Source organism: Roseobacter sp. EG26 (assembly GCF_049830555.1).
Classification (GTDB): domain Bacteria; phylum Pseudomonadota; class Alphaproteobacteria; order Rhodobacterales; family Rhodobacteraceae; genus Roseobacter.
Genome location: NZ_JBNBLH010000005.1, coordinates 115344 through 173014, shown reverse-complemented (window position 1 = coordinate 173014; position 57671 = coordinate 115344). Strand labels below are relative to the sequence as shown.

The following is a 57671-nucleotide window of genomic DNA, read 5'->3' as shown; positions in this document are numbered from 1 at the left end:
GAGGATATTGCGGCACATATGGCCGACCCAGCAGTTGTCCCCCATATGCCTCTGCTCAACGGCACTTGGGACAAGCAGCGCTCGGCCGATTTCGTGGCGATGAAGGAAGCCAGGTGGGCACAAGACGGGCTGGGTCACTGGGCAATCCTGGAGGACGACGCTTATGTGGGCTGGGGTGGCTTCCAGCGCGAGGGTCACGACTGGGACTTCGGACTCGTTCTGAAGCCGTCGGCCTTTGGGTTGGGGATGAAGATCACCGCGCAGGCACTGGAGTTCGCGCGGTGCGATATGCGCATACCATCCGTGACGTTCCTGCTTCCTCCCACCCGCACAAAGTTGGGTGCTCTGACGCGCATGGGCGCAGAGTTCGAGGGTGAGGTAACACTCGATGGGGCGCTGTTCCGAAAGTACCGTCTTCCAACCAGTACGCCCTAAGTCAGAGCGGCCCAAAGCCGCCGCTCGAATGGTGGCATCAAAATGGAGCTTCCGCAGCATTGCGAACACTGAGCCTTCCCTCTGAACCCAGAACACCTAGTAACAATCGACCTCGGAAAGAAGACCGTGCTAGGAACTGAATAGCTTATTTTGGAGAGCGCCCTTCAGCGATGTAAGTGCACTCTCGCTGGTCAAAGGCCCTACCAACCCCGGCTAGTTCTGAAATAGTTCATACAAAATCCAAGCGGTACGGTACCATGTGGTTTGAGTGAGACGCTACAGGAGATTTCCCTCATAGGTCACCCCGCCGCATTGCTGAACTGGTTAGAAATTGACCGCGAAAAATCCGCACCACTGTATGATCAGATCAGCGGACAAATTCGGGTTGCGATTTCTCTCGGCCGTTTGTCTCCGGGAACTGTATTGCCAGCCTCTCGGGTTTTGTCTCGAGAACTTGGTGTCTCGCGTATCACAACGTTGAAAGCCTACGAGCAATTGACCGCTGAAGGATTTCTGGAAGCACGTCGAGGTGTCGGCACCCGTGTTACCGAAGACCTGAGTGGGACATCCATCGCAAGGCTGGCAGGCGCGTATCAAACGCAGATGAAAACATATGACAATAAGGCTAAACACCTCCTGAAACTCTTCGATACAGCGTCGACTAGCCTTGCGTTTCAACCCGGAATTCCGGCATTTGATGCTTTCCCGCATGGGGTATGGTCGCGAGTGCTTTCACGTCAGGCTCTCCAAACTGACGCAGACATGTTGGATTACGCTCATACTGGAGGCTATGTGCGACTTCGCGAACAACTGGCATTCTATCTTCGAAGCTCTCGCGGAGTAGAGTGCGATCCCGAGCAGGTCATCGTCGTCACCTCGGTTCGGTCCGCAATCGCAACGGCTTCCGCCGTACTGTGGAAGCGGGGTGCGGTCGTAGCCGTCGAGGATCCGGGATACACTGTCGCCCGCGAATGTCTGACGCAATCCGGGTGTAAGGTCCTGCCAATCCCCGCGGATGCCAAAGGATTGCAGGTTGGAAAGCTTCTGGAGAACCGGCAGGATTGTGCGGGCGTATATCTTACGGCGGCACATCATTGGCCGACAGGGGTGACTTTAGCCGCCGACCGCAGAGTAAAACTCCTTGATTGGGCGATACAGAAAGAAGCGTGGATAATCGAAGATGACTATGACAGCGAATTTCGCTTCGACAGCCCGCCGCTGGGCACGCTCTACGCGTTGGGTTCTGGACGTTCGATCTACGTCGGGACCTTTTCCAAAACACTCGCGCCATCTATCCGGACCGCCTATCTTGTTGTCCCGCACGAGATGATACCTTGTTTTGAGCGAGATGTGTTCTTTCGGGCAGTCGAGCCCGCCCTGCATGTCCAGGCAGCCCTATCGGAATTTATGGCGGACGGTCGATTTACCCGGCACATCGGACGTATGAGAAAGCTTTATGCCCGAAGACGCCAAACGTTGGCCGATGCATTGCGTTCAAGGTTTGGCAGCAGGTTGGACGTGGTTGTGCCCGCAGGAGGGTTACAATTGATCGCGCACCTCCCCGTCACCATCTCTGCGCAACAAGCAGTTCTCCGCGCCGCTGAGATCGGAATATTTCTTAGAGACATAAGCGGTTGCTACATCAGAGAGCAGCCAAATCTCAATGCGCTGCATATCGGCTTTGCTGCGGTCCCAGAAGATCAGATTGGGCCAAAAGTAGACCGCCTTGCTCATGCGCTTGGCGACAACTTCTGAATTGGTACTAGCAATTACTTTCGAATTGGCTATGCGGCCAAATTGCGCTTCCTGATATTCTTGCCTCAGTTGACACCCCCTCTGCATTGGCTGCCAAGCCAACTGCAACAGGGTGATATTTCAGAAAGGATTTTATCGTGGCTGCGACAATGGCAGACTATCATGTCCTATCAGACCCAGGTTACAGGCTAAGCCCGCAAGACGAACTTCAACTTGATTTCAATCCCCCCAATGACATCGTGCTGTCTGGCAACCCCGTCCATAGACCGGTTCTTTCATTCAGAGTTTATGTTCCCGTGGCCGAAAATCCGTCGCTGACATCACGCGTAACGGTCAAAATCGGAACTACAAAGTTATTTGACGCGACAAAATTTCAGGCCGGTTACACAACGATCTATGAAGTCTTGAACTTCTCAAATCTGACCACGGGAAATCAGACTTTCAAATTCACAACCGACAGCTTCGGTTCAATCAGTGATGTGATCATCTGGTACAAACGAAACTAAGGACTTTGATCGCAATCATCTCGCGTTCCGGCAGCACGCCGCTCATTGCGCGGCAGTGCGGTTCGGATCAACCATCCGGAGGTCCGATGAAACTCTCATACAAACACCCATCCACCGCGCTGAAACAGCTTAGTGCTTCCTTGTTTTTCGTTATCGTGTCCTTTGGCGCCAATACGGTCGTTGCCGAGCCACTTCTGGCGTCAGTGGAGCCCATAACCATGTGCGATCTGGCCACTGATCTCAGCTTTGATCAGAACCCTGATACCGACGAGCGAAGCGGCGACATCGTCCTCCCCGACGCCGAAAATATGCTTGCTGACAACGGTGTTGCAGCCATATTGTGGGCGCGCGCGCAGGGCGTCTCGGGCGGGCGACGCACCTCAAGGACAAGAGTGGGCTTTCGCTTCACGCCGAATGCAAGTTTTTCGGCTGATTTCGATCTTGCGATGACCTTTAGCGGCTTTCTGCACGACAGCGGTGGTGCGCCTGCGCTGTTGCGCATCAGCGCGAACCTTTTCGAAGAGGGTACCGATGATCCCATCGCCTCCTTCCAACCGGTTTCTCAGGAAAAAGACGGCCCCGCAAATGATCCGACGGCAAGTTTCACCGGCGGTGATGCCTCTGTTACCTTTGATGCCTCGCTCAAAGGCGAAGTCGAATACGAGCTTATCATCGAGCTTCGCGCAAGTTCCCATGGCGTGAGTTCCGAGGCCAATTTTCAAACCAGTGACCGTGGGCTGACGGTTGACTGCCTGGTGATCGAACCCGACCTTATTGACAGCGACGGAGACGCGATATTCGACAACTGGGAAACAGCCGGGATCGATGCGAACGGCGCTGATAGCAACGACATTGATCTGGACACCACAGATCTGGGGACAGATTTCCGCGGGGTCCCCATCGAACTTGATCCGATGCGCAAAGATGTTCTTGTTGAAATCGACTATTTCGATTGCGCCACCGGTGGTGATTGCATGACCGGGGATGCGCACACGCACCGCCCGATGGACAGTGCCTTGCAAAGGGTGGTGGACGCCTTTGCCCAAGCCCCGGTGACCAATCCCGACGGAACCACGGGTATCAACCTATGGATCTTCATCAGTGATCCGCTGCCCCATCAACAGGTTTGCGCGATAGATGACGGCTGCATCGCTGCCATTAAGCAAAATAGTATTGGGGCTGCCGAGGGTCTGTCATCAGCACAAGGCCGCGCGCGCGAACTGATCTTTCACTACAACCTGTTCGCGCATGCGCTGGATAGTCCTGGCGGTCGGACATCCGGCCGATCAGATGGTGGTGATTGCAACAATTTCCCAGAGCCACGCTGGGGCGACGACTTCATCGTGGCGCTTGGTAACTGGGGCACGCCCAACGGAACTGAAATACAACAGGCCGGGACCTTCATGCATGAACTGGGTCACAACTTTGGCCTCTGTCACGGCGGCTTTCAGGAGGTAAATTGCAAACCCAATTATCTTTCGGTCATGAACTATTCGTTCCAGACCCGTGGCATTCCGACAAGCTCGGGCAACCCCGTTGTCGACTATTCCCGGATCAACCTCAGCGCGTTGGATGAAACACAACTGGATGAAAATGCTGGCATTAACGGTGGCATCAGACAGACCTACTATGGTCCACTGGCTGACATAGACGGCGATGGAACCCTCGATCTTCTCCTTGGGAATGGTAATGGTCCAATCAATTGGGACCAAAGCGTCGACGGCAGTGGCATGCCAACATTTACCTCTTTCCCGCCCGGCGCATCAGCGGATATCAACGATCTTTCGGCCATTATTTCCCAGTGTGCGCCGACGCCCGGCGAAGTCCTTCAAAGTCAAAATGACTGGGACGCCCTCATCTATGATCTTCGGTCATCTGAACTGTCGGGTGCGGGCCTGGGTGCGGCCGAAGGTCAGGATATCGAGCTGACGGCCGACGAGGCAGAAGCATTGGACGCAGCCACTTTCTGGCTCCGCAAGAACCCTGAATTCGACTATTCGGCAAAACTCATTTGCGGGTCTCAAACGGATGGCGACGTCCTGAGGCTTGTCCGCGGCACCTATGCAACGACGATCAACATCCTCAACCCCAACAACAAAATGGCAGAGTTCGAGAAAACACTTGTGCTTGGTTATCCGCCCATTGAGCAGAGAGCCGGGAGTGTTCAGCGCATTGCGCTTGATACGTTGCCCGCCCGCCACGCCTTAAAGGTCGATTGCGACGACGTCAGAGCCGCTCTCTTCAAAGAGGGCTTTCCCGAGACCGATGACCCAGGTGCCTATATCGAGGGTTTCGTGACCCTGGAAAGCGACAGCAGGCTTGACGTTGTCGGGGTTTACACCGCTGCTCCACTCGATGCGGATGGTCAGATTGCGGCCGGGATCAGCATGGATCTGGAGCGCGCCATTGGTCGCCGTCATCCACCTTCACCTGACTTAGAGGTCGCAAAGACTGTCGAGGTGTTGGGCGTCGATGGGAATACGTGCATTTCGTCACAGTGTTTGCTGCGCTACTCGATCACCGTGCGAAACATAGGTAAGGGCGACGCAACGGATGTTCTCCTGCGGGATCGCTTGTCAGTTACAGGTGGTGCCTTCGCTGGCATCAATCCGCAGGCGGGTTGGCAGATCACAGATCAGGGTCGCGCGTCTGCCCACCTCGAAAGAACGATCGATCAATTGCCAAGCGGACAGGACGTCACCTTTGATATCCAGGTTACGGCCATCTTCTTCCCTGAAACGTCGACTGATCCGACCCCTGCAGTTCTCAATACTGCGCAGGTCGATGGTGACGGAGATCGAAACCTGGCAAACAACACCGTTTCGATCATCACCCAGTAATTTCCACCAACTTGAAGGGTGTTATCCCATGTAGAGACACCCGCTTTATCCGGAGAATTGATATGAAGTTATTAATCACCGCCGCCCTTGTGTCACTGGTGGCCACACCGGCAGCAGCAGCGAGTTTAGTCTATGATTTTGAGGCAGAATACCTAAATGGTTCTGCTGATGATGACAGTGTGGACACCGTCGCTGACCTTGCCGGAGCGTTGCTGATCGGGACAACACTCACCGGAACATTGAGCATCGATGACACGTTTTTGTCCGGGGATGCCTCGGCAAGAGAATATGCGCCCGCTTCAATCTTTTTCGATCAAATAGATGGGTCAGCCTATGAGCCCTTCACCAGAACGCGGGTCCTAAATGGCGGAACGGATCTGGTGGACATATTCACTGAGCTTGATAGCTATCCGGTCGGTGCGTTAATCAGCAGAGTTCAGATTTTTCTTCGTGATTTTGACGGTGAATTCGCCGGCGATACGGGCTTTCCGACGACCATTGATCTCGACGATCTAGAACTCAAGCAAATCGCCTTTCTCGGAAACGTCGTCGGCGAAGTGTTTGCGCGAGAACGGGTAAACTACAGGCTCACGTCGATTTCTGCGCCGACTGTAGTTCCCTCCGTACCGCTACCGGCTGGCTTGCCTCTTTTGGGCGGTGGTATGGTATTGATGCTTGGGCTTTTTCTCCGCCGCAACTGAGCTCTGAGCCAGAATCTGGCGCTTCTGACGCTTACTTGAAAACTTACCTGTATCACCCTCAAACCGGGCGGGTGACATGACTGATTTCGTTGGCAGTATTCTCGCCTCGGTGCAAAATAAAGGGAGCTTGGCGCCCTGAGTAACGGAATTCTTGATACTACACGCAAACACTGCGGGGCTGTGGGTGTATCTGCTTACGAACCCTTTGATGAAACAGTGGAGACAATAAAGACGCTGACCGCGTTCGGAATTCGGGTCAACGAGCACTTCATTTTGGGTGCTGAAAGCATCGACCTGGCGATTGCATGGCTTACCGAGCCACCTGCCTTCTTGCCGGAAATTTGGCCAAATCAGAGAGCATGTCGTCTTTTCGTAGTCACTTTGCTTCGGACCGCTGTGGCGGTTGTTCCCATCGTTCAACTTGCATGAACGGGTGCCCGCTATTCGATGACCTTATGGTGTGTAAAAACCGGTGAATCTGAAAACCGAGAGCGAGGGCGAGTCCTTTAACCGTTAGTGAAAGCCCGCATTTACCAGTTGCTAGAGTTGCCTTAGCACTTTCAGCGAATTCCGGTTTGCCTGCCGGTTCTGTGGAAAACAACGTGTTGCGAGCGCAGGAAGTGCGGTTCCAAACTGGGTTTGAGCGTCTTTCTGATCAGGCTTTTCGCCGGTGCTGCGGTGCAGGAAAGATCTTGGCCAATTTGCGGAGGTTTTGAGCGGTGGCGGCGAGGAGGAGTTCGTCACTTGCGCTGTATGGGTCCTGTAATCCTAGCCGTCCCAGACCGAGGATGCGTTTGAGGTGGGCAAAGAGCACTCGACCTTCTTCCTTAGCTTTATAGGGATGTCGTATTGGCGGGTCTTGGCGATGTCGCGTGCAACTTGTCGCGTCCCAGTCTTCCTTCGGCGTCGAATTCTGATTGTTGGCATCCGCCTCGATCGGGCTGGCATGGATTGCCATGCGCTGACCACTGACCAGGCCTTCTTCGATGCAGCGTGCTACTGTTGTCTCGAACAGATGGCGCAGCAGTTCATTCTCGCGGAACCGACCGTGCCGGTTCTTCGAGAAGGTCGAATAATCAGGGGCGCGACCGCTCAGATTCAGACGGCAGAACCAGCGATAGGCGAGATTCAGATGCACCTCTTCACAGAGCCGCCCTTCGGATCGGATGCCAAAGCAATAGCCCACCAGCAGCATGCGGATGAGAAGTTCAGGATCGACAAAAGGACGCCCAGTGTGGCTGTAGAAATCGGCGAGATAGGTGCGGATGCTGCTCAGATGGACAAAATGATCAATCGACCGCAACAGAGTTTCTTGCGAGACGTGATCCTAAAGCGAGAACTCGTAGCACAGCGCCGTTTGCGCTTACTGTCGCGGTCCCGACATCACCGATACTCCCATGCGTCGAGAGAATTCAATCAGCAGTTCTCTCGCCGATCAAGGATACTCTTTTCAACCAAATTCGCCCTCCTTTATCAGTCGGCAATTGAAATTACTTGTTTTGAGCAGTTGCGGCGACTTGGGGCTTTGCCTGTCCCATCCGTCGTTGCCCTGCTTCGGGACCTTGTTGTCAATTATGTCGATCTCGCGGATCTCATCATCACTCGTCTGGTTTTCATGGTGCAACACCTTTTCAATCGAGTACGATTTTGCCCACTTGGCTGAAATACCTACCCTGGAATGCTGAGCCGCCCGCAAAGGTAGCGTTCAGCCCTGCTTGTGAATTTTGAATTGGTCGAACGGCGGCCTTCTCCAACTCTTCAAACTGTTTGAACCATCCCCTAGTTATCTGGGCGCGTTCTGAGCTTAGGCGAGCAACGCGGTGGCTTGGGCGGGATCGAGCGGCTCAGGACGGGTGCAGGTTGTCGTCATTTCCAACCAGCGCCGGTCTTCCGCCGAGCGCAGGATGGCTGTCATGACCTCTACAACATGCGTGGCCAGTTCCAGACCACAGCGATGCTCTCTACCTTCGCTGATCGCTGCGGCCATGTCTGCGAGCCCGGCACAGCGGTAATTGGCCTGGTCGGCGCCCCGACCGTCCTGGCTGTTGTGAACGGAGAACGGGTGGTTGCGCGGCGTGATTTCAATCGGCTCGCCCTCAAGTCCTGCCAACAAAACGTCGCCCGCAAAGAAATTCGGATCAGGCACGTAGAGCGACGCCTTGGTTCCGTAAAGCTCCATGCTCTCGTGGCGATGTGCCCAGACATCCCAGCTGGCCCCGAATGTGATAAGGGCGCCGTTCTGGAACTCAAGAACCGCGTGAACGTTGGTGGGCGTTTCCACCGGCACCATTTCACCTTCGCGTGGACCGTTGCCAATTGTGCGCGTGTCAAAGCTGGCGGAAGCCATTGCCGTGACCGCCTTTACCGGTCCGATCAGCTGTACCAGATTGGTAATGTAGTAGGGCCCAAGATCCAGCACCGGGCCGCCGCCTTTTTGAAAGAAGAAATCTGGGTTTGGATGCCAGGCCTCCATTCCATGCGACATCACGTGACAGGTGCCGCCGATGATCTCGCCCACCTGACCGTCGTCAATCGCGGCGCGGGCCAGTTGGTGTGCACCGCCCAGGAATGTGTCGGGTGCCGATCCAACGCGAAGCCCCTTTTCGCTGGCAAGGCGCTGCAGAACTTCGCCTTCTTCCACGGTCAGCACAAATGGTTTTTCGGAATAGGCGTGTTTGCCTGCGGTAAGAATCTGCATCGTCACCTCGAAATGCGCTGCTGGTACCGTCAGGTTTATCACAATGTCGATGTCGTCCGCGTTCAGCAGGTCCTGAATGGTGTCTGCCCGCACCGAGTATTCTGCAGCGCGCATTATTGCCGCATCCATGTTCAAATCAGCGACGGCCCGAATGTCGAGCGATTTGAAAAGCGGTGCGAGTTTGAAATATGTGGCCGATATGTTGCCGCAGCCGATAATGCCGATACCGAAACTTTGCATGGTGCTCCCTAGTACTTTCCGAATGCTGCGATAGACCGGTTTGCGAAACGGTCCCAGTCTGACGGGTTGTCGTGCTCCGCCACAAAATAGTCAGTGCCTGCCTGGCGCAGGGCGGCGATTAGTGTTTCCCAATCCATCACGCCATCACCTAAGTCAGCCCAGCCATCTTCGTCCTCTTTTTCTCCCTCCGGCGCGATGTCTTTGACATGTGCCGCAGTGACCCGGTCGGCGTGAGTTTCGATCCACTCCAGAGGGTCCGCACCGCCGCGCAGGGCCCATGCCACATCCATTTCCCATTCCATATCCGGGGCATGCTCCAACAGCAGGTTCATCGGCAATGTGCCGTCCTGCAGCGCCATGAATTCCCAGTGGTGGTTGTGCCAGCCGAAGCGGAATCCGGCATCGGTGACACGTTTGCACGCCTCGTTCAGTCGTTTCGCAAGCGCGACCCAATTGGCCGCGGTCGTACCTTGGCGCCAGAGTTCCTCGGGCGCGGGGCAAATCACGCGTTGCATACCGAGGATTCTGGCTGTTGAAAGCGACGCATCAAGTTCGCCTTCCAGAGCGCCCAATGGAAAGAAATGGCCAGATGGCATGGTCATGCCGTGGCTATCCAGTAGATCGCGGAACGCGGGCGCGTCGGTGTAGAGGCCGGCAAATCCCTCAACCTGCCTGTAGCCCAGTTCGGCAAGGCGCGGGATTACGTTGCACCAAGGCAAGAAGTTGCGGGCGGAGTAGAGTTGAAAAGAAAGGGTCATATTAAGCTCACGTAGATGAGTTGGATGGTGTCAGGCGGGTCATGGAATGGGGCCTACAGGCGCTCCTCGGTGGCGGCATCAAAGAGCGAGGCGCGCCCGGGATCGAAGCCAATTCTCAGCTTTTGGCCCGCAGCGACATCTGCCTGCCCATCCATCCGCACACGGAAGTGACGGCCTGCAACCTGACAGTCGATCAGCTTGTCTGATCCTGTTGGCTCGATCAGTTCGACGCCCACATCGACCTTGACCGGCGCGTTATCAACCAGTTCGCCTGTCACCACGTGTTCGGGGCGAATGCCCAGAGTGGCGGGGCCGTCGACCGCACCGCCAGATGCAAAATCATATCCCGTCAAAGGAATGGTCAGATCACCTGTCGTGAAGGCACCGCCCTTGATTGCGCCATCGAAGAAGTTCATGGATGGGGAGCCGATGAACCCGGCCACGTATTTGTTCACCGGGCGGCCATAGATATCGTCTGGCGATCCCAGTTGCATGATCTGGCCGCGGCGCATGATGGCTATACGGTCGGCGAGCGTCATCGCCTCGATCTGATCGTGGGTCACATAGATCATGGTGTTTTCAAGCCTCTGGTGCAGACGCTTGATTTCGACCCTCAGGTCTGCGCGCAACTTGGCATCAAGATTGCTGAGTGGTTCATCAAAAAGAAAAACATCCACATCGCGCACCAGCGCCCGCCCAATGGCGACCCGCTGGCGTTGCCCACCGGACAGTGCAGCCGGTTTGCGTTTCAACAGCGGTTCGATCTGTAGAATTTCTGACGCGTGTTTAACCCGTTTCGCGATCTCGGCTTTGGGCAGTTTTGCGTTTTTGAGGCCGAAGGACAGATTTCCCTCGACGGTCATTTGCGGGTAAAGCGCATAGGACTGGAAAACCATTCCAATGCCCCGCTCCGAAGGCTCGGTCCAGGTGACGTTAGTGTCGTTGATATGAATTTGGCCAGCGGTCACATCCAGAAGGCCCGCGATACAGTTCAGCAGCGTGGATTTCCCACAACCCGAAGACCCCAGCAGTACAAGGAACTCACCCTTGCCGATGTCAAGGTTGAGATCCTGCAAAACCTTGACGGCGCCGAACTGCAGATCGAGGTTCTTTATTTCAACCGAGTTATTCATGGTGTTCATCCTTTGACCGCACCTGCGGCGATGCCGCGCACAAACAGTCTTCCTGAGACGAAGTAGATCAACAGGGGCACCAGTCCGGTGAGGAGGGTTGCGGCCATGTTGACGTTGTATTCCTTCACGCCTTGCGTGGAGTTCACGATGTTATTGAGAGAAACGGTCATCGGGTATGTTTCCGGGCCCGTGTAGACAACGCCAAAAAGGAAATCATTCCAGATGCCGGTCACTTGCAGGATCATTGCGACGGTGAAAATCGGCAAGGACATGGGCACCATGATCCGAAAATAGATGCCCCAGAAGCCGGCCCCGTCCACCCGCGCCGCTTTGAACAGCTCTTCGGGTAGTGACGTGAAGTAGTTGCGGAACAGCAGAGTCAGGATCGGCATGCCGAAGATGGTGTGCACGAGCACGAGGCCGCCCAGTGAGCCGTATAAACCGATTTCGCGCAGGATAATCACAATTGGATAGAGCATCACCTGATAGGGAATGAAGGCGCCAAAGATCAGGATGGTGAAGAAGATATCAGCGCCTTTGAACTTCCAGTTGGCCAGCGCGTAGCCATTCACAGAGGCGATCATGATCGAGAGGATCACCGACGGAATGGTGATCTGCACCGAGTTCCAGAAACCGGTGCTCAGCCCGTTGCAGGTCAGGCCGGTGCAAGCTTCTGACCAGGCTTTGACCCATGGCTGAAACGTCACTTCCACAGGCGGAGAGAACACGTTACCCAACCGGATTTCCGGCATGCCTTTGAGAGAGGTGACGATCATCACATAGAGCGGCAGTGCATAGTAAACCGTGATGACAAACAGCGTGCCATAAAGAAAGATGTTACGGCGCGACAGCATTTTGCGCGGTTTCGGTCCCTGCGGGCCCGAAAGTGCATTGGTAGATGCATCAGCCACGGTTCTTCGAGCCTCCGAATTCAAGAATTGCCCAAGGGATCACAATCAATGCAACAGTCACCAACATCATGGTTGAGGCAGCAAAGCCCTGGCCCAGATTGTTGGCCTGGAACATCATGTCGTAGACGTATTTTGCAGGTACTTCGGTTGATATCCCCGGCCCGCCGCCGGTCTGGGCAACGATCAGGTCATAGAGTTTCACAATGCCGGTCACGACCAGCACCAGGGTGGTTATGAACACAGGCCGCATCATCGGAATGACGATGAAAAGGTATGTTTTCCAAGTCGGAATGCCGTCTACTCGGGCAGCCTTCCACACCTCTTGGTCTATGCCGCGCAGACCGGCGAGCATCAGGACCATAACCAGCCCGCTGCCTTGCCACAGGCCAGCAATCAGGACGCCGTAGATTGCAATGTCGGCATTATAGAGTGGATCGAAGGAGAAACTTTCCCACCCCCATGCCCGGACGATGCTTTCCACGCCGAATTCAGGGTTCAGAATCCACTGCCACACAAGGCCGGTGACCACAAAGCTGAGTGCATAGGGATATAGGATGATCGTTCGTATGGTGTTTTCAAAGCGGATCTTCTGGTCGATCAACGCAGCGAGGATAAACCCAATGACGAAGACAAGCACCAGCATGCAGATGCCGTAAATCACCAGGTTTTCGATTGCGACAAGCCACTTTCTGGTCGCCCATAGGCGCTCATATTGATCCAGTCCGACCCAATTCAGGCGCGGCAACAGGCCCGATTTGGTAAAGCTGTAAACAACTGTCCAGATTGTCCCGCCGACGAAAACGAACAACGCAGTTACAATCATGGGGATCGCTGCAATCTTTGAAGATTTGTTGCGAAACAGCTGGTTTGGGCGCTCAGTAGCCACAAGCCTACCTCCTCTTGACGGGGATGCCGGTGAGTGCTGGCCCGCAAATCGCTGGCCAGCAGGAGGACACGGGTCAGTCGGCGGATCCGATAATCTTCACAAACTCTTCCTGCGCGGCTTCTGGCGTCATGGTGGGGTCCGCGAAGAACTCGGTGAAGAGTGTTTTCAACTGTTCATTGGTGTCAGGCGTGATGAGCTGGTTGACATCCGGCAGCAGAGCACCTGCCTTCAGGAGCGCCAAACCTTTCGACATACAATCGTTTGCAGTCGCGAGATCGACGTCACCACGCACCGGCAGTGAACCCTTTTTCAGGTTGAAGTTCACTTGCGTTTCAGGTGCCAGCATCAGCTTGGCAAGCTCGGTCTGCGCGGCAGTCTGTGCCTCGTCATCCAGCACGGGGAAATAGAATGCATCGCCACCAGTGGACAGTCTCGGGTTCGTTCCAAGACCTGGCAAACAGCTATAGTCTTCACCGGCTGAAACTTCAGCCACGGCCATTTCGCCTTGCGCCCAGTCACCCATGATCTGACCACCGGCCTCACCCTTGATCACCAATGCTGTTGCGTCGTTCCAGTTCTGGACTGTTGATTTTGTCGCCATTTTTCGCGCGTCCGCGGCAGCCTGGAACACGGTCGCCATTTCGGCTCCACCAGCTACATCCGTGTCTTTGTCACCGTAGACACTGTTGTACACTTCGCTGGGCAGAAGGCTTGCGATCAAAACGCTGAATGCGCCCGCTTGCTGCCAACCCTGTTGACCCATTGCCATCGGAATTTTGCCCGCGTCTTCTAGTGCCGATGCAGCACTCACAAATTCCGCCCAATTGGTTGGAACCGCAACGCCTGCGTCTTCATAGGCCTTGTGCGATAGCCAGAGCCATTGCCAAGAGTGGATGTTGACCGGCGCGCAATAAATCCGCCCGTCCACTGTGCACGAGTCCAGTAGCGAAGAGGGATTTACGATATCCTTCCAACCCTCGGCTTCTGCGATGTCAGTGATGTCGCGCAGCAAGCCTGCTTCGATCAACTCTTCGGCCTGACGGCCGTGGTTGAACTGAAATGCGCCCATTGGGTCGCCCCCGGTCAGGCGGCTGACCATCACGGCGCGTGCGCCATCACCACCAGCGATTGCCGCATCGACCCAGGTGTTGCCTGTGGCGTTGAAGGCTTCGGCGAATTCATTGACGGCCGCAGCCTCGCCACCGGATGTCCACCAGTGCATCACCTCAAGTTCAGTTGCAGAAGCGCTGGAAGCGGCCACGAAGGCCGTCGCAGCTAGCAGTTTCGCAGTCAGAGACACGATTAATCCTCCCAAATCTAAATCGTTATAGTAAGAACTACATCGTTTTAGTTTCTCATTGCAAGATATTTCTTGCGGTGCTTATATTCCTAGAATAATCGACATGCTGGGCACGCGCATGGGTATTACGCCACGCCTGAGCGATTTTGGAATTTACGACTGCAAGAATGGACCATCACCGATGAAACGTGGCGCATCTGTGGCATCAAAGCTGAGCGACGAAGAGTTGCGCAAACTGGTGGAGCCCGGCGAAAGACCGACGCTCAAAACCATCGCGCGGATAAGTGGTCTGGCGGTCCCCACAGTGTCGCGTGCTCTGGGAGATGCAAATGACATTGGCCTCGACACCAAGGAACTTGTGCACCGTATCGCAGATGAAATCGGTTACGTTCCAAACCGCGCCGGAGTGCGCCTTCGCACGGGGCGCACCAATGTGATTTCACTGGTCATCCCGGCAGAGGGTGACGTTTTGAATAATGCATCAAAACTGACCAGTTCCATTGCTGAGGAATTGCGCGGTACACCGTTTCATCTGAATGTGTTGCCTTGGTTTCCCGACGAGGACCCGCTGCGTCCGATAAAATACATTGTCGAAACGAGATCTGCCGATGCTGTCATTTTCAACATGACAGAGCCAGAGGACAAACGCGTCGCTTATCTGCTGAAGCAAGATTTCCCCTTTGCCACCCATGGGCGCACCAAATGGAGCGCCCAACATGCGTTTTATGACTATGATAACTCGGCCTTCATGCGCCTTGCACTGCGGCGGCTGGCGGCTCGAGGGCGGAAGAACATCCTAACGGTCCTGCCGCCACTCAACCAGAACTATGCACAAGACATGATGCTCGGATTGGAGGACGAGAGCCAACTTCTGAAGCTCAACTACCGTATTTCTCACAACGTCAATGGCGACAGGTCCGCAGATGAAATTCGCCATTGGATTGCCCACCGATTGGAGCAATCGCCGGAGATTGATGCCGTCATCTGCACTTCATCCAAGGCGGCTATTGCTGCCATTGTGGCCATCGAAAAACATGGACTCGAATTGGGCACAGATATCGACGTCTACGGTAAAGAAGTGGTCCCAATTTTGAAGATGTTCCGGAAGGACATAATCGTTGAACTGGAAGACATCGTCGCTGCAGGGCGACATCTGGCAACTGCCGTAGTGCAAAGGCTGCGAGAGCCTGGACTGACGCCACTTCAGCATCTGGAAATCCCGACAGATTAGTCCAACTAACCTTCACAGTTTAATGCCGGAAAAATGGTATTGCCAAATTTTTGATACGTGCCGAAGGAAACTCGAAGGCCACTTTCAGGCGGTTATTTCAATTGCATATTTGTTCCAACGATCGAGGGCGATTGACCCAAACGTGGTTTGCTTCGTGACACACGATTTCACAGCGTTCGGCTTGCAGATCCTCAACATCCGCTGCGCCCAGGCCGTACCAATTATAGGCCTAGCCGGCGCACCGGTAGGAGTTGTCATCCGGATCGCCTAAACGAATGGGGCAGTAAGAACAACTTGGCTATGCCCTGCGAAAACCAATTCTCGCAGAGGCCGCGACCCCGTAGGCCTTTCCCGGTTAGGTGCTCTAAAAGGTTACTGTAGAGAAGACTGCGCGATCTCTTCGACAAAAATGCCCACACAGCGATTTAGCGGTTCTGAGATCCCATCTCCCGTTGACACGGGCAGCATGTCATAAGTCTCACCAAAGCCAACAATTTCGATCATTTGCCTGGACAAACCAGACTGCACGAAAATTTCGGCCACAGCTTCCGCGCGCGCGTTAGAGAGGGCCCGATTGCGACCGACGTTTCCCGTTGTATCGGTATGCCCGGATATCCTGATTTTCGAGAACTTCATAGTCTGCAAGCGGTCAGCCGCCTCGCGCGCGCGCATCAGAGCCCCGGGCGTCAACTTTGCGCTGTTAAGTTCAAAGTGGACTTCCGCGATGGGACCTTTGTTTGGTATCGCAGGACCGCTTTCGGTCGCGTTGGCTTCAGAAAATTGTTCGGGCTGACTGCCTTCTTCGAAGTTCTTGTCCACATTCGTTGGTTCTTGAAGCGCGATAGCACTCAACCCAACGTCGGAAAGCGCTGGGTTGCTCCCTGTTCTGGACACCGATTGGTCAACATGAAGATCAAGCTTGGCCTCCGTGGTTTCAGCCAAGTCCTGTGCGCTAACTGCGGCGCTCTGCGCGGCCAGTTTCTGCTGGAGTGCAACCAACTGGCTTTCGCGTTCCAAAACTGACCGTAGCTGCGCTGAATTCATCTCTCCTTGTTTGTCCAATTCTGCTTGCCGTTCTTCGAGGGCTTCACTGTCGACACGCAAATTTTCGTACATTCGCGCCAAATCTTCCTCGAGCACTTTCAGCGAAGCCAGCTTTTCCTCGAGTTGCTCAGACTGTGCGTCTAGCTCAGACTCTCGTTGCGCAGCCTGTTCTTGGCGGCGGCTCAGTTCCTCAAGCTGCGAACCAAGTGTTTCCTGATCCGATAGTGCATCAGCTGAGAGGTTTTCTAGCGCGGGTTCACGCGTCGATATAGAATTCGAAATGAGTTTCTGGTCTTCTATCAAGGCGGCACTTTCAACCGATGCAAGCCGGTCCCCTTCACCGGAATCAGGCACCACTTGAGTTCCAGTTGCGAAACCAACCGCTGTTCCACCAGCGAAAATTACCGCTGCCAAAGCCGCATTTGAAATATTCACCGTGCCTCTCCCGTATCAATCTGGACTACAACCCAGCGTAGCATCGGTTTGGCCAAAATAACGGATATCAAGCACTTGTGATGGGACCATACGGCGTTCAGCGCAATAAATGTTGCTGAATCCACACTTTTTCAGGTTTTGAGCTGACTATTTCCCTTTGATCCTTCGAATCTGATTTCAAACTTGCCGAATCGATATGCCGCAAAGAATGCCTTTGATCTTATCTTTCCCAAGTGTGTCTCTCCGATGGACCAAGGGCCGCTCAGCGGCACGTAAAGCAGACATCGGCACCCATCCGGACAGCCTAGACCTCGCCATTGATCGGAAGGCGCCTTATCTAGTTTTTATCAAATCGCTTGGCCATCGATTTGCCCGTATTACTCTACCCAGTTCTAGTCTCTTCAGTGAAGACAACGAAGACACCGCCATCAGGTTCAGAAAAGCAACGCACCTCAAATACTCTTTCAGGAAAATCTAGCTTCAATTTCATATCCCAGGACTTTACGATGCGCTTTCCAAAAGACTCGGCCATATCCAGTGGTGCATTCACCGAGATCACTGATGCTGACCAAGTTAATCCAGCACTGGCGTTCCGAATTGGTCGTTCCCTCATCTTTCATAGCCTCGATTTTCTGAAGGCCGAATTGTTCGGCCAAAAACACCTGGCCTTCCCAACTTTGAAACCTCGGTGCAATCGATTCACTAAAGGCTATCACAACGTCTGCAGAGTATTGATTTGTTGAAAATAGTCCATGCAGGTAGTCAAACAGGCTGAAATGGGACGGAGAGTTCGGAAGCGCCCATCGCTTATAGTCGGGCAGTACTGGATCGTTTTGACTCATCACTATGCCCCACTTGGAGCTTTATCAGGCGGCGCTTTCTATTAACTCTGACTTTCAGGACGTGATTGTCCATTTGGAACTTGAAGTGGATTTCGTCCGATTTTCCGAGCTGTCGATTGAGCACTTGAGTGACGTGAGTAGGACTTGGCAGGAAGTCAATATTGCGGCCATTTTACAACGCCAATTTGACCTCTCAGCGGACATCCGACGCATTCGGTAGGTCTTGCGACCTATCTCGATTTGGTCAAAGGCGACTCTGCGGACAAAGTCTGCATTCCATGCGAATTGGCAAAGTACAATTCGCTCGCGACGTCCTTGTCAGGATCGAGGGCCGTTGTCGCATCCAAAACTTCTTCGTAATACTGAACCCAATGGCCGACCTCATGTCGTAATGTGCGATATAATATGGTGCTGCGAATGGTTCGAGCAGATAGAAGTGCGTCAATCCGAGAAGCATTTCCACAGATCTTTATGGCTCTTGCTGCCCTTCCTGAATGCTAGAGACCGGTTTCCCGGCGAAAGTGACATTAGATAATGAGATGACGGCATGTTGGGACATAACCCGCCTCACTGACACATCGGTTTTTGAGAAAATGAACATGGCAATTTTCGAGGTGAGAGAAGAACCTAACAAAAAACCTTAGTAAGAATGTGCAGAAAAATATGCTGCGTAGTAGGTTTGAATCATCCTCCATGATTTAGGTTTGAATCATCCTCCATGATTTAGGTTTGTATACGCGTTACATTTCTTTAATTCGTAAACTGTCTGTGCGGAAAGTACTGCAAATCGAAACGCAGCTAGTGACAAAGGCTTTCTAACCTCTTCGACCGATTGGCAAAAAAGAAAGTTCAGGTGGCGTGTTGTTGATGTGCAATTGCCTTCACTTAACCAAAGCTTATGGCTTTGCCTGCAATTCTCGTTGGGTACGCTCCATTGCAACAGCGTCGACACGATGCCCGACGGGATCGCAAGTGACCGACTCTTTTCCGAGCGCTTGGTCGCGGACGCAATTGCACTGAAAACGCGTCTTGAATGTTCACACGCGCAAGCCGCACCGAGCAGACGGAATCGCGGCAGCACCCTCGGCTTATTGAGCCCAGAAGTATGCATCACTCCCAAACAAGGTAACTACTACGGCAACAATACCGGGCTCAATTCAATCCAAGCGCAGGGTTGTGCCGAAGGGAACAAGAGGCGCGACCGCGTCCAGGAACGCCTGTGTTCCGCAGGCGAAACGCAACTTGTCACTCAGGTCGGTCTGCGCCCAGTCAACAGTACATCTAATTCCGATCGTTTCCAAAATCGGCAGGGCTGCCATCAGATCCCAGGTGCTTTCGCCGGTGCCCAAGTATCCGTCGACCTGACCTTGGGCGATCTCGATCAGCGACAGGGTCGCCGAACCGCAACAGCGAAACGACATTTTGACGTCTTCCAGAACAAATCGAAGCGTATCGAGCCGCAGATCAATCGGGATCACAGGGTGAAACCCGACGCCACAGGCCGCCTGCCTGGACTTCATACCTGATCGCAACGCCAGCTCGGTGCCGTTCAACGTGCTGGCCAAGCCGTTGCCGCCGACCAATGTTTGACCCCGTACCGGCACGTGAAGAACACCAAAAACCGGCCGCCCACCTTCGTAGAGGCCGATCGATATCGCCCATTGATCGCCGCCACGTACAAAATTGAACGTGCCGTCGATGGGATCAATCACCCAAATGCGACCAGAGCTTCCCTGACGGGCAGCACCTTCCTCCCCGAAGACGCCATCGTCGGGAAAGGCCTCGATGAGCGCGCGCGTGACGAAGGCCTCAACCTCCTGATCTGCTGCCGTGACAAGATCAAGATGGCCCTTGGATTCAACCGGCACGGAACTCAATTCATGGAAATGAGACAGGGCCAAATCGCCGGCCTTCCGAGCAATGGCCTCGACGGTGTTGGCGCAGTCCTGGGTCACGGCTTGGGTCACAGCGAGACATACCTTTTATGAATGGTCACGGTTGCCTGCGCGTCGATGCGCAGAATGAAATAGGCATAGGGTTCAGCAATGCTGCCCGGCTCCGGCGCTTGGGGTCGCAGGTCCAGCGCGTGCTGAAACGAAGGGCCGCCGCCGATCTGGCAAAACGCGCCTTTCCAAACGGCCTGAATGGGGCGGTGGATGTGACCTGCAAAAATATAGAGCGGTGCATTACCGGCGGCGACAAGCTCGCCGAACCTGTCGCACCCATCTGTCAGCGCCATGGCGTCGAGTTTGGGGATCCCGGATGGAAAAGGCGGGTGGTGCATCGCGATCACGGTCGGTGCGGTCGGCTCGGCGGTGAGTTTCTCTGCCAGCCAGTCTAGCTGGGAGGGGTCCAGCGCGCCATGAACCTTGCCTTCGACCAGCGTGTCGAGCGCAAGGATGCGCAAATCGCCAAGGCGCGCCTCGTAGTTGAGGTAGGGGCCTTCTCCAAAAGGCAGAATGCCATCGAAGGCGGCGCGCAATCCGGCGCGGTTATCGTGGTTCCCGGGCACTACCAAGACCGGCATATCGAGCGGCGCAAGGATATCCGCCAGAAGCGCGTAGTCGGCGGCAGTCCCGCAATCCACCAAATCGCCTGTGAACAATATGGCATCGAACCTTGGCTGATGCGATGCGATGTCGTCTATGACCTTGCGCGCCGCCTCAGCGGCATCCGGGCGCACCAGCGGCGTCTCCGGGGCGTCGGCGAAGACATGGAAGTCTGAGATATGGGCAATCAACATGACAGGGTCCAATCGATCTACTTGATGCCGGCGCGCATGAAGTTCGCAACGAACTGACGTTGGAAAATGATGAAGGCAATGATCAGCGGAGCGGTGGTCATCAATGTTGCCGCATTGACCAGCGACCATTCCACACCACTTTCAACCGTTGCAAAGACACTCAGGCCTACCGTGACCGGGCGCACCTCGGGAGAGTTGGTGACAATCAGCGGCCAGAGGAAATTGTTCCAGTGAAAACTGATCGAAACCAGCGCATAGGCCAGATAGACAGGCTTGGCGAGCGGCACGTAGATGTTCCACAGCACGCGCCACGCACCGGCACCTTCGATCTGGGCGGCTTCGTCCAGCGAAACGGGCACCGTCAGGAAGGTCTGCCGCAACAGGAAAATCCCGAAGGCGGAGGTCAGGTAGGGCAGGGCGATGCCGAGGATCGTGTCGATCATCCCGATCTTCGAGAGCGTCAGATAATTCTCGACGATCAGAATCTCGGGTGACACCAAAAGCTGCACCATGATCAGCGCAAAAAGAAATCCCGCCCAGCGGAAGCGGTAGCGCACAAACGCATAAGCCACCAGCGTGCACAGGATGAGGTTCGCCACCAGAACGATAGTTATGAGAATGACCGTGTTGAGAAAATAGAGTGCAAAGGGTGCTGCCTGCCAGGCCTCGAAAAAGTTCTCAAGGGTCAGCGGGGCATTCCAGACGAAATTGGCCGAATAGATCTCATCGTGGAACGCCGTCCAGACAGAGTAGAGAAACGGCAGCCCCCAGAGCGCGGCCAAGAGCAGACCGATGGTTGACCACATTATCCTGTTGAGGCCTTGTGTCATTGGTAGTGTGCCTTTCTGTTCAGCACCCAATACTGAACGGCGGCGAGCACCCCGAGCAGGCACACCATCAGGACGGTGAGCGTCGCGCCATAGGCGAAGTCCCGTTGGGAGAAGGTAACTTCGTAGACATAGTAAAGCAGCAGCGCGCTGGAATTGTTCGGCCCGCCGCGTGTCATGACGATCACATGATCCACTAGGCGGAAGGCATTGATCAGCGCGTTGACGGCCACGAAAATCGTTGTCGGGCGCAGCAGCGGCAACACGATGTTGAAAAAGATACGCACCGGTCCTGCGCCTTCAAGCCGGGCTGCGTCTTTCAGGTTTTCGGGCACCGCTTGCAAGGCTGCGAGGTAGAAGATCATGAACAGCCCCGCCTCTTTCCAGACGGCGACGAACATCATCGAGATCAGCGAGGTTTCGGTGCTGCCCAGAAAGTTGATCGGTGGCAGGCCGAAAACACCGAGAATCTGCGAGGCCAGACCAATACCCGGCGCATAGAAAAACAGCCAGATATTGGCCACTGCAATCATCGGCAGCATCGTCGGCATAAAAAATGACAGGCGCATCAGCGAGGTACCGGGCAGTTTGGCATTGACCAAAAGCGCCATGCCAATGGCCAGACCGATGGCCAGCGGGATCGTTCCCAATGCGTAAAACGTGCTGTTCAGCATGACTTGAACAAGCCGATCGTCCTCCAGCAGCGTTTGGTAGTTTTCGACTCCGACGAATTTCGACGGGCGCCGCGAACTGGCATTGTTCCAAAAGGAATTCAGCAAAGCGCGCAGGGCCGGGTAATGCGTGAAAGCGACCAGCAGCAGGCAGGGGATCACCAGCATGATCATCGCCAATCCGAAGGGTAACCGCTTGTTCATGATCCGCTGTCCTCTCGCGGGCTTCGCGCTTGGCCCCGCGCATCTATCAAGACGCGCGGGGCCGTCGGCAATCCTTGCCTACTGGTAGTCACCAAGAACGCCGTCGGCGCCTTCCTGGGCCGCCTTAAGGGCTTCGGCAGGCTCTGCATTGCCTGTCACGACGCTCTCGATGGCATCCACAAGATATTGCGTCACCTTTGCGCGCTGGAATGTTGCGAACTCACGCTCGGCATATTGAAGCTGATCGAGTGCCACCAGCGCCTGCGGCAGGCGTTCGGCATAGGCCTTCATCTCCGGGGTTTCCCAGGCATCAGGCCGCGGGGCCACATAGCCCGTTGCAATGCTCCATTTGGCGGCATTTGCAGGCGACGTCATGAATTTGATGAAGTCCAGCGCCGCTGCGCGTTCTTCGTCCGTGGTATCCTGGAAGATGTAGAAGTTGCCGCCGCCGATCGGCGCACCCGGTCCGTCGCCGCCCGGCAGGAAGCCAACACCCCAATCGAAGGTTGCGTTCTCCTCAACAAAGGCGAGGTTGCCGGTCGATGTCCACATGGAGGCTGTCTGACCTTCGAGGAATGCCTTCGGCGTGTCCCCCCAGGAAATACCGCCCGGTGCCATCACTTCCTGCTTCGACAGCTCCAGCAGGAACTCCAGTGACGCCTTGGTCGCGGGTGTATCCATCCGCGCCTCGATGCCCGTGTCAGTGGTCAGCACATCGCCTTTGGACACAACCAGACCGCCAAACAGCCATGCGCCGCCCAGACCCAGGGTCGGAATGCGGGTGCCCCATTGGGTGACATTGCCGTTATCGTCCTTGATGGTCAGCTTCTTGCCCATCTCGATCATCTCGTCCCAGGTCTTGGGCGGTGTCTCTGGGTCCAGCCCAGCGGCGCGAAAGGCGTCCTTGTTGTAATAGTAGACCGGGGTAGAACGCTGAAATGGTATGGCGTAGGTCTTGCCCTCGAATTCGGCGTCTTTCATGAACCCATCGTAAAACCCGTCAATCCATTCCTGGTCTTCGGGCGTGTTCGCGATGTCGGAAATCGCCACGATGACATCTTCCTCCACCAGCGTGAAAAGATCGATGGACAGCAGCACGGCCACCTGCGGCGGTTGCCCCGCATTGGCAGCCGTCAGCGCCTTGGTTGTGGTTTCTTCGTAGTTGCCAGCATAGACCGCCTTCACGCTGTGTTGCGGGTTTTGCGCCGCCCATTCATCTGTCAGCGCCTGAATGGTTTCGACGGCGGGCGCATTCACGCCAACAGGAAAATAGAATTCCAGATCTGCTGCTGAAACACTGGTTGCAGCCAGGCTGAACATGGCCGCCGTGCAGCACGAGCCAGCGAGTTTTGTCATGATTGTCATTGGGTCTCCTCCCCGTTTGAATAAGTGAACGGCTGTTCTTCGCCGTCTGAGTTAACCGCTCGAAAGTCGTTGCCCCGATGCACTGGAAAACAGATGCGCGGCATCGTTGTCCCAACTCACCGTGATATCGTCGCCCACCTGCGGGGCGTCAGCACCATGATGCGCCAGAATGAAACGTGCGCCCGAGGCGCTGACCAGATGCACCAGAAACACGCTGCCTTCATATTCAACGCTGAGGACTTTGCAGGTCGCGCTGAAATCAGCCCCAGCACCGTCCAGTGTCATTGTCTCCGGGCGCACACCCACGAGCAGATCGGCATGATCTGTCTTGACCCGCGCGGCGACCCAGTCGGGCAGAACAACGTCTGCTGCCGCCAGAAGGTTCATCGGGGGCGTCCCGATGAAGCTGGCGGCAAATGTATTCGCAGGCTGGTCGTAGAGTTCCTGCGGCGTCCCGATCTGTGAGGCCTGCCCGTCGCTCATCAGAACAACCGTATCGGACATTGACAGGGCTTCGCTTTGATCATGGGTGACGTAGAGCACGGTGATCCCCAATTGCTTGTTCAGGGATCGGATTTCACTGCGGATTTCGACGCGTAGCTTGGCATCGAGGTTGGACAGGGGTTCATCCATCAGGACCAGCGGACGATCCGACACCAGAACACGCGCCAAGGCCACCCGTTGTTGTTGACCGCCGGACAATTGCGCAGGTTTGCGATCCAGCAGGGGGCTGAGCGCCATCAACTCTGCCACCCGTTTGAGAGAGGCCTGTTGCTTTGCCTTGGGCACCTTGCGCACCTTCAAGCCGTAAATAATGTTCTCGGCGACGCTCATATGGGGAAAAAGCGCATAGTTCTGGAATACCATGCCCAGATTGCGTTCCGCGGCTGCGACACCTGTCACATCCTGATCGCCAATCAGAATGTGGCCGCCGGTTACCGTCTCAAGTCCTGAAATCAACTTCAGGGCGGTGCTCTTGCCGCAACCCGACGGGCCCAGCAAGGTCAGAAACCCACCGGCGTGGATATCGAAATTCACGCCTTTCAGAACATCCGTCGCACCCCAGCTTTTGCGCAGGTCCCGCACCTCCAGTGATACGCCCGGGGCGCTCACGCGAGCACCAGTTCAAGATCGGTCTGACGCAGAAGATCCAGATCTTGAGGGCTGGCTTCGCGATTGGTGATAATGCCCGATATCTGGGAGAAACTCGCGGTACGCATGAAAGCACTCGGCTTGAATTTGCTGCTGTCGGCAATCACAAGCTTTTTCCTGGAATTGGACAGCACTTCTTTCTGGACCTGACTGTAAGCCTCACTGGCGACGCTGATTGACCTGCTTTTCAGATCGATGGCCGAACAACAGATGAAGGCGACGTCAAAGGACAGGGCGCGTAAAGCCTCGATCGCCAGCGTTCCGGCGAAGGAATCGTTGACCGGCTCATAGGATCCGCCGACAAGATAGAAGTCCGCAATCCCGAGCGATTGCAGCTTTTTGGCGATCCCCAGAGAGGTCGTGACATAGGTGCACCCGGGCTGTTTTATCGCATGAACCGCGACTGCGTGCGCCGTGGTACCCGCGTCGAGAAAGACGACCTCACCGCCCTTTAGCAGGTTAATCGCAGCCAGACCGATCCGGCTTTTTTCTTCTGCGCCGACGCGTTTGCGCTGGTCGTTGGGCAAATCTCCCAGAACGCTGGTGCTCTTCATTACACCGCCGTGCGTGCGCACGACCTGACCCGCGCCATCTAGCGCCTGAAGATCCCGACGCATCGTTGCATCTGAGACGTTGAAGTGGCCACAAAGGTCACGCAGGGTCATCGCACCGCGCGATGCCACCAGATCAGCGATCTTTTCGCGCCTCACGGCAGCCAACTCAATAGTGTCTGAAGTCTTCATTCTCTGTGCGCCCAATTGTCAGTCGCCTCATCACGATCAATCACATAACTTCTAGTTCATTCATAAACGCTCACAAACGATCAGGCAAGGTGGAAAATACATACGCCCCGAAGCAACCTCCGTTTTAGTATCCAATTCAGGGCACAGCTCTGCGGGAACGTGCGGAACGCATGGCAAGATATGCGCAGTTTCGCTGTTGTGCCGACGGTTTGCGTGGGCAGCCTCTCAGAAGATCAAAACCTGCTGCATGTTGCTGATCGAAAAGGGGTCCGCCTGACAGTACTGCTATCTCCGCGCCCGGAGCGGCTGAATTGCCATTGACCAGGCCTAAATTGGCGTTTTCTCTAGGAGAGCTTGGTAAAGGGCGTTGGGCATTTAGAGTGCGCTGCCGCGGCATATGAAGCTACGATCACCCCATCAATCCCGTGGCTTGAACCCTGACATTGACAAATAGACTAAACGTCTTTTTCACGGAAACTAGCGTCCGGCAAACTGGCAATGATGTTACCGACATCCCTGTCTTTCTCTTCGCCCAGTCGTTGGCCTTTGGCGACCAACCGCATCTCCTCGGGGCTGGCCCCGGTAACACCCATGAATACGGATCCGCCACCGTCGAGGTTGAGCGTGGAGCCGCTGGCGGGTGTCTCCCCCTTTTGGCGAATTCCGGCCCCGGCCATTGTGATCTGCTGCCACTGCTCCATGGTGACCCCTTCCTGAGGCCGCATTTCAGTCGGTGTGACCGTGTGCATAATGGTATCATCGCCCTGCACAGTGATTGCAGCGCGCGCGTTTCGGTCACCTGCGTGGGTCATGACCCCGACCTGCTTGTTGCGCGGGTTCTCTTCCAGCCCTTCCTCAGTGGCGACCCTGTACTCAAATCTATCGTCATTCTGCGGGCTTGGGATATGCGTCGCGGCGCCATCCAAAGCGAGGAGAGGGCCGCTGCTCAAACCCACCTCGGAACCGACAGTCACCTGACCATAGTAGTCCTGATACTCGGATGGGATTGGCAGGTGATCGGTCCGGGTGCTGGTAGGTCCAACCGGCCTGCCAACGCCCTCCGGTCCGACTTCCTTCAGTTCTTCGTGTTTGAGAAACGCAGCGAAACTTGGATCATTGATTGAGCTGCTTTGCGCGTTTGCCGGATCCCAGCCCTCTTCACTTCTCATGTTTGGCTGATGCGCAAAGAATCCGCCGTTAATAACGGCTGTACCTTCCGGCAAACCAGCAGACAACGAGGCAACCGGCTGGGGCTTTCCCTTGTCCTCGGGCCCTATCACTGCACCCTTCTTGGCGCCGCCAAGTACCCTCATCTGATTATATACCGACGATTGATCGAGGTTGTCTTGAATGGTGCGCAGGGCGGACCCCTCGCCAGCAACGGATTTGGTGCCTTCGGGTTGTTTTTTGATGCGCGTACCGACGATCCCATCCCCCTCGCTTTGAACGCGAACTTGGTTCTGGACAAGGCGACGCCGTATAAGCGCTTGGATCAACTTGATCTGTTCGATCTCTTCGTCAGTGAAGCGTTGCACAACCTGCGTTGATGCCAGAGCTTTAAGCTGAATGTGGCCATCGGCGGCCCGCTGAAGTCTCTGAAGGCGTTCCACATTTGGGCTGGCATTGGCCATCAACTGCAACGCCTTGGTGGCTTCAGAGGGTTGAGCGGAAAAAGTTGCTGCCGCGCTAGCTCCGGGTCTTTGCGTCGCGCGTCGGGAAGTGACGAAGCTCTTCTTTTGCTGGCGCTTGGTTGAGTTTGGCATATGCAACAGCCTTTGACTGACTAGCACCATCCAGTCCGCAGCCAGTGACAGGTAGTGCGCGCGGCAAGCCGACGTTGAACGTAGACAACAAATCCGACCCTGCATTCTGATGGGCTTACCAGCAAGTATGGCATGGATTGGCCTCCAACGATACCTAGGCAGGTTCCATGCGGTCGACGTTGGCGCTGCCACTCGTTGCGTCGCCGAGTTTCAAAGCGACCGTTCGGGCCCGCCAATTCAAGGCTCTTAGGGCGGAAATCTCTGTGGGATGTTGAATTCCGATGGACAGCGCCCCATGAGCCACCGACCCGCGCGCTACTCGTGCCGCAAGCCATCTGCAAAATCGCGTAGCTGTCGGTCGGGTTCGATCTCGGGAGGGAGCTTTTCAAGCTCAATTCTAAATGACACACCACCGCAACTGGGCAGAACGACATTGCTTGTCATGCGCATATTGCCCTGCGACTTGGACAATTCAAATCGCTCGATATGCGGATGCCCGGCAAAGCCACTGGGAACCTCTTCGACGGGCCCCGCAAAAGCGTCGATCAACCAGTCCAGCGACAAGGTGCTGGTCTCCAGTGCACCTTCATCCCGTATCATATGGGCCAGTGCCAGCATCCGCGCAAACTGATCCACGCGCTGCCAATCCTCGTCGATCTCCAGTAAGACCGGGATCAGTTCGGTTGCCCGTTCGGCCCATTTTGCCGGCAAGCGCCCCGGCCCTCCGCGATCCACAACCTCGCTGCCGACCAGTTTTTGCTGTTCGGTCAGAATCTCCAACCCGAAATCGTCGATGATTGCGGCTTGAGCTGCCTCATCATACCGGTAGGTCCCCTTGCGTGGCGTGATCCAGAAGCGCGACAGGCCCGATAGCTCGACACCCTTCGGATGGTCTGAAAAAAAGTCGGCCTCGATTTCCTGTCGGGTCAAATCGGTCAGGCTGAAATACCGATCAGACGGGATTCGCGAAGCTCCCGACACCTGTCGCTTCAGAGCATAATCAATTGACAAAGCCGCTTTCGAAATTCCGGCCGAGCGGGGCATGCCGTAGACAGAAGCTGTGTGGGGATTTTCGCACAGTGCCACCCATCGATCCAGCACAGCCTGTAACTGGGCACCCTGAGACGCGTGGCTCAACGCATCACCGACAGCCATCAAGGCGGCGACGTTTTCGGGGGACGGATCAAGCGAGACCGCCAGTTCCGAAACCACAAGAACGCGCCCTTCTTCTTTGGCGAATTTGTAGGCTGTGGCCTGCAATGCGAGGGCGAGGTCACTTAATCTGAGGGCTATGCGCCCCGGTTCCTTGCGGCCCACCAGCAATATGTCAGAGTGTTGAGTGTCGACGACATAAGCATCCAGATCGGTTAATCCCGATAACCTCAGAATCTTCTCATCGCAGCCCGGGTGGCAGACGCTTGCTTCGGATTGTAGCCCGCCGAGCGACACAACATGAAGGTCTTGTCCAAATACAGGCAGGCCCAAGGCCATGAGGGCGATCCCGCTCATAAAGTATCGTATCATCGCGTCACACTCCCTTTAATATCGGCTGCGAAGTCCGAAAGGTCACCGGGAATTCGGGTCATCCCCGGCGTCGACAACCGAACCCCGCCCAATTCTTGTGCATCGTTGAATTGTTCCTCATGCAGCAGCTTGCCAGCGGATTTGCGTAGTGCTGCGCTGTTCTTGACCTGATAAATGCCGAATTTGGGCGGATTGAGGCCCTGTACGGCGGCCATGGCTCTGAACACGTTCTCTGACGTACGCATCGCAGTCATTATTTGAGCGCTGGCCTGTTCGGTGCTGCCGTATTGGTTCGCCGCCTTGATGGCTGCCGGCCCCTGCCATTCATTGCCACCCCGGTGCACCAGGCGATGCGAGTCGCTTACCTTCTGCTCAGTGATCTCGGGTGTCGTTTCGGTCGCTTTGTGCTTTACCTTCGGATCGCTGAGGGATTGCGGATACACATAGGTTGCGATCCCTTCCGTGTAGATTTGCGGCGACAGATAGGCGAACCGCTCGCCGTCATGGATCACCGTCAAAAGCGCCTTGCCAAAAACGCCTGTCAGAAAGAGCTCTTTTGGTCCTTCCCAAAAGCCAATCAGACCATCACGCAAGCGCCGCAGGGAAAAGATATACCAAAAGCCGCGGGCAGGGGTGGTAACGACCAGCGACTTCAGGCGCGACGCCTCCGGTTGCCCCTGGATTGTCATGAGATGCCGCATTTCGTCCGAGTAACGCCCGTTTTCACCGAAAAGGGCTGCAAAAACCGGATAGCCGAGGCTGGCAGAATGAAAATTAAAGGTTGCGTCAGGGTTTTTTGCCAGGACAGAGCGAATGTCATCGAGGATTTGACGCGCTGTCTTGTCAACGTGCTGGCGTCGTTTCAGCCATATGACATTGGGGGCATAGGTTGCAATCATATCCGATTTCGTATCGCGGAAATGCCCGATCGAGGCCTTGCATCCATCGACAGTTGTTGACCCGCCGCCGCAGATCAGAATCGTGACATTGGGCGCATTTCCGATATTGTCTTTCAGCAAAATGGAGGAGTGTTTGCGGTCGAGCAAAGTGCCCTGCCATTTCAGCTCCGCGACCAATCCGTTGATCCGAAAATCCCACTGCTGGAACAGTGCTGTTATCCGCGATGGGTCGCTGATTTCGCGCGCGACATCATGGAAGGTTCCCCACCCCCCGATCGATGTGTTCGCCCGTGCACTCCCCGAAAGTATGACCAGCGCCACCAGCCCGTATTTCAGGAGGCGGCACATCGTTAGCTCTTTTCCTTCGCGGCCAGCTCGACGGCACGTTTGTGCAGCCTCTTGCTGGCTTGTGACATCAGCTCATCATAAAGCGGTTCATCGACGAGCAGCTTGCTCACTACGCCCTGTTCGAGTGCCGCCAGCAGGACAAGCGCGCGATCACGTCCCGCACCAATTGCAACAACCCCATGCGATACGCCCCCATGGGCGTTTTCGGTACCGGCCCTGCGGGTAATTTCGCGCATATCCTCAACCCGAATTCCGGTCCAGAGGTCGCGGTACTCTTCGGCCCGTTTCCGATCGTCTTCCGACAGATCGGATTTGATCAGCAGCGCGCCTGCAAAATCGCCGACGTAAAATCTTCGGATGTCTGCTTCCCCAACCGGGTCCTCCGATCCTTCGGAATTGATGGCCGACAGAAAATCGTCAAGGTTCTTGCCATATGGATCCTCAAATCGGCCAAGACCTGTGATGAAAGTGCCAAAAACGCTTGCTGCCGTTGTCGGATCGCGATCCGTATATCCTCCCAGGGTCGCGACGTAGTGTTTGGAGCCCTCGAGGGACAACCGCACGAACTTGGCCCGCTCGGTCTCGCCGCTGGCACCTGGATAGGGGGTGTTGCGATAGGCCCGCTGAATGAACGCAGGGACCGCGAAGGACCGGAAGTTGGAAACATCGTTGACCGTTCCCAGCTGAATATTGGCGATGCCGCAGATCGCACCTGCAGAAAACGCGTTTCGTCCGGATGTGATGGTCGGTGCCGCCGCGACAAAGCGCGTCATCCCGTCGGCGTTCTCAATCGCCTTGACGAATGTTTCGCAGGAGAAATACACGACTGCACCCCAGCTCAGTCCGAATACACGTTCGTCCTGCATTGAGTGGCCAAGAAATTCTCCGGCGCGCTGACTGAATTCCTTTGTGTATTTGTAGTGCTGATCCTTGTCGAATTCTACGAACGCTCTCTTGTCAGGTCTGTTGGCATGGACGATTTCCACGCTGCGCAAGTAGCAATTCGCGTCAACACCGTCTGCATGAAAGGCGGCTTGATACTGGCGCAGCTGGCTGACGGCATCCGAATTGTGCAGCAATGAGTGGATCATCTCTTCAAGTTCGGGTGACTTCTTGATGTTGAAGACGCGCTCTTCTCGGTAGACGTTCAGCTCCTTGGCCTTGGACAGCAACCGGCTGGCCTTGGATTGGGAAATCCCCATCAAATCGGCAATTTCAACCTGCGTCTTGCCCCGTTCGGAAAACAGGTAAGCCGCCATCATGTGGTCAATTGTTGGTTTTTCGTCCGCGTCAGCTGTCATGATTCCACCGTGGTTTATGTGATCATCAGCTTAGGGTGGAACGACTGGCAATGCAATACAATTCACTATCTGTAAAGAATATTCACAATTATAATTATAAATGAATATTCATGCTATAGTTGACATACTCTTGCAATATTCTGCATTCTGGGCGCACCTTACAGAGGATCGCACCCATGATACTTCGCACAGTTCTTCCCCTTCTGACCCTGACGTCGGCAAGCTTGGCCAGTGCTCAGGTTTCATACTTGCTGGACGCTGCTTCAGGGCATGTCCCGCCGTTCAGCCTCTTTAGCGCGAATGGTGTTGACGCGCGGACGAAGGTAACACCTCAAGGATATCTCCTCGAAGCAAAATTCAACACTGGCGATTGGGTCTCGCTGCGTACCCGGGCCGTTGACCATGTCGCCTTTGCCGCAATGAACAGCGTCGAACTGACGCTTGATCTTCGGGGCCACAGCAGGTTCAGCCCGCGTTTCACAATGACAGACAGGGCGAACGGCAAGGAGGAGTTCTGGTGGGTCGACTTCCCAGACATCGCGCCGGGCACCTACACGCTTTGCGCAAATCTCGACACGGCTAAAATCAGCTTTGGCGTTGGCTCGCTTCAGAATGACCACCGGCTCGATCGCACAGCCATCCATGCTGTAGAGGTCAATTTTACACGCCCGAGCGACATGCAAGTGCCGCAGGAACTCACGGTGTTCATGACAATGATCCGACTCCATCCGACCAAAAATTGCATCGAAAACTAGCTATAAGGGGGGCTACACCAATGAAAACTTTCTCAGATATGATCCGGATTTGCCTGCTCGCGGGGGTGGTCAGCGCAGGGGTTACGCAAGCCCAGGCTGCAAGCCAATGCCCAGGCGCACCCGTACAGGCGATTGTGAATGCAAGTGCCGCGTTTTCGGGCCCGATCCAGCAAGACGACGCCCTGGCAGAGGTCGAAAACCTTGTTTATGCGGCGTCGGATGACCTTCGGCTTGTCTATATGTCCCATTCAGGGAATCCAGCCGATACTCCAATTGTGCTCGCAGACGTCTGTCTGCCGCCAGCGACTGACGGCAAGATCTGGTCGGCGACGCCCGAACGCACCCGGGTGCTGCGCGAAGGAGCCATTGGCAAGCTCCTGGAGGCCTATATGGCAACGCCTCCACCGGCGGCGGCTTTCGCGCGGTTGGCCCAAACCGACCTTACACGACTTGGCCGATCTGTACGGCGTGTTCTCGGGACGCCGGCTGACGGCATCGTCATGGTGGCTTCGGTTGGCACCCTGGCATTGCCCACCGCCGAAAAGCTAGCCTCTTGGCGTCTCATTGCATTGGAACCGGAGGCAGAGGCCTGGGCGGGGCAGGCGCCGGACTCGGTCATCCTCCTCCGTGCTATCCCGGCGGACCCAAAACCGCTGGTGCCGAACAGGCTCGGCTGTCTTGTGAGCGAAACCCAAGGCATTGCGCCAAAGGTTGTCGCCATCGGTCTCGACGTCACCGACCCGCTGGACAGTCTGGAGATCTTCGAACAGACGCTCACGGCGGCCTGGGATACTCCCAACACGCTGGTGAGGGTTTACGCGGTCACCCATCAGGGTGCAGAGCCACGCTTCCAGAAATGTCTTGGAGATGCGGACCCACATGGTCTGGCGGAGGCGGCGCTGGCGGCTGTGGTCGCCGAACACCCGGATGGTTCTGACCACACAAGATGGAATCTGGATGGCTCCCCGTTGGTCAGGGCCATGATCGACATGCACAAGCTTTCGGGTCCGCCACAAAAATTGACGCTTGTCAGCGACGGTAGAATGAACGTCTCGGGTTTGATTGCGATTTCTGAAAACGAAAACATGTCACGCGACGAATTTTACCGGCGCTGGCAGGCCAAATACGGCGAAAGCCTGAGCGAGATCGCGGGAATGCCGATCGAATTCGTGTTCATCCCGACCACTGATTTTACCACATTCGACGACCTGCTCATCACTGAGATCGTCGAGACATTCAAAGCCAAACGATAGGGGGAATTCCAATGAAACCGATCTTTCAAAATATGTTTGCATCCATACGCAGATTTTTTGCACCGACACCCGAAGAGCGGATGAGCGCTGTCGTCGCGGCACGTTCGGCGCGGGTGAAAAAGCTGGCCACCGAAGACGGATTGCGCGGCACCACATGCCACGGACCGGTCGAGGCCGCATGTCAGGAAACCACTGCAGAGTTCAACCGGATTGCCGCTGCGAAAATCAAAAGGATCGAAACGCAGGTGGACCAATTCGCGACCGCCAGCAGCGGTGCTGATCCGGTTGGCGCCCAGAAGGCCGTGCAAACACATGACTGTGTGACCACGCGCGAGGTGGCAGCCTTTGCGACATCGAAGCTTGAACTGATCGAGGAAAAAACCACTGCCGACCGCAATGAGCGCGCGCTTCGTGCCAGGTATGGTGGTGTGTCGGTCGGTCTTTCTGGCGCTCTGGCGGATGCTTTGGCAATCGGCGGTGTGGCGACGCTGTTGGTCATGGAATCTGTCGCGGTGGCCTATAGCCTCAAGGATTATGCGGGATCACCAATGGCGGCCTTTTTCTCCGCGCTGATCGCGGGGATATTGCTCACTTTGCCCGTGTATCTCCTGGGGCGTGCCATCCGGCCGCTTTTTGGGCTGAAACACTGGATTGGCCCTACATTGGGTATTGCGGCATCTGTGATCCTGTTCGTCGGTCTGGTAGCACCCATGGTCGTTTCGATCGTGGCCTTGCGCGCCAAAGCAGCGGAGCTTTTCGATCTTGCGGAAGCCATGGACATTGTGGTGCCATTCCTGCTGGGTGAAGGTCTGAAGACGCTGTTCACCGGATCGCTGGCCAATTGGGCGATGGCTGCGGTACTTCTGTTCATTTCCTGCTTGAGCTTCCGCAAAGGTTGGATCGGCGGTGATATTGTCCCCGATGCCAGGAAAACTGCCGTGGCGAAGTTCCGGGCCAGCAAGGCACCGAAAAAGCTTATGGTGCAAACCCAAGGCAGCATCGCGCTGTCGCAAAATGCGGCACTGACAGCGGTGGATTTATGGCGAAAATCCAGCCTGAGCCAAGCTTCAGCGACACTTAAGGCCACGCAAAATGCACTGGCGACTACAGGTAGTCTTCAAGCAGCCCTCGATATTGTGGACGCGGCACCAGATCATTATGCGCGCACCTACACCGAGCGGTTTGCTTATGTCTCTGGACTGTCGGAGATGATCGCGCGGCCCGAATGCGCCAACATTGCCTTGCGCGATCGCCTTGAGGCGTTGAGTGACCGGGCTCTTGCAATGCAGCTTGAGGCAATTTCCAATTGCCAATTCATCAGGGAATGCAGCGCAGAGGCGACCAATCGTATCATCGAGGTCTCGCGTCGCGCCAATCAGCAGATCACGCATCCGGCTGTGCCCGCTCCGAATGTGGCTGTGCAGGCAGAGCTCTTTGTGCCCGCCGTGACCTGAGACGCCTTGCCGCCCGCGAGCGATAGACCCAGCAATCAGCCGCAGGATTCCGCCATGGACCTGCGGCTGAAGCGCATAAAGAAGGGGGCAGGTCGCTCATGCCCGGGCAGGCACAACACGCGCCTTTGATGGGGCGGGCATCGGCGGACCCGCACCAGGCAACAGCAGCCGACCATCTGAGCCATCTTGCGGTGGTGAATGCCCGCGCAGGTTAAGTTTTCCACTGTCATCTCGCCAAACCCGTGTTACCAAAGCACAAACGGATATCACATGGACCGACGTATGAAACATCTTCTCGGATCGCTCGTTTTCGCCAGCGCGCTTGCTTTTGCTTCTCAACTGAGCGCGCAGCAGGGGCCGCCGCCGGTCACGGTTGCCAACCCGGTGGTCAAGAAGATCGTCGAAGATGACGAATTCGTCGGTCGTTTCGAGGCCCGGGCAGATGTGGTGATCCGATCCCGCGTCTCCGGCTATCTGAACGCGGTCGAATTCACCGACGGCAGTCTGGTGGAGGAAGGGCAGTTGCTTTTCACCATTGATCAACGCCAGTTCAGCACCGCTCTTCGACAGGCTCAGTCACAGATTGATATCGCCCAGGCCACCTTTGATTTCGCCGCAGAGCAGCTGGAACGCGCCGAGGCGCTGATCCGCAACGGGAACATCGCGCAAAGCGTGGTTGACGAACGGCGCGAGGTCTACCTTTCAGCACAGGGATCGCTGGAACAGGCGCGTGCAGCGCTGGAACTGGCGCAACTCGATCTGGAATATTCCGAAATTCGCGCGCCCATGGCCGGACGGATTGACCAGGCGTTGGTCGACCCGGGCAACCTCGTCTCTGCCGATCAGACCGAACTGACCTCCATCGTCTCCTCTGATCCGATCTACTTCTACTTTGACATCGATGAACGCTACTTTCTGGCCTATGCACGCGACGCAAGGGCGCGCGGCGCGTCCTTGCAGGAAGGCGGCGGCGGTCTGGAGGTCAAAGTGTCCCTTTCCGACCAGAAGATACCCCCGCAGTCGGGTGTGTTGGACTTCTCCGAGAACCGCATTGATCAGCAAACCGGCACCATGCGGGTGCGCGCCATTCTGGACAACCCCGATGAAATCCTGACGCCGGGCCTTTTCGGACGTGTCAACGTGCCCGGATCATTGCCCTATGACGGCGTGCTGATCCCGGACGCGGCGGTTGTGGCCGATCAGAACCGCCGGTTGGTCATGTCCGTGGATGACGGGGGCAATGTGATCCCGATAGAGATCAGGACCGGGCCGCGTATCGACGGATACCGGGTGGTGCGCGAGGGGCTCGACGGCTCGGAGGTCATCGTGATCGAGGGTGTCGTGAGGGCCCGACCGGGCACCGTTGTGACACCGGAAAAGGTGGAACTGCCCTTGATCGCGGAAAACTGAGATGGGGCGCTTTTTTGTAGGCCGCCCGGTTTTTGCCATCGTCATCTCGATCCTGCTGACCATCGTCGGCATCATTTCCTACACCCAGCTACCGGTTGAACAATACCCCGAGATCGCGCCCCCCTCCATTGTCGTACGGGCGAGCTACCCTGGTGCGGATGCCGAAACTGTCGCGGCCACCGTGGCCACACCGCTTGAGCAGGAAATCAACGGGGTGGAGGATATGCTTTACCTCTCGTCCTATTCCACAGCGGATGGCTCCATGAGCCTTAGCATCACCTTCGAGCTGGGTACCGATCTCGATGCCGCGCAGGTGCTGGTGCAAAACCGCGTCGCCATCGCCGAGCCACGGCTGCCGCAGGAAGTGCGCAGCCTTGGCGTGACCACTACCAAATCGTCACCCGACCTGATGATGGTTGTGCATATGCTGTCGCCCGATGACAGCTTTGACCAGCTCTATGTCTCCAATTACGCGAGATCGCGGGTGCGCGACCAGCTGGTCCGACTGGATGGTGTGGGCGATCTGACGATCTTTGGCGAGCGCGAATTCTCCGCACGGGTCTGGCTCGATCCTGACCGGCTTTCCTCGCTTGGGCTGACGGCGGCGGATGTAGTCAACGCGCTCCGGGAACAGAATGTCCAGGTCTCAGGCGGCTCGCTTGGCGCGCCGCCCAACAACAGCGACAGCGCTTTTCAGATTGCAGTGACCACACAAGGCCGCCTCCAGACACCGCGTGAATTTGGCCAGGTGATCGTCAAGGCTTCTGAGGAGGGGCGCGTGGTGCGTGTGCGCGATGTGGCGCGCGTCGAAATTGCGGCGCGGTCCTACACCAATAACTCCTATCTGAACAACAAACCTGCCGTGGCGCTGGGGGTGTTCCAGCGACCGGGCTCCAACGCGCTGGCGACGGCTGACAGCATCATTCAGACGATGGAAAGGCTCTCCGAGGATTTCCCGGCAGGTCTGGAATACAGCATTGTCTATAACCCGACGGAATTCATCGAATCCTCGGTGAACGAGGTTTACCGCACGCTCTTTGAGGCCATTGTGCTGGTGTTGATCGTGATCGTCGTTTTTCTGCAAAGCTGGCGCACGGCGGTGATCCCGTTGCTGGCCATTCCGGTGTCGCTGATTGGCACCTTCGCGATCATGCTGGCGCTTGGCTATACGCTCAACCTGCTCACGCTTTTCGGCCTGATCCTAGCCATCGGGATCGTGGTGGACGACGCGATTGTCGTTGTCGAGAACGTCGAGCGAAACATCGAGCAGGGCATGTCGCCAAGGCAGGCTTCCGCACGCACAATGGATGAGGTCCAGAGCGCCATTATTGGCACGTCGCTGGTGTTGATCGCTGTATTTGTCCCTTCGACGCTGGTGCCGGGGATCACAGGGCAGTTCTACAAACAATTCGCGGTCACGATCTCGGTCGCCACGGTGATCTCCACGATCAATTCGCTGAGCCTTTCGCCTGCGATGGCCGCGGTGATGCTGCGGTCGAAATCGGAGACACCCAGCCGCAATCCGATTGCATTGATCACTGGCCCGCTGGCGCGCGGGTTTAACCGTGGCTTTGATGCGATGACGGCGGGGTATACCCGCATCGTGGCCTTCCTGATCAGCTCCACCAAAACCATTCTGCTGACGTTTGCAGTATTTGCCGGTCTGCTCGGCGCCACCTGGTGGATCAGCCAGCAGGTGCCCACGGGCTTCATCCCGGAGGCCGATCAGGGGTATGCCATCGTGGTTGTGCAGCTGCCTGACGGGGCGTCGCTGGAGCGCACGGATGAGGTGGTCAAGCAGGCCACAGAGGTGGCGCTGAACACCCCCGGTGTTTCCGATGCGGTGGCTTTTGCCGGATTTTCCGGAGCCACCTTTACCAATGCGTCCAATCAGGGGGTCATCTTCACCACCTTCGACAGTTTTGAGGAACGTGCGGAAACGGGTATGGGCGCGACTGCCATCGTGGGGCAGCTCTTCGGGCGTATGCAGGCGTTGCGCGAGGCCTTCATCATCGTGATTGCGCCGCCCGCCGTCAGCGGCGTGGGCACCGGTGGTGGTTTCAAGATGCAGCTGAAAGAGAACGAAAGCGCGGAGATGTCGCGCGTTCTGAATACGGCTTACGCCTTGATGGGTGCCTCCCAGCAATCGGATAAGGTGCAGGGGCTCTTCACCACCTTTTCCGCCGGATCACCGCAGGTCTTTCTGGAGATCGACAGGGTTCGGGCGCAGATGCTGAACGTGCCCATCGGAGAAATTTTTGAGACACTGGCGATCAATCTCGGGTCTTCCTACGTCAATGACTTCAACGCCTTTGGGCGTCTCTATCAGGTGCGCGCGCAGGCCGATGAACAGTTCCGCCTGGAAGAAGCGGACATAACGGCGCTCAAGGTGCGCTCGGCCACCGGCGCACTGGTGCCGTTGGGCACGCTGGTCTCGATTGTTGATACTGCAGGGCCAGCGCTGGTCCAGCGCTACAACCAGCAGGTTTCCGTGCCATTGCAGGGCGCGCCGGTGCCCGGGGTGTCATCGGGTGATGCCTTGATCGCGATGGAGGAATTGGCCGCGTCATTCATGCCGCAAGGCGTGGATTTCGAGTGGACGGAACTGGCATTGCAGGAACGCAACCAGGGCAATACGACGGCCTATATCTTTGCCTTCTCCATCCTCTTCGCCTTCCTGTTCCTCGCCGCTCTCTATGAAAGCTGGGCCTTGCCCGTCGCGATCATCCTGATTGTGCCGCTGGCGGTCCTGGGCGCGCTGGGCGGTGTGATGTACCGGGCCATGGACAACAATATTCTCACGCAGGTGGGGCTCATTGTGCTTGTGGGGCTTGCGGCCAAGAATGCGATCATGATCGTGGAATTTGCCAAACAGGCGCAGGAGGAACGGGGGCTTGGCCCGGTAGAGGCGGCTCTTGAGGCCAGCCGGTTACGCCTGCGGCCCATCCTGATGACCGCCTTCGCCTTCATCCTCGGGGTGATCCCTCTGATGATCGCCACCGGGCCGGGGGCCGAAATGCGTCAGGCACTGGGGACCGCCGTGTTCTTTGGCATGTCAGGCGTGACCTTCATGGGGCTGTTCTTCACCCCGGTATTCTACGTCGCAATCAGGCGTGTGTTTCCGGGCAAGGTCCAGCCTCAGGAGGTGTGACCGGAGCGGGGAACCGGATCGCACCTTTTGGTCTGGCTGACCGGCCTCGCGGTCACACGCTCTGGCACTGCACTTCGGCGGTCTCGGCGAAGTTTTTCCAGGCGTTCCAGAAACGTTCATTGCCCGGCGCGTCCGATTGCCGGATGTCCTGCAACTGACCGGGATCGCTGAAAAACACAACGCTGCGCTGCTGCTGCTGTTGGCTGAGTGTCCGGTCCGCCACGGCCTGAATGCAGCCACATCGCGCGCGCGATGCGGCCGGACGATTGTGGATCAGGCAGGCGCTTGCAATCGGACCGGCGGCGAAACGCACTGACGTCGCGGGCGGGCTGATGATACGCTCGGGCGCAGTGCCGCCGCAGGCCGCCAGTATCGCAAATGCGCTTGCCGCTGCACACCATTTGACCATCGCTTGCACCCCTTGCCCTGACCCGCACCGCAAAACTATGTAGCACGCCGGGCCGGGTTTCAATCGTTCAGCGCGGCATGCTGCCCCGTAAAGGGGGCAGACAAGCGCTGATCGGGGGTCAGAACTTCCAGCGTGCGCCCACCACCATCACGTCAATATCCTCGACCGCGGTGGCCCCGCCTTCGAATGACAGCGTGCGATAGGTCGCGTAGATTTCCACGTTCTGCTTGTCCAGACGCTGCACGACCCCCAGCCCGACCGAAGAGCTTTCCGATCCGGCGATGGCGAAATCATTGCCCTCGTAAATGTCCAGTGACAGCGCCGTGGATCCGACCGAGAACCAGTTCTGAATGTAGCCGAGCTTGGCATAGATGTAATCGGCGTCACCTTCCTGCTGGCGGCCGGTGGAGATTGCCGCGTTCAGGCCCGAGGGTTCATGCAGCAGGGCAACCGATCCGATGGCCAGTTCCTCATCGCTGTCGATCCAGGAATACCCCAGCCGCGCATCCACTTTGATGTCGCCGTAGTCCTGCGCGTATTTCAGCCCCAGATCGTAGAATTCGCGGTCGTCTCCGCGCCGCAGCACCTCTTCGCCGGCCGAAGCGCTGACCGTGAAGCCATTGAACTCCGGTGTGTCATAACGCACCCGAAACCGGCGCGCGCCGTCAAAGTTGCTGAAAGCATCGCCAACGGTCACAGCTGTTGCGGCCCCTCCCTGTGGGCGAAAGGCGATATTGCCTGCCAGATCGCCAAGCGCGGAATAGGCGATGACGGAGGTGCCGGAGAAATCGGCTTCCGCAAACCCATCCGTGGCCGTGCTACCCTGCCCAAAGGAGAATGTGCCCACCGAAGGCGTCGTATAGACCACTTCGAACTTGCGCAGTTCCGTCCGGCGGTAGTTGAAATCCAGATCGGTGTCATCAATCGTGACCGAGCTTGAGCCGAACAGCCCAAGAGCGGTTTCAAAATGGAACTTCAGCTTTCCGCCATTGGCCAGGCCGCTCTCCCAGATTGCCCCGATCCGCGTGTTGGAATTATCGTTATCGGTGACGAATGTCTCGCTTTGGGTGCCGTCATCGACGCTGAAAATCCCAAAGTTCAATTGCCCGTAAAAGGTGAACGTCGGGTCCTGCGCCAGCGCCGTCTGCGGCAGGGCAAGGATCACACCGCTCATGGCGGGAAGGGCGAGGCGGGAGAGGGGGAGTTGTCTCATCTGAAGACCTTTTTTGTGCTGAGAGGACATGTCCGACGTAAGAACGCAGGCCCGATATGCGACTGCACAAAACCGCACATGCCCTGTCAATTAATGCGCCCAGTGTGACCCTATACGTGTCGTGACACAACCACTGATTGAGGCGTGTCGTTGAGATGTGGAGGTCGGTGAAATGCGGTAGAGTTGAACGATCCCGCAGACCGTTCAAGGTCCCGAAAGCTTGGTCGAGAAAACCAGGACCGGATATGCAACGATGTGCTTTCAGTAATAAGTCGCATCCGGATCAAGAGGGTGAGCGGCGTCCCGGGAGAACTGGAAGCATGCCGTTCCGTTGTTTCCGCGCGGCGCGTCCGAACCGAGGGGTGGGAAGCAAAGCGCCCGCCCCGTGGGGGCGGTTCGGGCGCTGCCCAATCTCCGATTGGGCATTCTGCAACAGTAAAACTTTTGAGTATTTGCCTACGGCAGCAACGGGAGCCAATTCAATGCCGCGTCAATCAGCTTTGCGATTTTATCGCCGTTGCCGGTCACAAAGGCCAAACCGGCTGCGCCACCCGCTGTACCGAAAGCTATCCCGAATGCGCCAGAAGCCGCATCAACGGCTTTGTCGATTTTCTGGGCAGCCCAAAGTCCTGTTGCTTTGACGACTCCCACCAATACTTCGACCGCCCTTTGTACGGCTGATGTGTCCGGATTTTCCAAACCGGCCTGTTCTCGTAATTCACTTGCAGCGACCCAAATGATTGTTTCGACCGGTTGTGTAGGCAAGCTGTCGTCAATCAGGGACGGTGGATTGTTGTCGCCGATACCCCGCGTACCCGGCTCGGCCTGATACGCGATCTCTGCCAATTCCGTGGCCAGGGTGTGCACGTCGAATTTCGCGCGAATTTCCGCAATCCGCCGCGCAACGGTGGTCGGTCCAGCCTCCCATTCGTCGTCGGTGATTTCGGTTGCAACTTTAAACTGAATTTCCCAGTTGATCGGGTTGCCAACGATCACGCCTTCGAACCATTGCGTCCAAAACATCCAATCTGGGCCGCGCCTGTGAAGGCCATTTAACGCCTCGTGGGCTACAAAAGGAGGAGCGGATATGTTCTTTTCTCTGTCTGTTTCGCCACCTTCTTCGTCTTGCGATAATAAATACAAAGGAACGTCGAGCCCGCGGCGTCCTGACATGGCAGATCCGGAACCGTCGTCAATCAGATTGTAATCTACGTCATTGTCTTCTTCGCATGCAGCAATCGCAGCCGCAATTGCTGCGGTTGAAAAGGAAATCGTTTTTTCTTCTTGATTAGACGCATCCCAAGAAACAACAGCGCGTGCCAAATTTCGATATGCGTCAAATATAAGTAACTGCCGATTAGTGGGGTCGCCCCAACTCGGTTTCGTTCGTTCAACAATGTTTGCCAAATCTGTTTTGAGGCCCGGATCGTCAAACGCCAATTCAACCGTGGTGAACAGTGCGATCCTAAGAAGATACAAAATACCGTTGTCAGCTTCCTCTGACGGCCAATTGTCCCCATCGCCAAAGTATTCATTTTGAGGCGTATTTGACATGGCTGGAAGAGATCGAAGGCATGCTCTTAGAGCGGAACGGATAGTTGCGCCACTCGGAAAAGGCGCAGCTATGAAGTCTAGATCGGCAAGAAGTTCTTCTTGCAAGCGTTTAACTTCCGCTTCTGCTGTTCCCGAATAGTCGATCACCTTGACCAGCCCCTAAAACCACACCATATCCCTGCACCATGACACCGCTTTCACATATCCGCAATTTCTCCATCGTCGCCCACATCGACCACGGGAAATCCACGCTGGCCGACCGGCTCATCCAGTCCACCAACACCGTGGCCGACCGGGATATGAAAGAACAGATGCTCGACAGCATGGACATCGAGCGCGAGCGCGGCATCACCATCAAGGCCCAGACCGTGCGGATCAATTACACCGCGCAGAACGGCGAGGAATACGTGCTCAACCTGATCGACACCCCCGGCCATGTGGATTTCGCCTATGAGGTCTCCCGCTCCATGCGCGCGGTCGAAGGCTCGCTGCTGGTGGTCGACAGCACGCAAGGGGTCGAGGCGCAGACGCTGGCCAATGTCTACCACGCCATCGACGCCGATCATGAAATCGTCCCCGTTCTGAACAAGATCGACCTGCCCGCGTCGGATTGTGACCGCGTGGCCGAACAGATCGAGGATGTGATCGGCATTGATGCCTCCGGCGCCATTCAGGTCTCCGCCAAGACCGGGCAGGGGATTACCGAAACGCTGGAATCCATCGTCCAGAACCTGCCCGCCCCCAAGGGCACCCGTGACGCGCCGCTCAAGGCCATGCTGGTCGATAGCTGGTACGACAGCTACCTCGGCGTCATCGTTCTGGTGCGCATCATGGACGGCGTGCTGAAAAAGGGCGACCGCATCCGCATGCTGTCGAACAACTCCACCCACCACGTGGACCGCATCGGTGTCTTCCGCCCCGCCATGACCGTGATTGATGAACTTGGCCCCGGCGAGATTGGCTTTCTGACCGCCTCCATCAAACAGGTGCGCGACACCCGCGTCGGCGACACCATCACCCACGAAAAGAAGGGCACCGAAACCGCACTGCCCGGCTTCAAACCTTCGCAGCCGGTGGTCTTCTGCGGCCTCTTCCCCGTGGATTCCGCCGAATTCGAAGACCTGCGCGACGCCATCGAAAAACTCGCCCTCAATGACGCCTCCTTCTCCTCCGAAATGGAAACCTCCGCAGCACTTGGCTTCGGCTTCCGCTGCGGTTTTCTGGGCCTTTTGCACCTCGAGGTCATCCGCGACCGGATCGAACGCGAATATGACATCGAACTGATCACCACCGCGCCCTCCGTCATCTACCACATCCACATGAAGGATGGCACGATGATGGAACTGCACAACCCCGCCGATATGCCCGACCTCACCCTCGTCGATCACCTTGAAGAGCCGCGCATCAAGGCCACCATCCTCGTGCCCGACGACTACCTCGGCGATGTGCTCAAACTCTGTCAGGACCGGCGCGGCATCCAGATGGACCTCACCTACGCCGGCTCCCGCGCCATGGTGGTCTACGATCTGCCGCTCAACGAAGTCGTCTTTGATTTCTACGACCGGCTGAAATCCGTGACCAAGGGCTATGCCTCTTTCGACTACGCCATGATCGGCTACCGGCAGGACAATCTGGTAAAGATGTCGATCTTCGTGAACGATGAACCGGTGGACGCGCTCTCCACCATGGTGCACCGCGACCGGGCCGAGGCGCGGGGCCGTGCCATGGTCGAAAAGCTGAAAGATCTGATCCCCCGCCACATGTTCAAAATCCCCATCCAGGCGGCCATCGGCGGCAAAGTGATCGCCCGCGAAACCTTGTCTGCGATGCGCAAGGACGTGACCGCCAAATGCTACGGAGGCGACGCCACGCGCAAACGCAAACTGCTGGACAAGCAGAAGGCGGGTAAGAAGAAGATGCGGCAGTTTGGGAAAGTGGATATCCCGCAGGAAGCGTTTATTTCCGCCTTAAAAATGGACGGCTGAAAGCCACCATTTTTACGGCGAGTGCGGAAAAGGCGCTTTTGCGCAGCAAAAGCTGCCGACCGGCACCCGGTTCAGGTTGAGTACTGATTTGAAAGTAGATGGGTGGCAGCGTGGTGCGGCGCGTTCCCATTCAGTGCATCTTGGACGCCGCCGGTTTAATTATCCGGAAGACCATTCGAAACCTATGTCCTGCAGAACTGAGGGCGGCGACCGGCCGCGGGCGCTGCCCCTGCAGAGCTTGGCGCGGATAACCGTGGTTATCCAGCAGAATATCATCTAAGTTGGCCGGAATTCTTGAAAAGAACGATTTAGATGGCCAAAGTACAGGACGCATTGAAGTTTCTATCGCATCCAATGACAACTTTGGTGTTTCTTGCATTTGGCGCACTCCAAGCTCACTTCGTAATGGTTTTCCATTTCCTAAACCTAAAAAACTATTTGTATTTTGGCTTGAAGAACAACGCCGACTTTTTCTACGTCGCAATTTCCGATCTTGCAGTTGCGTCTGTTGTGGGCCTTTTAGTTGCGACTTGCTTTGACATCACAGCAAATGAGTTACCGGAGCGTTGGCAAAAAGGCGATAAAGCTCGCAAGGCTTGGGACTACGTTCGAAACAACCGTGTCAGTTTACGAATATTTTTTGTCTCGCTTGCGTTCATATATTTTTACGTGGGCTGGGACGGCCTGTTTTTGTACTCCAACCAACATCTTGGCCTAGGTGCGAAACTTTCAGCGACTATGATAATTTTTTACTTTCTACAAATGAACCATTTTTTCATGGTGATGAACAATGAGAATGCTTTTGAAGAGTATACAGGTAAGAAATCAAATCGATCCGTGCCTAGGGACCCCGAAAGCAGGAGAAAAAGAGTCATCGTAGCCGTTATCGTCGGCTTAATTGCAATCTCGGCCTTTAAAGCCTCAGCTATGCTATCGACGGATAGGGTCGAAATTACCATGTCAGAAGAGGTGGTGTCAGGAGCCATTATCACCAGAGGATCAGATGACATTTTGATTTTTGCACCGGCTTGCGATTGTTTCAGACTTTTAAATATGGATACGATCGACGAATTAACGATATTGAACTAACTAAACGGCTAGCCACGTGGATGCCCAATCCCTTTGGGATTTACAGCGCCCGAACCGCCCCCACGGGGCGGGCGCTTCGCTTCCTGCCCCTCGGTTCGGGCTCCGCGTAGTTCGACACACATCGCCAAACAACAAAAGCGCCTCTCCCCCGGGGCTCCGCCCGTTGTCACCTCAAATGATCCCCCGGATCATTTGCCGGGCTGCGCCCGGTCCGGTGCCAACCCCCTCGGTTCGGGTCAGCCTGCGCGGAACGCGCGGGCGTCACCGACAGAGCGTTGGCACAACCAACGTGGAGTCGGCGCGGTGCGTCAGTGAAACCTTCCGATAGCTTCCCTGGCGAATTTCTCGCGAAATCCGCGTTCGACACTTCGAACAGTCCCCCGGACTGTTCAATCCGGCTGCGCCGGACCGTGTCTCACCCCCCCACCAAAATATGACTCAATGTCATACGCGCTGTGCACAGCCTGTGCACGCAAGTCATACCGTCAAAATCATCGAATGTTACCCCAATCCAAAACAAGTGGGCACAGTCTTTATCCGGGGCCCCATCCGCATTCAACGCCTCCTCCATGGGCGCGGAATCACGTCTAATTGCCATAGAAAACCTCTCAAAATGTCTGCACGTATGACATGTATTCCCGCGTGGTTTTCAATCGTGTAACCAGGCCGAAAACCAGAGGAAATTTGACTTATCCACCAATTACCCACAGGGAAAACACAAGCAAATTCAATATGTTATCCACAAGAAATTTCACGATTCCTTCATTTTTCTGTTGCGCGACTCAGGTTGAAAGCGCAACCTTTAGATACCGCAACGGAGTTCACTGAACGAAGGAGCGGACGCAAAGGCCCCTCAGGGTGGCGGGCGAGATGGGATAGGCGCTTCGGTGTCAGGTCTGTTTCGTTCAAAATCAAGAGGATACAGGTCGGATCGTGTGGGCTCGAAAGGGCCGTGACGAGGGTCTGAATTGGCTGAAGTAGGTCTTACCGGAAGGGCTCGCAAGGGCTTGAAAGGACGGCAGATTTCGGTTGGGTTGAGTGGGGAACGGTTGGTTTTCGGATCGACGGTTTCGGCTGGGAGGGGTAACGCTCTCAAGCAAGCTGGGCCAAATGTCGCCCTCTGGGGGGATGATGAGGTTCAAGAAGGCGTCAGGATGTGCCGCAAGGCATGGAAAGGACTTCGGTTCGATCCCCTGGCGCCTTTCGCTTTTTTCAGAACGTTTCAAACCAACGATGATCGCGCCCGAGCGCCGTTTGTGCTAGGTGGCTCAGCTCCGGATTGCGCTCGATCATGTGGTTCATTGATCCGCTTCAGATCGGGTAACCCTTATTTGACATATATTCCGGTGTACGGCCTGTGCACAGGTCGTGCATGTCTGTCACAGGCGGAAACGTGAAAGCCCGGCCCCTTCAAGGGCCGGGCCAAAGGGGGCTTAGCTCCGGTTCGCCCAAAGCGGCGGCCAATCAGATCGCGTCGTCCAGCGCTTGCCCCGCATTTTGGACGTCACGGCCCACACCTTTGGTCGTCTCACACGCAGCAAGAGCCAGAATGGTTGTTAGGGCAAGAGCAAGTCTGATCATCAGGAAAGTCCTTTGTTGAGGTATGTTTGCAAGATGAATATACCGCATTCCGCACTCAGTTCACGCGAAAAATCGGATCCTATTCCGGCTTGGATATCTCGGAGCTCTGCTGGCTCAACCATAGACCTCTCAAGTGGCTCGCCAGGGCCTTGGATTTCCCATCCACCACCTGTTTTTGCGCCCGACAGCCATTCGTTTCAAGGTGCGCGAAAGAAGAGGTACCTTTCAGGGTCAATCGTATCCGGGCCCGAAATCTTGGTAAATCCGGTCAGGGGTTGCTGGCTGACCAGCAATCCACCTGAAACCATCAGTGGTGCGATCAGAGGCGAAAGGCGAGCTCCCTCTTTCACATCCAGATCTTTGATTCCAAACCCAAAATCGTAATGGGCAAGGGCGAATTTCTGACCCCTGCGGCCCAGTTCCCGCAACATGTCATCAGCTTCCCCCAAAAGAAAGTTCTCTTCGGGAGGCACGCAGGACGGATGGGGTTGCAGGACGCGGTCGATGACCCAGATGCGCCGGGTGGGCAGTTGCTGCCTGAGATGATCGTAAGTGCGGCCATTCCCAAGGCCCAATTCCAGAACATCTCCGCCAATATCTCCAATGGCTTCAGCAGCCCAATTGAGGCCGTCGATTTGCGCAGACAGCCTGCGACGCATGGATTCCAGTCGGCTCATGGGATTTCCTCAATGGATGTGGAGAGAGATTTTTCATATCCGCCACCGCTGAGCAATTCGCTTAGAAACATCCGCGAAAACGCCCAGATTTCAGGTATGTGCACTAAATGATGTGTCAGATAACCCATTGGTTCGGTGGCATCGGACTTTCCCTCAGTGCGGTCAGATAGGTTCTGACAGGTTCTGGCGATGAGGATTTCCGGGTCGACCAGGCCACGGGTTCCACGCCAGGCGATGGGATCGACATGTGTGTTTATCGTGATCAAACTGTGTGCCGAACTCACGGTCTCTCTTGGCGAAAAAGTGGATACGACTTTGTAGCCAACATCGGCCAGAGGCTTGTGATAGGCGTCACTCAAACGGTTCCATGGCGCCACGAATGCGGGAATGAAACGCTTTCCAAAAAGCTGGCGCATCTGCGAAAAACCACGCTCTAGGTCAAAACTCGCATCAACCCGAAAGTGGCCAAACTCTGCTTTCTTCTCACCTTCAGGAGCTTGGTTCTGATGCCGCCATCCATGGGCGACTGGAAGAACATGGGGCAGGGGGGCGATGGCGGCGGCAAGTGTCGGTTCCGCAAGCCCCGGAATAACCGCAAGATGGACAGGCATGCGGAGTTCTTCTGACAGTCTGCAAAGCTGCTCGAATTCAGGGGTGGCCCTGACTGCGTCATCATCACGCCACCAGATCGGAAGTGCCACATCAGCGGCGCGCAGCCGGGCCAACTCCCGGCGCAAAGGGCTCCAATCGACTTTCACTTTATGCGCTCCGCGAGTGCCTCGATGATCCTGACCGAATGGCCAGCGCCTTCGAAATTCGTGGCTTGAACGCTTCGTCGAGGTGAGGAGCGGACCAGGTCCAGGCTCTTCAGCAAACTGGTGGGGGTCACGTCGGAACTACGCAAGAGTGCGATACCCGGAAGCAGGGCAAGTGCCTCGGCGCGCAAGGTCTGCTCGACCTCTCCACCTGCATCAAAGGGGATGAATACGGCGGGTGTTCCAGCCTGCAATATGTCAAGCGCGGTATTGTAGCCGCACATCGAGACCGATGCTTCGGCATGGCGAAGCATTTGACGAAAATCAGCGCGTGCGGGCTCAACAATCACGTTTGATGTCGCTTCAGAGTGTAGTTGATGCACCAGTTCCTGCGCACGTTGGCCGCCCACGAGAATTCGCCAGTGCCACTCCGGGCGGGCTGCGGCGGCGTTTACTACCTGCCGGAACAACTCTGCGCCAACATCGCCGCCACCTGCGCTGACCAGAATTTCGCCTGTACCGGCCTCGGTCGGGTGATCACGGGGCGCCTCGGCGGCTACGAACCCTGTATAGTGCAGGTATGGTTCGAGCTTTGATGTGACCGGCCAGCTGGCCTTCAACGGAGTGATTTGGCGGTCTGAATGCACCAAAACGGCGTCGTAGAAGGTTTCGACCATATCTTCGGTAGCAAGTGCTTTCGCGGGTTTTGAGGGCGGCGCGAGGATGTCACGGATTGATGCACAGACCAGCGGTCGTATGGGTCGTTCACGCGCTTCGGTAAGCATTGCCACAAACTCATCGCGCAGAACGCGCCGCCCGAATGGGAAAAGTTCGGTGATGATGACGTCGGGTTGAACCTCAAGCACGTTGGCAAGCAAACTGTCTTGTCGCGCCTTCAGGTATTGAGCGCTGGCAATCCGGTTTTCAGCATCGATTAGTTTCGTGAAATTTACTCCATCAGACCGCAGCGGCGGCAGTTGCATGAAGGTGATCTGGGAATAGTTCAGATGTGCTGCCGGCATACCCCCAGATACCACCCAAACGGCGTGACCAGCCTTTTTGAAGGCGCGCGCAAGCGTCAGCGCCCGTGCAAGGTGACCGGTTCCAAGCAGGTGGGTGACAACAATCATGACTTTCATGAACTGTGCGCCTCCAACTTCAGAGGAGAGGGTTGCTGCGTCCAACTGCCCGCTTCGATGCCAAGCACATAGAGCCGGTTGCGCTTGATCTGAAAAGGCGCGGGGCCGTCAAAATCCCAACCACTTGCATGCGCGAGCAAGACCCGCATCACCCCGATGTGGCAAACTGCAACTGTATCGCTGGCAAGGGCATGAACCCACGGAACGAGACGTTCTCTGAGATCGGCCGGGCTTTCGCCATTGGGCGGGCAATAGGACCAACCCCATTGCTCAATATCCCTGAAACCCGACGTGGGATCAGTTTGCAGGTCGATGCCACGTTTGCCTTCCCACTCTCCCCAATTCATCTCCATCAGGGCGGGCTCTGTCCGTGGTGCCCGCCCGGAAATCAGACGGGCAGTTTCGCAAGCTCTTTCCAGTGGGCTGGCACATAGCTGTGCGTTGCGCCATGGCGCGGGCAAGACCAGTTTTGAAAGTTGCGCTACTGCATCGGAATCCAGCGGTACGTCCGTTCGCCCCTGTATCCGGCCTTGGCGGTTCCAGGAGGTATGGCCATGTCGTAGCAACGCCAATCGGATCATGGGGCCAGCTCCGCGATGGTTTGGCAAAGAACACGGCTGGCTGCGGGCATCAAGTGATGATCTGCGACGTATTTGCGCGCTGCTTGTCCACGCGCAATACGCGCGCCGCTGTCTCCAAGCAGAGCGTCTAAGTCCCGGGCCAGTGCCTCGGGGCCGCGTTCGGGCTCGGGATAGACACCCGGTGCCAACACATCGCAAACCCCGGGCCGTCGTTGCGCCACCACAGGCAAAGCGGCGGCCTGGGCCTCGAGATAGGTCATGCCGAACGCTTCATTCACGCCGGGCCAAAACAACAGGCTGGCCTCGGAATAGAGCTTCTGCATGTCGCTTTCATCCAGCGACCCGCGCAAATCGACGCGATCTCCAAACTCCTGCATCATGGAGGCCACAGCATCGAGGGCCGGCCCATTGCCGGCGATAACAAGATGCCATTCCGGGGTTTCCAGCAATTTGAGCGCATCAGCGATCAACTGGTAGGACGCGAATTTATCGCCATGCCGCAACATGCCCACGCTCAGCATCGGGCCGAAACCGGAACTTGCGGGCGGCAGTTCTACGCGTGGCAGGAAAGGGCACAGGTGCTTGATCTGTTGATGTGATGGCCCATAGGCGTGCAGGGCTTCCGCGTCCCTTTCCGTCAGATGAAAAATGACCTGAGCTGCATCGCTGGCCGCTTCGGCGGCTTGGGCGAAATGAGCCCATGGTCCCTTGAGGCGTTTGCGCGCGCGGGTGGCTTCGATCTGAACATACGGCAGGTTCAGGGCCGCTGAAACCGTCGGGCCCACGAGGTCGGGCGCTTTGTAGTAGCTGTGATAGGTCACCCATACCTGCCAGTCGGTCCGGAGCCCCTGATCAATCAAACGGTTGATCTCTGCGTCAGCCTGTTCAAAAAGCCGCGCCTGGACTTCTTTGTCTCCGGCTTTGTCCCGCGTTTGTAGTGTCGAGACGACTTCTGCTGTCACACCCCCGTAATCAAGCGCTTTCAGGAGCGCGCGACCCATGGCTCTGTCACCTGATGGCACTGGGTGGCCAGGCGGCTTCATCGGTGCATAAAAAGCAATTTTTCTCACGAGGGCAGGTCCATCATCTGCCTGAGCCGCTTCGCCAGATGCGCAATCCCCGGGGCCATCTGGAAGTCGGACATCAGCCGCTCAAAGGCTGCTTCGGCCATCTTTTCCCCCAGCGCGGGGTCAGCCGCCAGGCGCTGAACTTCACTTGCGATACTCTGCGGCGCGTCATCCGTCAGAAGACCGTGAATGCCATTGTCGATAAACTCCGGAATAGCAGATACCGGGGTCGACAGGATTGGCAGTTTCTGGCTGGCCGCTTCCATCAGCACGTTGGGCAGCCCGTCTCTGTCACCGTCCTCTGCTACCCTGCTCGGCAAGACAAACAGATCGGCGGCGCGCATTTCTGCAATCACCTCGGGCTGATCGCAGGCACCGCGCCAGGTGATGCGATCTGCGACCCCGTGTTCAAGGGCCAAGCGCTGCAATTCTTCCTTGAGCGCGCCACCACCGATATGGGTCCAATGCCAATCCAGCGATTTCGGCAGCTGGGCCAATGCATGGATCAGCCGGTCAAATCCCTTCTTCTCCACCAGACGTCCAACAGACATCAGGGCCATGGGCTCGTCCGGTTTGCGCCTCTTTTTCTCTGGCGGAGGTGGAAAACGTTCCAGGTCAAGCCCATGGTACACGAGGTCCACACGGTCCTTGCGATCCGCCAACGAATTCAGATGTTCAGCGCCAAAAGCTGTGCACGTGGCCCCGAATTCGGCACCATGGCTGTCAGCGGCAAGTTTTTCGCGCAACTCCCACTCTGGCGATGTCCAGATGTCCTTGGCATGCGCGGAGAAGGACCAGGGAATGCCTCTCAGCATCGCTGCATAGCGGGCAACCGATGAAGGGGTGTGCAGAAAATGCGCATAGAGACCCAGTGTCGCGTCGGGCAATTCGCGCGCCAGAACGCAGGCTTGCCCAAATCGCCTTAGCCGGTTTGGCGTCCGCTCCCGCGCATAATCCGCACGGATCATACGCCATGTTTTCGCAAAACCAGGTTGCGTCACCGCATTGATGAAACCTCTGGCGACGCGCAGCGGTTCGTCCCGCAGATATTCGGGCAAATAGTGAACGGCGGCTTGCAGGCGATCATGCAACGGATGAGTTTTCTTGTCCGTTGGATGTCGCAAGGACCAGATTTCGAAATCAATGCCGGCCGCTTCGAGTGCCACTAATTCCTGGGCGATGAATGTCTCCGACAGCCGCGGCCATCCTTTGACAACAACGCCAAGTCGCGCAGTCTCCGACGTCATCGCGCCGCCATGAGGGCCGTCGCACGATCGACGACCACATCGAGACCGTCCAAAAGGCCGTCGGCGCCGGCTTGAGACGGCTTTTGCTGGCTCGGCAAGGCGCGAATAAACTTGACCATCGTCTGCGGGTTCATCCCATCGCGTTTTTCGTCCAGCATGCGGACGAGGCCAAGCTCTTCGGCGCGTGACGCCCGTATCCACTGTTCCAGGCGCGGCACGGTGCGCGGGACGATCACCGCGCGCTTGTCGAAAGACAACACCTCGCAGAACGTGTTGTAGCCGCCCATTGAGATGACACCTTCAGCTCCGGCGAACAGGGCTTCGATACGAGCGTCAAACCCCAAGGCGGTAACGCGCCCGTTCAACTTGGCCACCCGCGCGTCGAAGGCGTCCCGCACGTCGCCGGAAAGAAATGGCCCATAAACCAGCACAGCGTGCGGGGTGAGTGTCGGGTCAGTTTCGTAAGCTTCCAGAACAAGGCTGACCATTGCCTGACCGTCCCCGCCGCCACCCGGCGTGATCAACACATATGGCACGTCCGGGGTCTCTGCCGCGTCGGTGACCTCCCGTCGCAGATAACCTGTCCAATGAATGCGTTTGCGGGTGTCATCTGACAGCGGCAATCCTTGCGTCGGGTCATAGACCGACCGGGGGCCATAGACCCAGATTTCATCGTAAAAGCGCTCTGTCGCGTCCACGGCGCCTTTTCGTTCCCATTCCGCCGCCAAAACGGCCGGTTCGTCCAGAACGTCCCGCAATCCCAAAACACAACGGGCGGATTTACGTTTGGCCATCCATTCCAGTGTTGGCAGCAATTCTCCGCGAAAGCCGGTGGGTTCCTTGTCTACCACCAGAAGATCTGGGTCGTATTGTTCGACGGCCGTCTGTATCAGACCGGACCGCAGCGCCGTTGTCTCGTCGATATCAAGACCCAGGGTCTGGCTGACATATGACCCGTCGGGCAATTTTGTGACACCGGGCAAGCGGACGTGATCGACGCGTTCGGGAAAAGTGAAGCGCCCGGCAACCGGGGATCCGGTCAGGATGATAGCCGAAGCACTTGGATCGGATGCGGTCAGCGCAGAGGCCAGCGCGCGCGATCTGCGCAAATGACCCAGGCCAAAGGTGTCGTGGCTGTAAAGCATGACACGTACAGAGCGCTCAGAAGCGCCAACTTGAGCTGTTCGTATCATCTCTTCCACCGTACCCGTTCGATCAGACACATTCATGACATCACACTCATCCACGTGTCTGCGCGGGTGGCGTACACCCTGGAGAGCCGTTTCCGCAATACGTAAGACCCTGCTATCAGCGGCAATTTCGGGCGCATAGGCCAGTCCTTGTGTCTTTTTACAGGGTCTCGCCCATCCTTTCATTCTTCTTTGGCACAAAAGTTAATGAGGTGCAAAACACGACTGATCGCCGGAGTTTCAACTGATGTGCAATTGCAATGGTATGCCGCGTCCCATACCGTCGCCTAAATTGATTACTTCTACGGATCGTCTCTATATGCGCGCTCTCTGGTTTGCTTTGTGGTTTTTTGCCACCGTAACCTTTGCCATCGGCCAGCCCACCCCTGGCCAGACCCAAGGCTTGGGTTCGCTTGTTGGCCTCGGCGCAAGTCAGAGCAGCGAAGAAACAGACCAGATATCCGAAATCATGCGGCAGGCGGCGGAGAATGGCGTGGGTGTCGTGGTCATAGACCAAAATGGTCAGCTGCTGACATCACCTGTCGCGAGCGATCCCGCCACCGAAGAACATGCGGACGGGTCAAGCCTGATGAAGGCGCAGGATGCGGTGGTCAATTTCCGGTCGGTGCTGATCGAACGCATTCTCGACCTTCCAAATGCGTTCAACGAAGTACTCTACATCCTGCGTGCCACCAGCCCTGACGGCACCATCAAGGCGTTTTTCGACGCATTGTGGATTTCGCTGCTGCTATTCGCCGTGGGCATGGTTTTCGAAGCGCAGGTTTACGGCAAACGGATCGTCAAGAACTTCGTGGTGTCCCGCATCAGGGAAAAGCCCGAAGGCTATGCTGAAAAGATGCCATTCCTGGTGTTTCGTTTCTTTATGGGCGTTCTGGGCATCATCGTCTCGATGGTGGTTGCCTATATTCTGGGGGCGATCATCTTTGGGCCGCTCGAAGACAAGGCGATGCAATTCACCGTCAGTGTGATCAACACCGCATATTTCATGTGCCGGTTGGTCGCGAACCTCTGGCGCATGGTTTTGTCTCCCTTCCTGGATCAATATCGTATTCCGGTGCTGGAAACGCGTGATGCGCGGCGTCTCTATAATTGGCTTTGGGTGCTTGGGACGGTTGACATCACGGCCATTCTTTTTGGCGTTTGGATTGGTGAGTTAGGGCTGAACTACGATGTCTACGCCTTCCTGTCGTCCTTGATGTCGGCGCTGGTGGTGATGCTGAACATCCTGATGGTTCTGGTCAACAGACGCGCGATTTCGAATGCAATGCGTCAGGGCAAACCGGCGGCTGAATTGAGTTGGGCCGTCAAGATACTGACCGCCCTATGGGCGCCCCTCGTCATTGGATATGTGATCTTCGCCTGGCTGGAACTGACTTATGATCTGGTTCTGGGTAATCCCTCGTCGATCCCGCTGATTGGCGGTGCATATGCAATCCTGATGTCGATTATCGTGGTCTACGGCGTCATCAATTTCGTCATTGAACGCAGCTTCCAACGTGCCCGGGCGCTGCGCGAAATGAACGAAACCCGAATGGACGGAGAAAGCGAGGAAGAAGAGAACGACCCGGATGCCGAGGCGCAACAGATCGACGCGCTGCCGCGACGACACCCTCTGGGGACGTTCGAGGCTCTGGCCCGCCGCGTTGCCGGGATACTCGCTTTTGTCGCGGGCACCTACGCGTTCTTTTACATCTGGGACAACAACTCCGCCCAGATGGTTGAAGGTTTCGCGACGCAGTTGCTGGACATCATGGTCATCATCTTCATTGGCTACATCGTTTTCCACATCTTCCGCATCTGGATCGACAACAAGATACTCGAAGAGCAAGGCGACATGGTTGAAGGTGAGCTGGGAGACGAAGGCGGAGGTTCAAGCGCCAGCCGTCTGGCGACCCTGCTGCCGCTCTTTCGCAACTTCATCCTGATCGTTGTGCTGGTGACAATCACGCTGATTATCCTGCTGGAACTGGGCGTCAATGTCGGACCTCTGTTTGCCGGTGCCGGTGTGGTTGGTGTGGCCGTCGGTTTCGGCTCGCAGGCGCTGGTGCGGGATATCTTCTCAGGTGGGTTCTTTCTGTTTGACGATGCGTTCCGCAAAGGCGAATACCTCGATATCGGCGGCGTCAAAGGCACCGTGGAAAAAATCTCGGTCCGGTCCTTTCAGTTGCGGCACCACTTGGGCGCTTTGCACACGATACCTTTCGGCGAAATTCAGGTGATGACCAATTATTCGCGTGACTGGGTGATCATGAAATTGCCCCTGCGCGTTACTTACGACACGGATGTGGAAAGGGTGCGCAAGCTGATCAAGAACCTTGGGGTCGCGCTGCTGGATGACCCGGTGATCGGCGATAATTTCATCCAGCCGCTGAAGTCACAAGGGGTGATCGAAATGCAGGACTCCGCGATGATCATCCGCGTGAAATTCATGACCAAACCCGGAGATCAGTGGCTGGTGCGCAAGAAAGTCTACGAAGAAATCCGCGCATTGTTCGAGCGCGAAGGGGTCCGGTTCGCCCATAAGGAAGTCACGGTGCGGCTTGCCGACGGCAAGGTCGATGAACTCTCCGAGGAGGACAAAAAGACGATCACGGCCGCCGCGCAGGCGCAGATTGAAGAAGAACTTCTGGACGGCGATGACTTTGGTGACGACCGTTAGAGGTCAGCTCTTGTACGGATCCAGCGAGGCGCGCAGGCCGTCGCCAAGGAAGTTGAAGGCCAGGACCACGAAGATGATGGGAAGCATGGGGATGGCCGTCCATGGGTAGATCTCGATAGAGGCGAGGTTTTGCGCATCGTTGAGCATGACGCCCCAGCTCACCGCAGGGGCGCGCAGGCCCAGACCCAGAAAGCTCAATGCGGTTTCGCCAAGGATCATTGCCGGGATCGACAGGGTTGCCGAAGCGATCAGGTGAGACATGAAGTTGGGTAAGAGATGGCGTCGGATCACGCGGCCCGGTTTGGCGCCCATCATCTCAGCGGCGCGGACGTATTCTTCTTCTCTGAGTGACAGGAATTTACTTCGAACCGCTCGCGCCAGGCCCGGCCAGTCCAGAATGCCCAGGATGATTGAAATGATGAAGAAGACGGCCACCGGCCCCCAGTTCGAGGGCACAGCAGCGGACAAGGCCAACCACAGCGGCAACTCGGGCAGCGAGCGCAGGATTTCGATGGCCCGGTTGATCAGCCAATCTGTTTTGCCGCCAAAATACCCTGCGATGGAGCCAAAGAAGATGCCGAGGGCGAAGGAGACAGTGATGCCGATCAACCCCACCGTCAGCGACAGCTGCGCGCCGTACAGAATGCGGCTGAAGACGTCGCGGCCCAGCCGGTCTGAACCCCAGAGGAAGATGGTGGCCCCTTCCGGCGCGCAGAACAGATGAGTGTCCGACCGGATGAACCCAAAGAGATTGTAGGTCGCCCCCTCACAGAAGAACTGCAAAGGCATCGGGCGGGTTTCATCGGTCTCGTAGGTCCAACGGTAGTTGACGAGGTCAGCGGTCGCTGTGGTCGGATAGACGAAGGGCCCGATAAACTCACCTTCATGCCAGAAATTCACCGATTGTGGGGGCGCATAGAGATAGTCAGCGCTGCGTTCATTGGGCGTGTAGGGGGCTATGAACCCGGCAACGGGTAACATCAGATAGCTCAGCAGCAGAAAAATGCCCGAGATCAACCCCAGCTTGTGGCGTTTGAACTTGCGCCAGACCAGAACCCATGTTGAGGCGTCCATGTCCGAGCGTTCAGGCGCGCTGAGGTCGGTACTGTCGGAATAAGGCGCATCGTCGACAAAGCGACCGTCTGGCAACTGCGTCATGATCCGCGTGCTCCGTACCGGATGCGTGGATCAAGCAGCACCAGCAGCAAATCCGAAATCATCGTACC

The 57671-nt window shown here is 56.4% G+C and carries 47 protein-coding genes and 1 pseudogene (2 of these 48 cut by a window edge); 15 read left to right on the top strand and 33 right to left on the bottom strand.

The genetic code is table 11. The features are described 5' to 3' along the window. The 5 genes from ACOTTU_RS13030 to ACOTTU_RS13010 all read left to right on the top strand — a co-directional run. Positions 1 to 435, top strand: partial view of a GNAT family N-acetyltransferase gene (locus ACOTTU_RS13030; protein ID WP_425658595.1) — the 3' portion only. It extends 42 nt beyond the left edge of the window; the window shows 435 of its 477 coding nt (coding positions 43-477); its start codon lies off the left edge, out of view; its stop codon occupies positions 433 to 435. A gap of 264 nt (positions 436 to 699) precedes the next feature. Beyond that, a complete protein-coding gene (locus ACOTTU_RS13025; protein WP_425658593.1) occupies positions 700 to 2190 on the top strand; it encodes a PLP-dependent aminotransferase family protein in 1491 nt (496 codons plus the stop codon). Positions 2191 to 2327: 137 nt separating this feature from the next. Next, positions 2328 to 2696: a hypothetical protein gene (locus ACOTTU_RS13020; protein ID WP_298922335.1), complete on the top strand. Its 369-nt coding sequence runs from the start codon at positions 2328 to 2330 to the stop codon at positions 2694 to 2696. An 86-nt stretch (positions 2697 to 2782) separates the two neighbouring features. Further along, positions 2783 to 5536, top strand: a complete 2754-nt coding sequence (locus tag ACOTTU_RS13015) for a hypothetical protein (RefSeq protein WP_425658592.1) — start codon at positions 2783 to 2785, stop codon at positions 5534 to 5536. 62 nt (positions 5537 to 5598) lie between these two features. Next, positions 5599 to 6237: a hypothetical protein gene (locus ACOTTU_RS13010; RefSeq protein ID WP_425658590.1), complete on the top strand. Its 639-nt coding sequence runs from the start codon at positions 5599 to 5601 to the stop codon at positions 6235 to 6237. Between the two features lie 886 nt (positions 6238 to 7123). On the opposite strand, the pseudogene ACOTTU_RS13005 reads toward ACOTTU_RS13010, so the two are convergent. From ACOTTU_RS13005 to ACOTTU_RS12975, 7 genes and pseudogenes are all read right to left on the bottom strand, one after another. After that, positions 7124 to 7588 (bottom strand): annotated as a pseudogene (locus ACOTTU_RS13005) (transposase); the annotation flags it as partial. Positions 7589 to 8041: 453 nt separating this feature from the next. Next, entirely contained in the window at positions 8042 to 9175 is a 1134-nt protein-coding gene (locus ACOTTU_RS13000; RefSeq protein ID WP_425658588.1) for a Gfo/Idh/MocA family protein, read from the bottom strand. A gap of 8 nt (positions 9176 to 9183) precedes the next feature. Next, positions 9184 to 9933, bottom strand: a complete 750-nt coding sequence (locus tag ACOTTU_RS12995) for a sugar phosphate isomerase/epimerase family protein (protein ID WP_425658586.1) — start codon at positions 9931 to 9933, stop codon at positions 9184 to 9186. A gap of 53 nt (positions 9934 to 9986) precedes the next feature. Next, on the bottom strand, positions 9987 to 11066 hold the full coding sequence (locus ACOTTU_RS12990) for an ABC transporter ATP-binding protein (protein WP_425658584.1): 1080 nt from the start codon (positions 11064 to 11066) through the stop codon (positions 9987 to 9989). A 5-nt stretch (positions 11067 to 11071) separates the two neighbouring features. After that, complete coding sequence (locus tag ACOTTU_RS12985; RefSeq protein WP_425658964.1) at positions 11072 to 11920, bottom strand: carbohydrate ABC transporter permease; 849 nt, start codon at positions 11918 to 11920, stop codon at positions 11072 to 11074. A 49-nt stretch (positions 11921 to 11969) separates the two neighbouring features. Next, positions 11970 to 12863: a carbohydrate ABC transporter permease gene (locus ACOTTU_RS12980; protein ID WP_425658582.1), complete on the bottom strand. Its 894-nt coding sequence runs from the start codon at positions 12861 to 12863 to the stop codon at positions 11970 to 11972. 73 nt (positions 12864 to 12936) lie between these two features. After that, positions 12937 to 14163: an ABC transporter substrate-binding protein gene (locus ACOTTU_RS12975; RefSeq protein WP_298913621.1), complete on the bottom strand. Its 1227-nt coding sequence runs from the start codon at positions 14161 to 14163 to the stop codon at positions 12937 to 12939. A gap of 103 nt (positions 14164 to 14266) precedes the next feature. On the opposite strand from ACOTTU_RS12975, the gene ACOTTU_RS12970 reads away from it, so the two are divergent. Beyond that, on the top strand, positions 14267 to 15394 hold the full coding sequence (locus ACOTTU_RS12970; protein ID WP_425658580.1) for a LacI family transcriptional regulator: 1128 nt from the start codon (positions 14267 to 14269) through the stop codon (positions 15392 to 15394). Positions 15395 to 15766: 372 nt separating this feature from the next. On the opposite strand, the gene ACOTTU_RS12965 is transcribed toward ACOTTU_RS12970, so the two are convergent. The 10 genes from ACOTTU_RS12965 to ACOTTU_RS12920 all read right to left on the bottom strand — a co-directional run bounded on the left by ACOTTU_RS12965 (position 15767) and on the right by ACOTTU_RS12920 (position 26589). Continuing rightward, positions 15767 to 16852 carry an OmpA family protein gene (locus ACOTTU_RS12965; protein ID WP_425658578.1) on the bottom strand — a complete coding sequence of 362 codons (1086 nt, stop codon included), beginning with the start codon at positions 16850 to 16852 and terminating at the stop codon, positions 15767 to 15769. 485 nt (positions 16853 to 17337) lie between these two features. Then, positions 17338 to 17715 (bottom strand): hypothetical protein, encoded by a 378-nt coding sequence (locus ACOTTU_RS12960; protein WP_425658576.1) that lies wholly within the window; start codon positions 17713 to 17715, stop codon positions 17338 to 17340. A gap of 1157 nt (positions 17716 to 18872) precedes the next feature. Next, a complete protein-coding gene (locus ACOTTU_RS12955; RefSeq protein ID WP_425658574.1) occupies positions 18873 to 19682 on the bottom strand; it encodes an inositol monophosphatase family protein in 810 nt (269 codons plus the stop codon). Continuing rightward, positions 19679 to 20458, bottom strand: a complete 780-nt coding sequence (locus ACOTTU_RS12950) for a phosphodiesterase (protein WP_425658572.1) — start codon at positions 20456 to 20458, stop codon at positions 19679 to 19681. Before ACOTTU_RS12950 ends, ACOTTU_RS12955 begins: the two co-directional genes overlap by 4 nt. Before the next feature lie 17 nt (positions 20459 to 20475). Then, a complete protein-coding gene (locus tag ACOTTU_RS12945) occupies positions 20476 to 21288 on the bottom strand; it encodes a carbohydrate ABC transporter permease (RefSeq protein WP_425658570.1) in 813 nt (270 codons plus the stop codon). Then, positions 21285 to 22160: a carbohydrate ABC transporter permease gene (locus ACOTTU_RS12940; RefSeq protein ID WP_298913643.1), complete on the bottom strand. Its 876-nt coding sequence runs from the start codon at positions 22158 to 22160 to the stop codon at positions 21285 to 21287. Before ACOTTU_RS12940 ends, ACOTTU_RS12945 begins: the two co-directional genes overlap by 4 nt. Positions 22161 to 22238: 78 nt before the next feature. Beyond that, complete coding sequence (locus ACOTTU_RS12935) at positions 22239 to 23525, bottom strand: ABC transporter substrate-binding protein (RefSeq protein WP_298913646.1); 1287 nt, start codon at positions 23523 to 23525, stop codon at positions 22239 to 22241. 51 nt (positions 23526 to 23576) lie between these two features. Continuing rightward, on the bottom strand, positions 23577 to 24638 hold the full coding sequence (locus ACOTTU_RS12930) for an ABC transporter ATP-binding protein (protein WP_425658567.1): 1062 nt from the start codon (positions 24636 to 24638) through the stop codon (positions 23577 to 23579). Further along, the gene (locus tag ACOTTU_RS12925) at positions 24635 to 25420 is read right to left on the bottom strand and encodes a DeoR/GlpR family DNA-binding transcription regulator (protein ID WP_425658565.1); all 786 of its coding nucleotides are present in this window, start codon (positions 25418 to 25420) and stop codon (positions 24635 to 24637) included. The genes ACOTTU_RS12930 and ACOTTU_RS12925 overlap by 4 nt, the downstream gene beginning before the upstream one ends. A 455-nt stretch (positions 25421 to 25875) precedes the next feature. Next, complete coding sequence (locus ACOTTU_RS12920) at positions 25876 to 26589, bottom strand: phosphodiester glycosidase family protein (RefSeq protein ID WP_425658564.1); 714 nt, start codon at positions 26587 to 26589, stop codon at positions 25876 to 25878. A gap of 9 nt (positions 26590 to 26598) precedes the next feature. On the opposite strand from ACOTTU_RS12920, the gene ACOTTU_RS12915 reads away from it, so the two are divergent. Beyond that, positions 26599 to 26967, top strand: coding sequence for a hypothetical protein (locus ACOTTU_RS12915; RefSeq protein WP_425658562.1), 369 nt, complete (start codon positions 26599 to 26601; stop codon positions 26965 to 26967). A 531-nt stretch (positions 26968 to 27498) separates the two neighbouring features. Here the strand turns inward: ACOTTU_RS12915 and ACOTTU_RS12910 are convergent. From ACOTTU_RS12910 to ACOTTU_RS12900, 3 genes are read right to left on the bottom strand one after another with little or no spacing between them, the layout of a single operon-like run. Beyond that, positions 27499 to 28707, bottom strand: coding sequence for a hypothetical protein (locus tag ACOTTU_RS12910; RefSeq protein ID WP_425658560.1), 1209 nt, complete (start codon positions 28705 to 28707; stop codon positions 27499 to 27501). Next, entirely contained in the window at positions 28704 to 29954 is a 1251-nt protein-coding gene (locus ACOTTU_RS12905) for a hypothetical protein (RefSeq protein ID WP_425658558.1), read from the bottom strand. Before ACOTTU_RS12905 ends, ACOTTU_RS12910 begins: the two co-directional genes overlap by 4 nt. Positions 29955 to 29956: 2 nt before the next feature. Then, positions 29957 to 31255, bottom strand: coding sequence for a hypothetical protein (locus ACOTTU_RS12900; protein ID WP_425658556.1), 1299 nt, complete (start codon positions 31253 to 31255; stop codon positions 29957 to 29959). Positions 31256 to 31431: 176 nt separating this feature from the next. Here ACOTTU_RS12900 and ACOTTU_RS12895 point away from each other — a divergent pair, with 176 nt between their 5' ends. The 5 genes from ACOTTU_RS12895 (at position 31432) to ACOTTU_RS12875 (ending at position 39278) form a co-directional block, all read left to right on the top strand. Next, a complete protein-coding gene (locus tag ACOTTU_RS12895; RefSeq protein ID WP_425658555.1) occupies positions 31432 to 32010 on the top strand; it encodes a hypothetical protein in 579 nt (192 codons plus the stop codon). Positions 32011 to 32030: 20 nt separating this feature from the next. Beyond that, entirely contained in the window at positions 32031 to 33263 is a 1233-nt protein-coding gene (locus ACOTTU_RS12890) for a hypothetical protein (RefSeq protein ID WP_425658553.1), read from the top strand. Between the two features lie 11 nt (positions 33264 to 33274). Further along, positions 33275 to 34717 carry a hypothetical protein gene (locus ACOTTU_RS12885; RefSeq protein ID WP_425658551.1) on the top strand — a complete coding sequence of 481 codons (1443 nt, stop codon included), beginning with the start codon at positions 33275 to 33277 and terminating at the stop codon, positions 34715 to 34717. A 282-nt stretch (positions 34718 to 34999) separates the two neighbouring features. Continuing rightward, positions 35000 to 36127 (top strand): efflux RND transporter periplasmic adaptor subunit, encoded by a 1128-nt coding sequence (locus tag ACOTTU_RS12880; RefSeq protein ID WP_298913674.1) that lies wholly within the window; start codon positions 35000 to 35002, stop codon positions 36125 to 36127. Between the two features lies 1 nt (position 36128). Further along, entirely contained in the window at positions 36129 to 39278 is a 3150-nt protein-coding gene (locus ACOTTU_RS12875; RefSeq protein WP_298913676.1) for an efflux RND transporter permease subunit, read from the top strand. A gap of 52 nt (positions 39279 to 39330) precedes the next feature. On the opposite strand, the gene ACOTTU_RS12870 is transcribed toward ACOTTU_RS12875, so the two are convergent. The 3 genes from ACOTTU_RS12870 to ACOTTU_RS12860 form a co-directional block, all read right to left on the bottom strand. Further along, a complete protein-coding gene (locus ACOTTU_RS12870) occupies positions 39331 to 39687 on the bottom strand; it encodes a hypothetical protein (protein WP_298913678.1) in 357 nt (118 codons plus the stop codon). A 118-nt stretch (positions 39688 to 39805) separates the two neighbouring features. After that, positions 39806 to 40900 carry a porin gene (locus ACOTTU_RS12865; protein ID WP_425658548.1) on the bottom strand — a complete coding sequence of 365 codons (1095 nt, stop codon included), beginning with the start codon at positions 40898 to 40900 and terminating at the stop codon, positions 39806 to 39808. Positions 40901 to 41356: 456 nt separating this feature from the next. Continuing rightward, a complete protein-coding gene (locus ACOTTU_RS12860) occupies positions 41357 to 42601 on the bottom strand; it encodes a hypothetical protein (RefSeq protein ID WP_425658546.1) in 1245 nt (414 codons plus the stop codon). Between the two features lie 38 nt (positions 42602 to 42639). Between ACOTTU_RS12860 and lepA the strand changes: the two genes are divergently transcribed. Further along, positions 42640 to 44439 carry a translation elongation factor 4 gene (gene lepA / locus ACOTTU_RS12855; RefSeq protein WP_425658544.1) on the top strand — a complete coding sequence of 600 codons (1800 nt, stop codon included), beginning with the start codon at positions 42640 to 42642 and terminating at the stop codon, positions 44437 to 44439. Between the two features lie 312 nt (positions 44440 to 44751). After that, positions 44752 to 45528 carry a hypothetical protein gene (locus ACOTTU_RS12850; RefSeq protein WP_425658541.1) on the top strand — a complete coding sequence of 259 codons (777 nt, stop codon included), beginning with the start codon at positions 44752 to 44754 and terminating at the stop codon, positions 45526 to 45528. A gap of 1464 nt (positions 45529 to 46992) precedes the next feature. Here ACOTTU_RS12850 and ACOTTU_RS12845 read toward each other — a convergent pair. The 8 genes from ACOTTU_RS12845 to ACOTTU_RS12810 all read right to left on the bottom strand — a co-directional run bounded on the left by ACOTTU_RS12845 (position 46993) and on the right by ACOTTU_RS12810 (position 53768). Further along, entirely contained in the window at positions 46993 to 47109 is a 117-nt protein-coding gene (locus ACOTTU_RS12845) for an entericidin A/B family lipoprotein (protein WP_298913692.1), read from the bottom strand. A gap of 197 nt (positions 47110 to 47306) precedes the next feature. Beyond that, complete coding sequence (locus ACOTTU_RS12840) at positions 47307 to 47786, bottom strand: class I SAM-dependent methyltransferase (protein WP_425658539.1); 480 nt, start codon at positions 47784 to 47786, stop codon at positions 47307 to 47309. Beyond that, the gene (locus ACOTTU_RS12835; RefSeq protein ID WP_425658538.1) at positions 47783 to 48544 is read right to left on the bottom strand and encodes a polysaccharide deacetylase family protein; all 762 of its coding nucleotides are present in this window, start codon (positions 48542 to 48544) and stop codon (positions 47783 to 47785) included. The genes ACOTTU_RS12840 and ACOTTU_RS12835 overlap by 4 nt, the downstream gene beginning before the upstream one ends. Beyond that, positions 48541 to 49680 (bottom strand): glycosyltransferase family protein, encoded by a 1140-nt coding sequence (locus tag ACOTTU_RS12830; protein WP_425658536.1) that lies wholly within the window; start codon positions 49678 to 49680, stop codon positions 48541 to 48543. Before ACOTTU_RS12830 ends, ACOTTU_RS12835 begins: the two co-directional genes overlap by 4 nt. Next, positions 49677 to 50261, bottom strand: a complete 585-nt coding sequence (locus tag ACOTTU_RS12825) for a histidine phosphatase family protein (RefSeq protein WP_425658535.1) — start codon at positions 50259 to 50261, stop codon at positions 49677 to 49679. Before ACOTTU_RS12825 ends, ACOTTU_RS12830 begins: the two co-directional genes overlap by 4 nt. Further along, positions 50258 to 51262: a glycosyltransferase family 4 protein gene (locus ACOTTU_RS12820; RefSeq protein WP_425658533.1), complete on the bottom strand. Its 1005-nt coding sequence runs from the start codon at positions 51260 to 51262 to the stop codon at positions 50258 to 50260. The genes ACOTTU_RS12825 and ACOTTU_RS12820 overlap by 4 nt, the downstream gene beginning before the upstream one ends. A gap of 65 nt (positions 51263 to 51327) precedes the next feature. Continuing rightward, complete coding sequence (locus ACOTTU_RS12815; protein ID WP_425658531.1) at positions 51328 to 52575, bottom strand: glycosyltransferase family 4 protein; 1248 nt, start codon at positions 52573 to 52575, stop codon at positions 51328 to 51330. Then, positions 52572 to 53768 (bottom strand): glycosyltransferase family protein, encoded by a 1197-nt coding sequence (locus tag ACOTTU_RS12810; protein ID WP_425658962.1) that lies wholly within the window; start codon positions 53766 to 53768, stop codon positions 52572 to 52574. Before ACOTTU_RS12810 ends, ACOTTU_RS12815 begins: the two co-directional genes overlap by 4 nt. Positions 53769 to 54084: 316 nt before the next feature. Between ACOTTU_RS12810 and ACOTTU_RS12805 the strand changes: the two genes are divergently transcribed. Continuing rightward, a complete protein-coding gene (locus ACOTTU_RS12805) occupies positions 54085 to 56445 on the top strand; it encodes a mechanosensitive ion channel family protein (protein ID WP_425658529.1) in 2361 nt (786 codons plus the stop codon). A gap of 3 nt (positions 56446 to 56448) precedes the next feature. On the opposite strand, the gene ACOTTU_RS12800 is transcribed toward ACOTTU_RS12805, so the two are convergent. Next, positions 56449 to 57603: an ABC transporter permease gene (locus ACOTTU_RS12800; protein ID WP_298913717.1), complete on the bottom strand. Its 1155-nt coding sequence runs from the start codon at positions 57601 to 57603 to the stop codon at positions 56449 to 56451. Further along, positions 57600 to 57671 carry the 3' end of an ABC transporter permease gene (locus ACOTTU_RS12795; protein ID WP_298913720.1) on the bottom strand. 957 nt of this gene lie beyond the right edge of the window, so the window shows 72 of its 1029 coding nt (coding positions 958-1029); the start codon falls outside the window, past its right edge — the gene reads right to left on this strand; its stop codon occupies positions 57600 to 57602. The genes ACOTTU_RS12800 and ACOTTU_RS12795 overlap by 4 nt, the downstream gene beginning before the upstream one ends.

Excerpts from the sequence above, each read along its gene's own strand:
- ACOTTU_RS13015 (WP_425658592.1), top strand. The coding sequence starts at position 2,783 with ATGAAACTCTCATACAAACACCCATCCACCGCGCTGAAACAGCTTAGT.
- ACOTTU_RS13010 (WP_425658590.1), top strand. The coding sequence starts at position 5,599 with ATGAAGTTATTAATCACCGCCGCCCTTGTGTCACTGGTGGCCACACCG.
- ACOTTU_RS13000 (WP_425658588.1), bottom strand. The coding sequence starts at position 9,175 with ATGCAAAGTTTCGGTATCGGCATTATCGGCTGCGGCAACATATCGGCC.
- ACOTTU_RS12995 (WP_425658586.1), bottom strand. The coding sequence starts at position 9,933 with ATGACCCTTTCTTTTCAACTCTACTCCGCCCGCAACTTCTTGCCTTGG.
- ACOTTU_RS12990 (WP_425658584.1), bottom strand. The coding sequence starts at position 11,066 with ATGAATAACTCGGTTGAAATAAAGAACCTCGATCTGCAGTTCGGCGCC.
- ACOTTU_RS12985 (WP_425658964.1), bottom strand. The coding sequence starts at position 11,920 with ATGCTGTCGCGCCGTAACATCTTTCTTTATGGCACGCTGTTTGTCATC.
- ACOTTU_RS12970 (WP_425658580.1), top strand. The coding sequence starts at position 14,267 with ATGCTGGGCACGCGCATGGGTATTACGCCACGCCTGAGCGATTTTGGA.
- ACOTTU_RS12960 (WP_425658576.1), bottom strand. The coding sequence starts at position 17,715 with ATGAGTCAAAACGATCCAGTACTGCCCGACTATAAGCGATGGGCGCTT.
- ACOTTU_RS12950 (WP_425658572.1), bottom strand. The coding sequence starts at position 20,458 with ATGTTGATTGCCCATATCTCAGACTTCCATGTCTTCGCCGACGCCCCG.
- ACOTTU_RS12945 (WP_425658570.1), bottom strand. The coding sequence starts at position 21,288 with ATGACACAAGGCCTCAACAGGATAATGTGGTCAACCATCGGTCTGCTC.
- ACOTTU_RS12940 (WP_298913643.1), bottom strand. The coding sequence starts at position 22,160 with ATGAACAAGCGGTTACCCTTCGGATTGGCGATGATCATGCTGGTGATC.
- ACOTTU_RS12935 (WP_298913646.1), bottom strand. The coding sequence starts at position 23,525 with ATGACAATCATGACAAAACTCGCTGGCTCGTGCTGCACGGCGGCCATG.
- ACOTTU_RS12925 (WP_425658565.1), bottom strand. The coding sequence starts at position 25,420 with ATGAAGACTTCAGACACTATTGAGTTGGCTGCCGTGAGGCGCGAAAAG.
- ACOTTU_RS12920 (WP_425658564.1), bottom strand. The coding sequence starts at position 26,589 with ATGAGAAGTGAAGAGGGCTGGGATCCGGCAAACGCGCAAAGCAGCTCA.
- ACOTTU_RS12915 (WP_425658562.1), top strand. The coding sequence starts at position 26,599 with ATGCGCAAAGAATCCGCCGTTAATAACGGCTGTACCTTCCGGCAAACC.
- ACOTTU_RS12910 (WP_425658560.1), bottom strand. The coding sequence starts at position 28,707 with ATGATACGATACTTTATGAGCGGGATCGCCCTCATGGCCTTGGGCCTG.
- ACOTTU_RS12905 (WP_425658558.1), bottom strand. The coding sequence starts at position 29,954 with ATGTGCCGCCTCCTGAAATACGGGCTGGTGGCGCTGGTCATACTTTCG.
- ACOTTU_RS12900 (WP_425658556.1), bottom strand. The coding sequence starts at position 31,255 with ATGACAGCTGACGCGGACGAAAAACCAACAATTGACCACATGATGGCG.
- ACOTTU_RS12895 (WP_425658555.1), top strand. The coding sequence starts at position 31,432 with ATGATACTTCGCACAGTTCTTCCCCTTCTGACCCTGACGTCGGCAAGC.
- ACOTTU_RS12890 (WP_425658553.1), top strand. The coding sequence starts at position 32,031 with ATGAAAACTTTCTCAGATATGATCCGGATTTGCCTGCTCGCGGGGGTG.
- ACOTTU_RS12885 (WP_425658551.1), top strand. The coding sequence starts at position 33,275 with ATGAAACCGATCTTTCAAAATATGTTTGCATCCATACGCAGATTTTTT.
- ACOTTU_RS12880 (WP_298913674.1), top strand. The coding sequence starts at position 35,000 with ATGAAACATCTTCTCGGATCGCTCGTTTTCGCCAGCGCGCTTGCTTTT.
- ACOTTU_RS12875 (WP_298913676.1), top strand. The coding sequence starts at position 36,129 with ATGGGGCGCTTTTTTGTAGGCCGCCCGGTTTTTGCCATCGTCATCTCG.
- ACOTTU_RS12870 (WP_298913678.1), bottom strand. The coding sequence starts at position 39,687 with ATGGTCAAATGGTGTGCAGCGGCAAGCGCATTTGCGATACTGGCGGCC.
- ACOTTU_RS12865 (WP_425658548.1), bottom strand. The coding sequence starts at position 40,900 with ATGAGACAACTCCCCCTCTCCCGCCTCGCCCTTCCCGCCATGAGCGGT.
- lepA (WP_425658544.1), top strand. The coding sequence starts at position 42,640 with ATGACACCGCTTTCACATATCCGCAATTTCTCCATCGTCGCCCACATC.
- ACOTTU_RS12850 (WP_425658541.1), top strand. The coding sequence starts at position 44,752 with ATGGCCAAAGTACAGGACGCATTGAAGTTTCTATCGCATCCAATGACA.
- ACOTTU_RS12845 (WP_298913692.1), bottom strand. The coding sequence starts at position 47,109 with ATGATCAGACTTGCTCTTGCCCTAACAACCATTCTGGCTCTTGCTGCG.
- ACOTTU_RS12840 (WP_425658539.1), bottom strand. The coding sequence starts at position 47,786 with ATGAGCCGACTGGAATCCATGCGTCGCAGGCTGTCTGCGCAAATCGAC.
- ACOTTU_RS12830 (WP_425658536.1), bottom strand. The coding sequence starts at position 49,680 with ATGAAAGTCATGATTGTTGTCACCCACCTGCTTGGAACCGGTCACCTT.
- ACOTTU_RS12825 (WP_425658535.1), bottom strand. The coding sequence starts at position 50,261 with ATGATCCGATTGGCGTTGCTACGACATGGCCATACCTCCTGGAACCGC.
- ACOTTU_RS12820 (WP_425658533.1), bottom strand. The coding sequence starts at position 51,262 with ATGGGTCGCGCGCTCCTGAAAGCGCTTGATTACGGGGGTGTGACAGCA.
- ACOTTU_RS12815 (WP_425658531.1), bottom strand. The coding sequence starts at position 52,575 with ATGACGTCGGAGACTGCGCGACTTGGCGTTGTTGTCAAAGGATGGCCG.
- ACOTTU_RS12810 (WP_425658962.1), bottom strand. The coding sequence starts at position 53,768 with ATGATACGAACAGCTCAAGTTGGCGCTTCTGAGCGCTCTGTACGTGTC.
- ACOTTU_RS12805 (WP_425658529.1), top strand. The coding sequence starts at position 54,085 with ATGCGCGCTCTCTGGTTTGCTTTGTGGTTTTTTGCCACCGTAACCTTT.
- ACOTTU_RS12800 (WP_298913717.1), bottom strand. The coding sequence starts at position 57,603 with ATGACGCAGTTGCCAGACGGTCGCTTTGTCGACGATGCGCCTTATTCC.